Origin of the sequence: Lentzea sp. NPDC092896 (genome assembly GCF_044754905.1) — a bacterium.
Classification (GTDB): domain Bacteria; phylum Actinomycetota; class Actinomycetes; order Mycobacteriales; family Pseudonocardiaceae; genus Lentzea.
The window spans coordinates 568,692-625,256 of the sequence record NZ_JBIVPX010000005.1 but is presented as its reverse complement, the minus strand read 5'-3'; the positions used below and the strand labels follow the sequence as shown (position 1 = coordinate 625,256).

General features: G+C 68.5%; 56 protein-coding genes (2 of these 56 running past the window's edge). 29 read left to right on the top strand and 27 right to left on the bottom strand.

The genetic code is table 11. The features are described from left to right. From ACIQF0_RS27385 to ACIQF0_RS27370, 4 genes are all read left to right on the top strand, one after another. Positions 1-660, top strand: the 3' portion of a protein-coding gene (locus tag ACIQF0_RS27385; protein WP_401033743.1) for a helix-turn-helix domain-containing protein. The gene continues 774 nt to the left of window position 1, outside the view; only the last 660 of its 1,434 coding nucleotides appear in the window; its start codon lies off the left edge, out of view; the stop codon is at positions 658-660. Then, positions 660-1,136, top strand: coding sequence for a hypothetical protein (locus ACIQF0_RS27380; protein ID WP_401033742.1), 477 nt, complete (start codon positions 660-662; stop codon positions 1,134-1,136). Before ACIQF0_RS27385 ends, ACIQF0_RS27380 begins: the two co-directional genes overlap by 1 nt. Positions 1,137-1,254: 118 nt before the next feature. Continuing rightward, entirely contained in the window at positions 1,255-1,716 is a 462-nt protein-coding gene (locus tag ACIQF0_RS27375) for a hypothetical protein (RefSeq protein WP_401033740.1), read from the top strand. Beyond that, complete coding sequence (locus tag ACIQF0_RS27370; RefSeq protein ID WP_401033738.1) at positions 1,713-2,570, top strand: hypothetical protein; 858 nt, start codon at positions 1,713-1,715, stop codon at positions 2,568-2,570. The genes ACIQF0_RS27375 and ACIQF0_RS27370 overlap by 4 nt, the downstream gene beginning before the upstream one ends. A gap of 38 nt (positions 2,571-2,608) precedes the next feature. Here ACIQF0_RS27370 and ACIQF0_RS27365 read toward each other — a convergent pair whose 3' ends face one another. Next, positions 2,609-2,800 (bottom strand): S1 RNA-binding domain-containing protein, encoded by a 192-nt coding sequence (locus tag ACIQF0_RS27365; RefSeq protein WP_189155947.1) that lies wholly within the window; start codon positions 2,798-2,800, stop codon positions 2,609-2,611. A 185-nt stretch (positions 2,801-2,985) separates the two neighbouring features. Between ACIQF0_RS27365 and ACIQF0_RS27360 the strand changes: the two genes are divergently transcribed. After that, positions 2,986-3,948, top strand: coding sequence for a helix-turn-helix transcriptional regulator (locus ACIQF0_RS27360; RefSeq protein WP_401033735.1), 963 nt, complete (start codon positions 2,986-2,988; stop codon positions 3,946-3,948). Further along, positions 3,945-4,865 carry a sigma-70 family RNA polymerase sigma factor gene (locus ACIQF0_RS27355; RefSeq protein ID WP_401033732.1) on the top strand — a complete coding sequence of 307 codons (921 nt, stop codon included), beginning with the start codon at positions 3,945-3,947 and terminating at the stop codon, positions 4,863-4,865. Before ACIQF0_RS27360 ends, ACIQF0_RS27355 begins: the two co-directional genes overlap by 4 nt. Here ACIQF0_RS27355 and ACIQF0_RS27350 read toward each other — a convergent pair. Beyond that, positions 4,825-6,591, bottom strand: a complete 1,767-nt coding sequence (locus tag ACIQF0_RS27350) for a LamG-like jellyroll fold domain-containing protein (RefSeq protein WP_401033730.1) — start codon at positions 6,589-6,591, stop codon at positions 4,825-4,827. The two genes, ACIQF0_RS27355 and ACIQF0_RS27350, sit on opposite strands and share 41 nt — an antisense overlap. A 63-nt stretch (positions 6,592-6,654) precedes the next feature. Between ACIQF0_RS27350 and ACIQF0_RS27345 the strand changes: the two genes are divergently transcribed. Beyond that, entirely contained in the window at positions 6,655-7,374 is a 720-nt protein-coding gene (locus ACIQF0_RS27345; protein WP_401033727.1) for a TSUP family transporter, read from the top strand. After that, a complete protein-coding gene (locus tag ACIQF0_RS27340; protein ID WP_401033725.1) occupies positions 7,371-7,778 on the top strand; it encodes a hypothetical protein in 408 nt (135 codons plus the stop codon). Before ACIQF0_RS27345 ends, ACIQF0_RS27340 begins: the two co-directional genes overlap by 4 nt. Here the strand turns inward: ACIQF0_RS27340 and ACIQF0_RS27335 are convergent. From ACIQF0_RS27335 to ACIQF0_RS27300, 8 genes are all read right to left on the bottom strand, one after another. Next, positions 7,763-9,346, bottom strand: coding sequence for an alpha/beta hydrolase (locus tag ACIQF0_RS27335; RefSeq protein WP_401033723.1), 1,584 nt, complete (start codon positions 9,344-9,346; stop codon positions 7,763-7,765). The two genes, ACIQF0_RS27340 and ACIQF0_RS27335, sit on opposite strands and share 16 nt — an antisense overlap. Positions 9,347-9,463: 117 nt before the next feature. Next, positions 9,464-11,062 carry an alpha/beta hydrolase gene (locus ACIQF0_RS27330; protein WP_401033720.1) on the bottom strand — a complete coding sequence of 533 codons (1,599 nt, stop codon included), beginning with the start codon at positions 11,060-11,062 and terminating at the stop codon, positions 9,464-9,466. A gap of 63 nt (positions 11,063-11,125) precedes the next feature. Continuing rightward, complete coding sequence (gene egtD / locus ACIQF0_RS27325) at positions 11,126-12,097, bottom strand: L-histidine N(alpha)-methyltransferase (protein ID WP_401033717.1); 972 nt, start codon at positions 12,095-12,097, stop codon at positions 11,126-11,128. Continuing rightward, entirely contained in the window at positions 12,094-12,819 is a 726-nt protein-coding gene (gene egtC, locus ACIQF0_RS27320; RefSeq protein WP_401033714.1) for an ergothioneine biosynthesis protein EgtC, read from the bottom strand. Before egtC ends, egtD begins: the two co-directional genes overlap by 4 nt. 4 nt (positions 12,820-12,823) lie before the next feature. Then, positions 12,824-14,113, bottom strand: a complete 1,290-nt coding sequence (gene egtB / locus ACIQF0_RS27315) for an ergothioneine biosynthesis protein EgtB (RefSeq protein ID WP_401033711.1) — start codon at positions 14,111-14,113, stop codon at positions 12,824-12,826. Then, a complete protein-coding gene (locus ACIQF0_RS27310; RefSeq protein WP_401033710.1) occupies positions 14,110-15,300 on the bottom strand; it encodes a glutamate-cysteine ligase family protein in 1,191 nt (396 codons plus the stop codon). The genes egtB and ACIQF0_RS27310 overlap by 4 nt, the downstream gene beginning before the upstream one ends. A 148-nt stretch (positions 15,301-15,448) precedes the next feature. Beyond that, positions 15,449-18,325 carry a PQQ-dependent sugar dehydrogenase gene (locus tag ACIQF0_RS27305; protein WP_401033707.1) on the bottom strand — a complete coding sequence of 959 codons (2,877 nt, stop codon included), beginning with the start codon at positions 18,323-18,325 and terminating at the stop codon, positions 15,449-15,451. Positions 18,326-18,560: 235 nt separating this feature from the next. Then, positions 18,561-18,713: a hypothetical protein gene (locus ACIQF0_RS27300; RefSeq protein ID WP_360031462.1), complete on the bottom strand. Its 153-nt coding sequence runs from the start codon at positions 18,711-18,713 to the stop codon at positions 18,561-18,563. 154 nt (positions 18,714-18,867) lie between these two features. Between ACIQF0_RS27300 and ACIQF0_RS27295 the strand changes: the two genes are divergently transcribed. Further along, complete coding sequence (locus ACIQF0_RS27295) at positions 18,868-19,461, top strand: helix-turn-helix domain-containing protein (protein WP_319979150.1); 594 nt, start codon at positions 18,868-18,870, stop codon at positions 19,459-19,461. Positions 19,462-19,492: 31 nt separating this feature from the next. After that, entirely contained in the window at positions 19,493-20,776 is a 1,284-nt protein-coding gene (locus ACIQF0_RS27290; RefSeq protein WP_360031464.1) for a cytochrome P450, read from the top strand. 162 nt (positions 20,777-20,938) lie between these two features. On the opposite strand, the gene ACIQF0_RS27285 is transcribed toward ACIQF0_RS27290, so the two are convergent. Continuing rightward, positions 20,939-22,408 (bottom strand): peptide MFS transporter, encoded by a 1,470-nt coding sequence (locus ACIQF0_RS27285; RefSeq protein ID WP_360031466.1) that lies wholly within the window; start codon positions 22,406-22,408, stop codon positions 20,939-20,941. Between the two features lie 148 nt (positions 22,409-22,556). On the opposite strand from ACIQF0_RS27285, the gene ACIQF0_RS27280 reads away from it, so the two are divergent. Continuing rightward, a complete protein-coding gene (locus ACIQF0_RS27280) occupies positions 22,557-23,120 on the top strand; it encodes a TIGR03086 family metal-binding protein (protein ID WP_401033702.1) in 564 nt (187 codons plus the stop codon). Positions 23,121-23,205: 85 nt separating this feature from the next. Further along, positions 23,206-23,868, top strand: a complete 663-nt coding sequence (locus ACIQF0_RS27275; RefSeq protein WP_360031470.1) for a glycoside hydrolase family 75 protein — start codon at positions 23,206-23,208, stop codon at positions 23,866-23,868. Positions 23,869-24,025: 157 nt separating this feature from the next. Here ACIQF0_RS27275 and ACIQF0_RS27270 read toward each other — a convergent pair whose 3' ends face one another. Both ACIQF0_RS27270 and ACIQF0_RS27265 read right to left on the bottom strand, forming a co-directional pair. Then, positions 24,026-24,517 carry a GNAT family N-acetyltransferase gene (locus ACIQF0_RS27270; RefSeq protein WP_401033699.1) on the bottom strand — a complete coding sequence of 164 codons (492 nt, stop codon included), beginning with the start codon at positions 24,515-24,517 and terminating at the stop codon, positions 24,026-24,028. Continuing rightward, the gene (locus tag ACIQF0_RS27265) at positions 24,514-25,014 is read right to left on the bottom strand and encodes a DUF4262 domain-containing protein (RefSeq protein ID WP_360031474.1); all 501 of its coding nucleotides are present in this window, start codon (positions 25,012-25,014) and stop codon (positions 24,514-24,516) included. The genes ACIQF0_RS27270 and ACIQF0_RS27265 overlap by 4 nt, the downstream gene beginning before the upstream one ends. Positions 25,015-25,141: 127 nt before the next feature. On the opposite strand from ACIQF0_RS27265, the gene ACIQF0_RS27260 reads away from it, so the two are divergent. Both ACIQF0_RS27260 and ACIQF0_RS27255 read left to right on the top strand, forming a co-directional pair. Continuing rightward, entirely contained in the window at positions 25,142-25,978 is an 837-nt protein-coding gene (locus ACIQF0_RS27260; RefSeq protein WP_401033696.1) for a helix-turn-helix domain-containing protein, read from the top strand. Continuing rightward, entirely contained in the window at positions 25,975-26,133 is a 159-nt protein-coding gene (locus tag ACIQF0_RS27255; protein WP_401033694.1) for a DUF397 domain-containing protein, read from the top strand. The genes ACIQF0_RS27260 and ACIQF0_RS27255 overlap by 4 nt, the downstream gene beginning before the upstream one ends. Here ACIQF0_RS27255 and ACIQF0_RS27250 read toward each other — a convergent pair. Further along, on the bottom strand, positions 26,121-27,620 hold the full coding sequence (locus ACIQF0_RS27250) for a carboxylesterase/lipase family protein (RefSeq protein WP_401033692.1): 1,500 nt from the start codon (positions 27,618-27,620) through the stop codon (positions 26,121-26,123). The genes ACIQF0_RS27255 and ACIQF0_RS27250 overlap by 13 nt on opposite strands. 421 nt (positions 27,621-28,041) lie before the next feature. Between ACIQF0_RS27250 and ACIQF0_RS27245 the strand changes: the two genes are divergently transcribed. From ACIQF0_RS27245 to ACIQF0_RS27230, 4 genes are read left to right on the top strand one after another with little or no spacing between them, the layout of a single operon-like run. Further along, positions 28,042-28,233, top strand: coding sequence for a hypothetical protein (locus ACIQF0_RS27245; protein WP_401033689.1), 192 nt, complete (start codon positions 28,042-28,044; stop codon positions 28,231-28,233). Positions 28,234-28,266: 33 nt separating this feature from the next. Next, the gene (locus ACIQF0_RS27240; RefSeq protein ID WP_401033686.1) at positions 28,267-28,875 is read left to right on the top strand and encodes a DUF6879 family protein; all 609 of its coding nucleotides are present in this window, start codon (positions 28,267-28,269) and stop codon (positions 28,873-28,875) included. Further along, positions 28,842-29,669, top strand: coding sequence for a phytanoyl-CoA dioxygenase family protein (locus ACIQF0_RS27235; RefSeq protein WP_401033683.1), 828 nt, complete (start codon positions 28,842-28,844; stop codon positions 29,667-29,669). Before ACIQF0_RS27240 ends, ACIQF0_RS27235 begins: the two co-directional genes overlap by 34 nt. Before the next feature lie 48 nt (positions 29,670-29,717). Then, positions 29,718-32,075, top strand: a complete 2,358-nt coding sequence (locus tag ACIQF0_RS27230) for an ATP-binding protein (protein WP_401033681.1) — start codon at positions 29,718-29,720, stop codon at positions 32,073-32,075. Positions 32,076-32,133: 58 nt separating this feature from the next. On the opposite strand, the gene ACIQF0_RS27225 is transcribed toward ACIQF0_RS27230, so the two are convergent. The 4 genes from ACIQF0_RS27225 to ACIQF0_RS27210 all read right to left on the bottom strand — a co-directional run bounded on the left by ACIQF0_RS27225 (position 32,134) and on the right by ACIQF0_RS27210 (position 36,257). Beyond that, positions 32,134-32,883 (bottom strand): YebC/PmpR family DNA-binding transcriptional regulator, encoded by a 750-nt coding sequence (locus ACIQF0_RS27225; RefSeq protein WP_401033678.1) that lies wholly within the window; start codon positions 32,881-32,883, stop codon positions 32,134-32,136. Continuing rightward, entirely contained in the window at positions 32,880-33,512 is a 633-nt protein-coding gene (pdxT, locus tag ACIQF0_RS27220; RefSeq protein WP_401033675.1) for a pyridoxal 5'-phosphate synthase glutaminase subunit PdxT, read from the bottom strand. The genes ACIQF0_RS27225 and pdxT overlap by 4 nt, the downstream gene beginning before the upstream one ends. An 81-nt stretch (positions 33,513-33,593) precedes the next feature. Next, complete coding sequence (locus tag ACIQF0_RS27215; protein WP_360032509.1) at positions 33,594-34,931, bottom strand: amino acid permease; 1,338 nt, start codon at positions 34,929-34,931, stop codon at positions 33,594-33,596. Positions 34,932-35,069: 138 nt separating this feature from the next. After that, complete coding sequence (locus ACIQF0_RS27210) at positions 35,070-36,257, bottom strand: trans-sulfuration enzyme family protein (RefSeq protein ID WP_401033672.1); 1,188 nt, start codon at positions 36,255-36,257, stop codon at positions 35,070-35,072. A gap of 74 nt (positions 36,258-36,331) precedes the next feature. Here ACIQF0_RS27210 and ACIQF0_RS27205 point away from each other — a divergent pair, with 74 nt between their 5' ends. Beyond that, the gene (locus ACIQF0_RS27205; RefSeq protein WP_360031494.1) at positions 36,332-36,772 is read left to right on the top strand and encodes an Lrp/AsnC family transcriptional regulator; all 441 of its coding nucleotides are present in this window, start codon (positions 36,332-36,334) and stop codon (positions 36,770-36,772) included. Here ACIQF0_RS27205 and ACIQF0_RS27200 read toward each other — a convergent pair. From ACIQF0_RS27200 to ACIQF0_RS27190, 3 genes are read right to left on the bottom strand one after another with little or no spacing between them, the layout of a single operon-like run. After that, on the bottom strand, positions 36,769-39,165 hold the full coding sequence (locus ACIQF0_RS27200) for a BREX system ATP-binding domain-containing protein (protein WP_401033668.1): 2,397 nt from the start codon (positions 39,163-39,165) through the stop codon (positions 36,769-36,771). The genes ACIQF0_RS27205 and ACIQF0_RS27200 overlap by 4 nt on opposite strands. A 53-nt stretch (positions 39,166-39,218) precedes the next feature. After that, positions 39,219-39,527 (bottom strand): AzlD domain-containing protein, encoded by a 309-nt coding sequence (locus ACIQF0_RS27195; RefSeq protein ID WP_360031498.1) that lies wholly within the window; start codon positions 39,525-39,527, stop codon positions 39,219-39,221. Beyond that, a complete protein-coding gene (locus ACIQF0_RS27190; RefSeq protein WP_401033665.1) occupies positions 39,506-40,204 on the bottom strand; it encodes an AzlC family ABC transporter permease in 699 nt (232 codons plus the stop codon). The genes ACIQF0_RS27195 and ACIQF0_RS27190 overlap by 22 nt, the downstream gene beginning before the upstream one ends. Positions 40,205-40,262: 58 nt before the next feature. On the opposite strand from ACIQF0_RS27190, the gene ACIQF0_RS27185 reads away from it, so the two are divergent. Next, positions 40,263-40,817, top strand: a complete 555-nt coding sequence (locus ACIQF0_RS27185; protein WP_360031502.1) for an XRE family transcriptional regulator — start codon at positions 40,263-40,265, stop codon at positions 40,815-40,817. On the opposite strand, the gene ACIQF0_RS27180 is transcribed toward ACIQF0_RS27185, so the two are convergent. Then, positions 40,814-41,635: a hypothetical protein gene (locus ACIQF0_RS27180; protein WP_401033661.1), complete on the bottom strand. Its 822-nt coding sequence runs from the start codon at positions 41,633-41,635 to the stop codon at positions 40,814-40,816. The two genes, ACIQF0_RS27185 and ACIQF0_RS27180, sit on opposite strands and share 4 nt — an antisense overlap. A 149-nt stretch (positions 41,636-41,784) precedes the next feature. Between ACIQF0_RS27180 and ACIQF0_RS27175 the strand changes: the two genes are divergently transcribed. From ACIQF0_RS27175 to ACIQF0_RS27160, 4 genes are all read left to right on the top strand, one after another. Further along, entirely contained in the window at positions 41,785-42,204 is a 420-nt protein-coding gene (locus tag ACIQF0_RS27175; protein WP_401033658.1) for a hypothetical protein, read from the top strand. Between the two features lie 151 nt (positions 42,205-42,355). Beyond that, positions 42,356-44,533 (top strand): RNA polymerase recycling motor ATPase HelR, encoded by a 2,178-nt coding sequence (helR, locus tag ACIQF0_RS27170; protein WP_401033656.1) that lies wholly within the window; start codon positions 42,356-42,358, stop codon positions 44,531-44,533. Between the two features lie 42 nt (positions 44,534-44,575). After that, the gene (locus ACIQF0_RS27165; protein ID WP_401033653.1) at positions 44,576-45,454 is read left to right on the top strand and encodes a hypothetical protein; all 879 of its coding nucleotides are present in this window, start codon (positions 44,576-44,578) and stop codon (positions 45,452-45,454) included. Positions 45,455-45,697: 243 nt separating this feature from the next. Next, complete coding sequence (locus ACIQF0_RS27160) at positions 45,698-46,180, top strand: hypothetical protein (protein ID WP_401033651.1); 483 nt, start codon at positions 45,698-45,700, stop codon at positions 46,178-46,180. A gap of 53 nt (positions 46,181-46,233) precedes the next feature. Here ACIQF0_RS27160 and pdxS read toward each other — a convergent pair whose 3' ends face one another. Then, on the bottom strand, positions 46,234-47,127 hold the full coding sequence (gene pdxS, locus ACIQF0_RS27155) for a pyridoxal 5'-phosphate synthase lyase subunit PdxS (protein WP_090066984.1): 894 nt from the start codon (positions 47,125-47,127) through the stop codon (positions 46,234-46,236). A gap of 246 nt (positions 47,128-47,373) precedes the next feature. Here pdxS and ACIQF0_RS27150 point away from each other — a divergent pair, with 246 nt between their 5' ends. Beyond that, on the top strand, positions 47,374-49,431 hold the full coding sequence (locus tag ACIQF0_RS27150) for an elongation factor G-like protein EF-G2 (RefSeq protein WP_401033647.1): 2,058 nt from the start codon (positions 47,374-47,376) through the stop codon (positions 49,429-49,431). Here ACIQF0_RS27150 and ACIQF0_RS27145 read toward each other — a convergent pair. From ACIQF0_RS27145 to ACIQF0_RS27135, 3 genes are read right to left on the bottom strand one after another with little or no spacing between them, the layout of a single operon-like run. Further along, on the bottom strand, positions 49,386-50,024 hold the full coding sequence (locus tag ACIQF0_RS27145) for a class I SAM-dependent methyltransferase (protein ID WP_401033644.1): 639 nt from the start codon (positions 50,022-50,024) through the stop codon (positions 49,386-49,388). The genes ACIQF0_RS27150 and ACIQF0_RS27145 overlap by 46 nt on opposite strands. 9 nt (positions 50,025-50,033) lie before the next feature. After that, positions 50,034-51,515, bottom strand: coding sequence for a CoA-acylating methylmalonate-semialdehyde dehydrogenase (locus tag ACIQF0_RS27140; RefSeq protein ID WP_401033641.1), 1,482 nt, complete (start codon positions 51,513-51,515; stop codon positions 50,034-50,036). Beyond that, positions 51,512-52,795: an aspartate aminotransferase family protein gene (locus tag ACIQF0_RS27135; RefSeq protein WP_401033638.1), complete on the bottom strand. Its 1,284-nt coding sequence runs from the start codon at positions 52,793-52,795 to the stop codon at positions 51,512-51,514. The genes ACIQF0_RS27140 and ACIQF0_RS27135 overlap by 4 nt, the downstream gene beginning before the upstream one ends. A gap of 107 nt (positions 52,796-52,902) precedes the next feature. On the opposite strand from ACIQF0_RS27135, the gene ACIQF0_RS27130 reads away from it, so the two are divergent. Continuing rightward, positions 52,903-54,495, top strand: a complete 1,593-nt coding sequence (locus tag ACIQF0_RS27130) for a PucR family transcriptional regulator (protein ID WP_401033636.1) — start codon at positions 52,903-52,905, stop codon at positions 54,493-54,495. Between the two features lie 31 nt (positions 54,496-54,526). Here ACIQF0_RS27130 and ACIQF0_RS27125 read toward each other — a convergent pair whose 3' ends face one another. Then, positions 54,527-54,976 (bottom strand): hypothetical protein, encoded by a 450-nt coding sequence (locus ACIQF0_RS27125; protein ID WP_401033633.1) that lies wholly within the window; start codon positions 54,974-54,976, stop codon positions 54,527-54,529. Positions 54,977-55,104: 128 nt separating this feature from the next. Here ACIQF0_RS27125 and ACIQF0_RS27120 point away from each other — a divergent pair, with 128 nt between their 5' ends. The 3 genes in view from ACIQF0_RS27120 to ACIQF0_RS27110 are tightly spaced (at most 36 nt apart) and all read left to right on the top strand, a layout consistent with a single transcriptional unit that may run on beyond the window. After that, positions 55,105-55,812 carry a MerR family transcriptional regulator gene (locus ACIQF0_RS27120; RefSeq protein WP_401033630.1) on the top strand — a complete coding sequence of 236 codons (708 nt, stop codon included), beginning with the start codon at positions 55,105-55,107 and terminating at the stop codon, positions 55,810-55,812. A gap of 18 nt (positions 55,813-55,830) precedes the next feature. Continuing rightward, positions 55,831-56,448, top strand: coding sequence for a class I SAM-dependent methyltransferase (locus ACIQF0_RS27115; RefSeq protein ID WP_401033627.1), 618 nt, complete (start codon positions 55,831-55,833; stop codon positions 56,446-56,448). Between the two features lie 36 nt (positions 56,449-56,484). After that, positions 56,485-56,565, top strand: partial view of a hypothetical protein gene (locus tag ACIQF0_RS27110; protein ID WP_401033624.1) — the 5' end (the start) only. 429 nt of this gene lie beyond the right edge of the window; the window shows 81 of its 510 coding nt (coding positions 1-81); its start codon is at positions 56,485-56,487; its stop codon lies beyond the right edge, outside the window.

Below are 56,565 nucleotides of genomic sequence, written 5' to 3'. Positions count from 1 at the left end.
CTGGCCATCCGCATGGCCAAGGCCGGTCACAACGACGGCTTCGCGGCCCTGTGCCTGGCCGCGATGGCGAGGCAGATGTTCGACCTGGGCCGCCCGGAGGACGGCTTGGAGCTGGTCCAACTGGGCCAGTACGGCACCCGTCGAACAGGAACGCCGACCCTCAAGGCCCTCCTGCTCACCCGCGAGGCCTGGGCCTACGCCCAGATGGGCAAGACGCGGGAGTTCCACCAGGCGGTGGGCATGGCGCAGGACAGCTTCGCGCAGCGCGACGCGGACGGTGAGCCGCGCTACCTGCACAGTTTCGACGAGGCCGAGCTGGAGGGCGTCATCGGCGCCCGCTGCCGCGACCTCGCCATGCACGATCCAGCCCAGGCCGTGTTCGCCGAACAACACATCCGGCGCGCCCTGGAGCTGCGAGACCCGTCCAAGGTGCGCAACCGCGCCTTCGACGTGATCGGACTGGCGCGCACCAAAATGGTCGCGGGAGACCCGGAGGCAGCGTGCGGGTTGATCAACGAGGTCCTGCCGACAGCGGCGAAGCTCTCCTCGGGCAGAGTCCTGCGCAAGCTGGAGGACTTCGCCAAGGAAGCGGCACGGCACCGCCACATCCCCGCCGTGCAGGACACACGGGACGCCATCAGAGCGATCCGGACCGCTTGATGCGCGTAGGCATCACCGGCCACAGCAACCTGGTCCCGGAGTGCGTCCCCGCCGTCCAGGCCGCCATCACGGAGGCGCTGACCCGGCTGGGCACGGACCTGGTGGGCGTGACCTGTCTGGCTCCTGGCGCCGACCAGGTGTTCGCCAGGGCCGTCCTGGCGCTCGGTGGCCAGGTGGAGGTCGTGCTCCCGGCCCTGGACTACCGCGACCGCCTCAAGCCGCACCAGGTGGCCGACTACGACGAACTGCGCGCCGCCGCCACGGTGGTCAGCGTCCTCCCGCACATGTCGAGCGGACGCCTGGCCTACGTGGCGGCCAACGAGCGCATGCTCGCCTCGGTCGAGGTGCTCGTGGCGGTGTGGGACGGCGTGCCGGCCCAGGGCAAGGGCGGGACGGCGGACGTGGTGGAGCAGGCGCGGGCGTCCGGGGTGCCGATCGAGGTCGTCTGGCCCGCCGAGGCCCGCCGGAAGTCCTGACGAGCCGAGACGTTCTGAGGCGCGGCGCTAGGCCGAGTGAGGGAAGTTCGTCGGCAACCGGACCAACTCCCCCCACAGGCCTAGCCGCGCCCACCCGGCTTGATCACGATTTCGGGGCATGGCAGCCGATCCGTTCGCCCGCCTGGCCGACCGCCAGCAGTCCCTGCGAACAGCCTTACGAGCCCTGAAAGCCGCAGGCCCCGGCAGCCCCGACTTCCACACCCTCCTCACCACCACGAACGCCGAGGTCGACGCCGTGATGGCGGCCCGCAAGGACGTGGAGGCGGCCAGGCTGACCGTGCCGAACCGGGCGATCGCCGCCGGGACGACGGCGGCGGCGCTGATCGTCGCCGTGGGCTGGTTCGACGCCTGGTCGCTGTTGTCGCTCCTGCTGGCGGTGGCGACGGCCGCGGCGGTCCTGGTGGATCCCGTCGGCCGCGGCATCTGGGAGCCGAGGGCGCGGACCGCGGCGATCAGCGCGGCGCTGGCGGCTACTCTCCTGACCCCGGTGGTCAGCGGCTGGGCGGCACTCGTCACGGCCGCGGGCATCGCGTGGTGGGCCTGGAGGACGCTCAGATGAACATCGACCCGGTCAAGGCGCTGGACGACAAGATCGAGCGCCTCAAGAAAGAGCTGAAGTCCCTCGAGACCCGCATCGACCACGCCCAGACCGAGGCGGCGCACACCCAGCTGAGCCAGACGAACCAGCTCAAGGACAACACCCGCAAGCTCACGAAGACCAACGACCGCGTCACCGAACTGGCGGAGAGCGTCCACCGGCTCGAACGCCTCCTGGTGGCGCTCAACAGGAAGGTCCGCGCGGGCGAGACCCAGAAGGCCGACTTCGACGACTGGCCTGAGGTGGCCGAGCCGCTCCTCACCCAGATCCTGGCCGGCCAGGAAGCCTACGCGCGCAGGACTTTCACGCCGCAGGAGGCGAAGGACACCCGCAAGGCCATCGCCGAGTACGACCGCAGGGCGCTGGAGGCGTTCGACGCGGCCGAGGCCCTGACGCACCTGCCGCCGACAGCGGAAGCGTTGTGGCGCAAGAACTACAAGCAGTGGCAGGCCGTCACGGCCCAGGAGCGGCCCGAGGCACCGGACGACGACACGTACGCCAAGGACACCGTTGCCAAGTCGGCCGGCAACGAGGCCATCGCGCGGACGAGACGGCTCATCCGCGCCCGCGTCGAGGACGCGGTCGCGCGTGATCTGCTGTTCCCGGCGTGGTTCGAGAACATGCTCGGACCCGCCGCACCGCCCGGCCGAGCGGACGATTGGCTTTACACCGCAACGGATGTCGTGTTGTACCGGCTGCTGCACGGCGTCACGAGTCCGGCAGACGCGCTGGGTCCGGTGCCCTCCGAGGAAGGGCACCGCAAAACCCTGCACGACCGCCTGACCGGCGAGTGCGCGGACTACCGGAAAGCGTGAGAAAGCCCGGGCAGGGCGCCTCTGCCCGGGAACTCAACTCACGCCAGCTCCAGGCTGAACCGCTGCTGCTCGGCGTCCACCGCGAGCACCTTCACCTGCACGGAGGCACCGACCTCGGCCTGCTGGCCGTGCAGGAGCCCGTGTGCACCGGCGGGGTGCTCGATGAACGAACCGAAGGGAACGGTCGAGACGACCTTCCCCGAAAAGACATCACCAACGTTGGGAAGCATTGCGCATCACCTCCTCTCCCAAGCGCGCGTATCCCGAACTACGGATAGGCGCGGGGGTGGAGGGGCCCTGATCAAGTCAGGGCCGGGCAACCGTTCCGCTCACGGCACAAGGCCGACCCGGCAGTCATACCAACGACCTTAGCCAGCACGGGCCGTTGTCCGCAATGGAATCTAGACTCCGTCACATGCTGGAGACGTCCGCGCGACTGCTGAAGCTCCTGTCCCTGTTGCAGGTGCGGCGTGACTGGACGGGCCCGGAACTCGCGGGGCGGCTCAGCGTCGACGTGCGCACGATTCGCCGGGACGTGGACAAGTTGCGCAGCCTCGGTTATCCCGTCACCTCACTGCCCGGCGCGGCCGGCGGGTACCAGCTCGGGGCGGGCGCGGAACTCCCTCCGCTGCTGCTCGACGACGACGAGGCGGTCGCCGTCGCGGTCGGCCTCAGAACGGCGGCGAACGGCTCGATCGCGGGCATCGAGGAGACGTCGATCCGCGCTCTCACGAAGCTGGAACAGGTGCTGCCGACCCGGCTGCGCAGGCGGGTGCAGGCACTCCAGGAGCACACCACTCCCCTGACGGCGGCGGGCCCGACCGTCGACGCGGAGACGCTCACGATCATCGCCGCCGCCTGCCGCGACCGCCAGCAGCTGCGCTTCACCTACGCCTCAACGCAGGGCGAGCCGTCGAAGCGGCTGATCGAACCGCAGGGGCTCGTGCACACCGGCCGCCGGTGGTACCTGGTCGCGTGGGACGTGTCCAAAGAGGACTGGCGAACGTTCCGGGTGGACCGGATCACCGAGGAACCGACGCTCGCCGCACGCTTCGCGCCCCGCACGCCACCGGCGGAGTCCCTGGGCGACTTCGTGTCCCGGCAGGTGGCCTCCAGCGTCTACACCTACCAGGCGGTGCTCACGATCCACGCGCCGTTGCAGACCGTCGCGGAACGCACCACGCCGATGTCCGCGGCGCTGGAACCGATCGACGAGAACTCCTGCCTGATGCGCACGGGCGCCGACGCGCTCGAGCGGATCGTGTTCCACCTGCTGTTCCTGGGCTTCGAGTTCGACGTGCACGAACCGGTGGAACTCAGGGACTACATCGAGATCCTCATCGGCAGGATGCAGAACGCGGTTAGGGTGCAGGGGTGACAGTGGACTTCGCGACCGCCGCGGACCCGTTCAGACGCGAGCTCCTCGTGCACTGCTACCGGATGCTCGGCTCGCTGCACGACGCCGAGGACCTGGTGCAGGAGACGTACCTGCGCGCGTGGAAGGCGTACGGCCAGTTCGAGGGCCGCTCGTCGGTGCGCACCTGGCTGTACCGCATCGCCACGAACGCCTGCCTCACCGCGCTCGACGGCCGGACGCGCCGCCCTCTGCCGTTCGGGCTCGGCACCCCGGGCGCCACGGAGACGGACCCGCTCACCCAGGACCACGAGATCCCGTGGCTGGAGCCGTTCCCGACCGACCCGGCCGCGATCGTCACCGAACGCGCGTCCACCAGGCTGGCGTTCGTCGCGGCCCTGCAACACCTGCCGCCCAGGCAACGCGCGGTGCTGATCCTGCGCGACGTGCTGAGGCTCAGCGCCGCCGAGACCGCCGACGAGCTGGACATGACCGTGGCGGCCGTCAACAGCGCTTTGCAACGGGCGCACGCGCAGCTCAAGGACCTCACCGAAGACGAGGTCGTCGAGCCCGCGGACGCGAAGCCGCTGCTGGACCGGTGGGTGAAAGCCTTCGAGGCCAAGGACATCCCGGCGATCATCGGCATGTTCGCCGAGGACGTGATCTGGGAGATGCCGCCGTACCCGCAGTTCTACCTGGGACCGGACATGGTCGCGTGGCACCTCGCGAACCAGTGCCCGGCGGTCCCGCACGGCGCCAGGATGATCGCCACCGAGGCCAACGGCCAACCGGCTTTCGGGCTCTACCTCAGAGAACCGGACGGCGTGCTCCGGCCGTTCAACCTCCAGACGCTGGAGGTGCGCAACGACCGGATCACGCGCGTCTCGTCGTTCTTCGACCTCAGTCTGTTCCCGAAGTTCGGGCTGCCTTCGACCGCATGAACTCGGACCGGTCGAGCGGCCGGTTCACGATCCGCACGTCGCCGATCCAGCCGTGCAACGACTTCTCGACGACCCGGTTGTACGCGTAGGCGCCGACGAGCCACGGGTCGCCGGCGGTCGAGATGCCGCGGGCGGGCGTGGACGGGTTGCGCAGCAAGGGAGATCCGTCGACGTACATCGTCGTGTGCACGCCGTCGTTGACCACGGCGACGTGCCACCACGTCTCGTAGTCCATCTCGTGGCCCCAGTTCGTGGAGATGCCCGGCAGGGTGCGCGGGAACACCGCCCACTGCAGCTGGCCGCCACCGGCGACGTTCAGCGTGGCGATCGGCTCGCTCGGGTCGTCCCCCGTCTTGCCGGCGGCGGAACCGGGCGCGAGTTTGGTGAACAGCCCGCACCACGGATGGTCGAAACCCGCTGGCAGCTTGAGGAACAGCTCGATCGTGTAGCCGCGTTCGAACGTCTCGCGGTTCACCGGCGCGGACTCCGCAGTGGACAGGTAGCCGGTCTTCTCGAAGTACAGCGAACGGTGTGACGGCGCGAACCGGTGGTGGTCGTCCGAGGCCGTCAGCGGGCCCGTCTGCCTGAGGTCGTTCCCGTTGCCCGACAGGTCCTCGAGCCCCTCGCCGAGCCGCCAGTACGCGACGGTCCCGCGCACCAGCACGTCGCGAACCGGTTGCGCGGGCGGCAGCACCGGCGGGTCGAAGCGGGCGAACCGCTGCTCGAAGTCGATCGGCACGCTGAACCGGTCGGCCGGGCCGGTCAGCTCGGTCTCCTTGCGCTCCAACGGGTTGAGCGAGCGCTTGCCGAGCAGCCACGGCGACAGCGTGCGGACGTCGACCACCCGGCGGTCCAGGTCGAAGTGGTAGAGCCGGATCATCGCGCCGCCGCCGTAGTAGCGGTCCTGGTAGTTCGTGATGTGCACGTGCACGTCGTTGCCGGCGGTGTTGCGCAGCGTTGCCCGCGCCGGCGGCCAGAAGTGCCCGTTCAGCGTCAGGAAGATCTGGTCGTTGTCCTTGATCAGCTCGCCCCAAAGCCGGCGCCCGTAGTCGGACATCACCGCGGCACCGTCACCGCCGTCGTGGACGAGTTCGTGCGTGGTGAGGATGACGGGAAGCTTGGCGTGCTTCGAAAGCACCGAGCGCGCCCACTCGAAACCCTGGGCGGACATGCGCCAGTCCAGTGCGAGCACCAGCCATTCCTTGCCACCCGCGCGGAACACGTGGAACGAGTTGTAGCCGTCGGCGCTCGCCCCGCGGAACGTCGGCGAGGTGCGGAACCGCTGCGGCCCGAACCGGTCGAGGTACGGCGTGCGGCCGCGCTGGTCGTCCAGCCGCGAGTCCGGCACGTCGTGGTTGCCCGCGAGCACGCTGTACCCGATCCGGCGCCGGTCGAGCACCTCGAACCGCGCGCTGATGTCGTCGATCTCGTTCGCGCGGGCGTTCTCGACGAGGTCGCCGAGGTGGCTGATGAAGACGATGTTCTCGGACTTCTGGTGGTCGATCAGGTACTGCAGCGTGGCCTTCAGCGGCGCCGAGTCGCCTCGATCAAGATCGAACATGTACTGCGTGTCCGGGATCACGGCGAGCGTGAACCGCCGCGCCTCGGGGTCGGGACGGCCGTACCCGACAACGTTGTCAGCACTGGCGGAACCAGGCGTGACCAGGGCGGCAGCGGCGGCGGTCGCACCGGTGCCGAGCAGGAAGGAACGGCGGGACGCGGTCATGGCGCGGAGCGTAGGTGCGCTGGGCCAACAGCAGGCGAACAACGGTCGATAGCATCGCGAACTATGTCCTGGGGGTTGCTGCTGACAGCAGGTGTGGTCGTCGCGGCCGGGGGCCTGCTGCAGGGCCTGATCGGCTTCGGCCTGGCGCTGGTCGCCGTTCCACTGCTCGCGTTGCTCGATCCGGCGCTGCTGCCGGTGCCGGTGCTGATGATCGCCGCCACCCACGCGTCGATGGCGCTGGTGAGGGAGTTCAGCCACGTCGACTGGCGCGGCGTCGGCTGGGCGATGCTCGGCCGCCTGCCCGGCACCGTCGTCGGCATCTGGATCGTCGACTCACTCGACCCGAAGGGCTTCGGACTGGTCGTCGGCGGCTCGGTGCTGGCGTGCGTGCTGCTGTCGATCACGACCTGGCGACCACAGCCCCGGCCGAAGTCGCTGGTGACGGCCGGGTTCGCGAGCGGGTCGTTCGGCACGGCCACGGCGGTGGGCGGCCCGATGGTCGGCCTGCTCTACCAGAACCAGGCGGGGCCGCAGGTCAGGGCGACGCTCGCGGCGTTCTTCGTGCTGGGCTCCGGCGCGTCGATCCTCGGCCTGCTCGTCGCGGGTCAGGTCAGCGCGCACCAGCTGTGGACCGGCCTCGCGCTGGTCCCGTTCCTGGTGGCCGGGTTCCTGCTTTCCGGGCCGTTGCGCAAGAAGTTCGACGCCAAGGGCATTCGCACACCGATGCTGATCGTGGCGGGAACGAGCGCTGTGGTGCTGATCGTGAGGAGCCTCCTGTCGTGAAGATCCCCACGTGGGTCGTGCTCGCGGTCGGCGCTCTCGCGGCACTGATCATGATCGCGACCGCGCCGATGGTCGACGTGTGCGCACAACCCGGCGCACGCTGCGGCACCCAGCCGGACTGGTACACGGGCGAGGAAAGCGTCACCACGCTTCGCGGCGTCGAGATGAGCGCGAACTTCGACTTCCTCTACGACTACAGCCTGCTCTGGGCGGTCGCCGCGGCGGTGCTCGGGTGGGCGGTCGTTCGGCGATCCTGGGCGGTGTTCGCCACGGCCGCGTCGCTCGGCCTCACCGTGTGGCTGCGGCCCTCGTACTCCGCGTACCTGCTGACCGTCGCCGCCGCGGTGGCGGTGCTGTACGAGCACCGCCACCGCCTGCTGCGAAAGGGTCAGGCGAACGGCTGAACGTTCGGCTGGAACGTCGCGCCCTCAGCCGGCGGAACCAGGTCCACCAGGTACTTCGCAACGGCCGCGTCCGTGCCCGCCGAGCGGCCCAGGATGCAGTGGCCGAACGCGTCGACGCTGATCAGCCGCGCGTTGCCGAGCTGCTTGGCCATGCGCTGCGCGAACAGGTACTGCGTGGCCGGGTCGTAGTAGTTGCCCACCACGACGATCGGGTTCTTCGTCTTGCGGTTCCACGGGCCGATCCAGCGGTCCGGGTTGCGCGTCGGCCACGTCGCGCAGGTCAGCAGGTCCGACGCGGCCTGGTAGCGGCCGAACGTGGGCGACTCCTTCTCCCACTTGGCCGCGGTGGCGGCCCAGTTGCGGGTGGTGTGGGAGAACGGCTTGTCGGTGCAGTTGACGCCGTAGTACGAGTCGTCCGCGGTGTACGGGGTGTCCGGCAGCGGGTCGACGTCCATGCGGCCACCGGCGTTGTTCAGCGGCGCGGCCAGTTCCACAGTGGACTGGACGCTGAGCGCGATCGACGGGTTCAAAGCGTTGTGGATGCTCTGCAACCAGGCGGCCAGCGGCGCGATCCTGGCGATCGAGTACAGGTCACCGGCGACCCGGCCGACGACGTCGGACAGCGTGACCTTCGAGCCGTCCGGCAACGTCGCCGGAGCCTTGCCCAGCGCGACCTTGAGAGCCTCGAACTTGCCGCGGGCGTCACCGGCGAACGCGCACTTCGCGACACCGGCGGAGTCGCAACGCTTCAGCATCGCGTCCAAAGCGATCTCGAAGCCGTCGGCGCGCTGGCGGTCGTACTCGGCGCCGTTCGTCAGACGCAGCCGCGGGTCGACGTTGCCGTCGATCACCATCGCCCGCGTGCGCTGCGGGAAGATGTTGGCGTACGTCGAGCCGATCAGCGTGCCGTACGAGAAGCCGACGAAGTTGAGCTGCTGGTCGCCCACGGACTCGCGCATGATGTCGAGGTCGCGCGCGACGGCCTCGGTCGACATGTGGTTGAGCAGCGGACCGGCGTTGATCTTGCAGTAGTCCGTGTAGGTCTTGGACTGCTTGATGGAGCTCGCGATCTCGGCCTTCGTGATGGGCAGCGAGAACCAGCCCTCGTTGACCGAGTCGGCCTCCTCCTGGGTGCGGAAGCAGCGCATCGGCGCGCTGCGGGCCACACCGCGCGGGTCGAAGCCGATGACGTCGAACCGGTCGAGCACCGAAGCCCCGAAGTAGTTCTTCGACACGGCACCGCGGATCAGGCCGGAACCGCCGGGACCACCGGGGTTGAGGAAGATCGAACCGATCTTGCGCGACGGGTCGTTGGCCGGTCGCTTCATCATGGCGATGCCGGTCTTCTCACCGCGCGGGCGCGAGTGGTCGACGGGCACCTCCTGGACGGCGCACGTGAGCTTCGCGCGCTCCTCGGGCGTCACCGTGGCGGGAAGGGTGGCGAGCACGTCGGCCGCGCACTGCCCCCAGGCAGCGGGCTGGACGGCGGGACCGGCCTGGGCGCTCGCCGCGCCCAGGCCGGAAACTACGGTGCCGAGCACGAGGGCGCTCGCAAGCGCCGCGCGCACGACACGCAAAGAACTGGAAGATGACGTCACGGATGCACCCCATCACCCAGCGTGCACCGTTTGTACCCGCCTATCGTCGGGTTGTGTCCCGACGACAGGCGGCGCACCTGCGAGAAATCAGAACGGTTGCGCGTTCGGCTGGAAGACCTGGCCGTTGGCGGGCGCGGTGAGGTCGACGAGGTACCTCGTCACCGCCGCGTCGGCACCGGCCGAGTCACCGAGGATGCAGTGCCCGAACGAGTCGACGCTGATCAGCCGCGCGTTGCCGAGTTCCTTGGCCATGCGCTGCGCGAACAGGTACTGCGTCGCCGGGTCGTAGTAGTTGCCCACCACGACGACCGGGTTCTTGGTGCGCTTGTTCCACGGGCCGATCCAGCGGTCCGGGTTGCGCGTCGGCCAGGTCGGGCACGTGAGCAGGTCGGACGCGGCCTGGTAGCGGCCGAACGTCTTCGACTCCTTCTCCCACTTGTCCGCGGTCTGGGCCCAGTTGCGGTTCGTGCGGGCGAACGGCTTGTCGATGCAGTTGACGGCGTAGTACGAGTCGTCGCTCGTGTACGGCGTCTCCGGCAGCACCCGCACGTCGGCCTTGCCACCCAGGTTGTTCAGCAGCGCGGGAGCGTCCACAACGGACTGAACACCCAACGCGGCGGAGGGGTTCTGGGCCACGTGGATCGACTGCAGCCACGCGGTCAGCGCCTTGAACGTCGTCGGGCTGTACAGGTTGCTCGACGTGCGGCCGACGACGTCGGTCAGCGTCACCTGCGTGCCGTTCGGCAACGTCGTGGGCCCCTTGCGCAGCGACTCGCGGATGTTGTCGAACTTCGTGCGAGCACCACCGGCGAACGCGCACTTCTCGACACCGACGGAGTCACAACGCTTCAGCATCGCGTCCAGTGCGATCTCGAAGCCGCGAGCACGCTCACGGTCGTACTGCGCGCCGTTGGTGAGGCGCAGCTGCGGGTCGACGTTGCCGTCCAGGACCAGAGCACGCGACTTCTGCGGGAAGATGTTCGCGTAGGTCGCGCCGAGCAGCGTGCCGTACGAGAAGCCGACGTACGTGAGCTGCTTGTCCCCCACGGCTTCGCGCATCACGTCGAGGTCGCGCGCGACGGCCTCGGTCGACATGTGGTTGAGCAACGGGCCGGCGTTGATCTTGCAGTAGTCCGTGTAGGCCTTGGACTGCCGGATCGAGCTGGCGATCTCGTCCTTGGTGATCGGCAACGCGTACCAGCCGACGTTCACCGCGTCGGCCTCCTCCTGGGTGCGGAAGCACCGCAGCGGCGCGCTGCGGCCCACACCGCGCGGGTCGAAGCCGATGAGGTCGAACTTCTCCAGGATCTCCGGGGTGAAGAAGCTGGAGCCGTACGCGCTGTAGATCAGGCCGGCGCCACCGGGACCGCCGGGGTTGATGAACAGCGAGCCGATCTTCTTCGCCGGGTCGCCGGCGGGGCGCTTCATCATGATGACGCCGGTCGAGTCCCCGCGCGGCCGCGAGTGGTCGACGGGCACCGCCTGGATCGCACAGCTGACCTTGGTGCGTTCGGCGGCGGGGATCTCGGCGAGCACGTCTGCCGCGCACGGCCCCCACGCGGCGGGTCTCACAGTCGATGCGGCTTCGGTCTGGGCTGACGCGCTGCCCAGGCCGGTGATGACGGTACCGAGCGCGAGCGCACTGGCGAGCGCCACGCGCACGGCACGCGTTGATGCAGGAGTCATCGCCCCAGCCCACCACTGGGCGTGGGTCGCCAGTACCCGCCTATCGTCGGGTTGTGGCCTGGGTTACACCGCTTGGGCCAACGAGACCGCGAACCTGCCCTCCGAATCGGTCCACCACCGGTGCAGCGCGAAGCCGCCGTCCTCCAGCTCCTGCTTCACGCCCTCCTCGCGGAACTTGGCCGACACCTCGGTCCGCAACTCCTCGCCCTCGCGGAACTCGACGGTCAGGCCGAGCTCGGCGAGCGTCACACGCATCGCCCGCTTGGCCCGCAGGCGCATCTCGATCCACTCCTGCTCGGCGTTCCACAACGCCACGTGCTCGAACGCCTCGACGTCGAAGTCTCCGCCGACCTCGCGGTTGAGCACGTTCAGCACGTTGCGGTTGAACTCCGCCGTGACGCCCTGCGCGTCGTCGTACGCGCGCACCAGGGTGTCCGGATCCTTCACCAGGTCCGTGCCGAGCAGCAGCCACTCCCCCGGCTCCAGCACGTCGCGGACCGTGCGCAGGAACTTCTCCCGTTCCTCCGGGATCAGGTTGCCGATCGTGCCGCCCAGGAACGCCACCACGCGCGGCGACTCCCCCGGCAGCAGGCTCAGGTGCTGCGTGAAGTCGCCGACCACGCCGTGCACCCGCAGGCCCGGATAGTCCGCGATGATCGCGTGCGCGGCCTCGGTCAAAGCCGACACCGACACGTCCTGCGGCACGAACTCCTTGAGCGTTCCGTGCTCCCTCAACGCGCTGAGCAGCAGCCGCGTCTTCTCCGACGAGCCGGACCCCAGCTCCACCAACGAGTGCGCGCCCGTCGTGGCCGCGATCTCGCCCGCGCGCTCGGCGAGCACCTCGCGTTCGGCACGGGTCGGGTAGTACTCGGGCAGTCGGGTGATGTCCTCGAACAACGCGCTGCCGACGGCGTCGTAGAACCACTTCGGCGAGACCCACTTCGGGTCCGCGGTCAGTCCGGCCCGCACGTCGGCACGTAGCGCGTGTGCGGCGTCCTCCGGCTTGAGATGAACGTCCAGCACCGGCTCGGTCATATCGGTCGAACCTCCACAGTGGATGGAACGGCGGTGACCACGTGCCGGTCGGGGATCTCCCGCCAGCCCGGGTCGTCGTCGAGCGGCTCGGACGCGAGTGTCACGCCGTCGCCTTTCTGCAGCACCCACAGGGCGTGTGTCCACGTTGTCCCCACGAGCACTTTTCCGTTGGTCAGCAAGAAGTTCAGGCGCGACTTCGGTGCCGCGTCCGCAACTTCTCGCACGAGTTCAACGAGCGTTCGGGCCGGGTTCTTCCCGGTCTCCAGACGACGCCTGAGGACCGTCCACAGCAGCGCGGAGTCGGTCGGCGCGTCCATCGTGAGCACGTCGGTCACGTCGAGCGTCTTCGCCAGCCCCGCCACGGTGTGCGGCCAGCCGTCGACGCGTCCGTTGTGGCTGAACAACCACGTGCCGTCGGTGAACGGCGCGCAGGCCGCGTCGGTGACCGGCATGCCAGTGGTCGCTGACCGGACCGCGGCCAGGAAGGCCGTTGATTCAGCACCCGCCAGTTGACGCAGGTTCGCGTCGCTCCACAGCGTTCCGGCGCGCCGGTACCGCACCGGGCCGGGGAACCAGCCGACGCCGTAGCCGTCGACGTTGACGGTTCCGCCGGCCCGCATGTCGGCCGGTGCGTACGACTGGTGCTCCAACGAGTGCGGTGCGTCGAAGAGCAGGCTGCCGATGGGCATGGCGGTGCCCAGGTAAGCCAGATGGCGGCACATCGGGTCAGGCGTCCCTGGCGCAGCGGAAGCCGGAGAAGATCTGCCTTCTGATCGGGTAGTCCCAGTTGCGGAACGTGGCACGGACCGCCGACTTGTCCGTGCCGAACGAGCCGCCGCGCAGCACCTTGTAGTCCGGTCCGAAGAAGACCTCGGAGTACTCCTTGTACGGGAACACCTCGAAGCCCGGATACGGACCGAAGTCGCTGGAGGTCCACTCCCACACGTCACCGATCAGCTGGTGCACGCCGCTGGGCGACGCCCCCGCCGGGTAGGCGCCGACCGGGGCCGGGCGCAGGTGCCGCTGGTTGAGGTTCGCGTGGGCTTCCGTCGGTTCCTCGTCGCCCCACGGGTAACGCCGGGTCCTGCCGGTCGCCGTGTCGAAACGGGCCGCCTTCTCCCACTCCGCCTCGGTCGGCAGACGCTTGTGCGCCCACGTCGCGTAGGCCTGGGCCTCGTGGAAGCACACGTGCACAACGGGTTCGTCCGGCACGATCGGCTCGGTCACGCCGAACGCGGTCCGCACGAACGAGTTCTCCTCGCGCTGCCAGAACCTCGGCGCGACCAGCTTCGCCTTCGTCCGGTGTTCCCAGCCCTCGTCCGTCCACAGGCGACGGTCGTCGTACCCGCCGGCCAGGATGAACTCGGCGTACTCGCCGTTCGTGACCGGGGTGGTGTCGATGAAGAACGAGTCGACGTGGACGGCGTGCGCGGGACGTTCGTTGTCGAGCGCCCACGGTTCGTCCGACGTGCCCATTTCGAACGGTCCGCCCGGAATGAACGATTCCGTTGCGGGAACGAGGTTTCCACCGGGCGGCAACGGTGCGTGCAGCACCGGTTCGCCGGTGCGCAACTGGTGCGTGGCCAGCATCGTCTCGTCGTGCTGCTGCTCGTGCTGCACGATCATGCCGAACGCGAAGCCGTTCTCGACGAGCCGGCGCCCCTGCAGCGGCACCTTCTCCAGCACGTCGAACACCTTGCCGCGCACGTCCCCGACGTACTGGCGGGCCTCGCGCGGGTTGAGCAGCGGCAACTCGGGCCGCACGCTGCGGGAGAACTTGAACGCGTCGTAGTACTCGTCGATGTCGCTGCGCACCGGTTCGCGTCCGCCGACGTCGCGAACGAGCCACAGCTCTTCCTGGTTGCCGATGTGCGCCAGGTCCCAGACCAGCGGCGACATCAGTTTGGAGTGCTGCCGGACGAGATCGTGCTCGTCGACGGCGTCGGTCAGGGCGGTGGAACGCGCGCGCGAGCGCAACAGTTCCTCCGCCACCTGCTCGCGGAGTTGTTCAGTCACAGCTTCCCCTCAAGCTCCCGGCTGATGAAGCCGATCTGGTCCTGAGAAAGTCCGGTGCGGGGCAACGCCTCGATGCCCAGCGCGACAACGTCTTTCGCGGCGCGCGCAGTGCGTTCGTCCGCCATCCCGTACCGCGCGGCGGCGAGCCACCGCCCGGCCGCCCGTTCCGTCGCCGCCAGCACACCGTCCACCACGGACGGGTCGCTGAACAGCGCGACGAGCAGCGCACTCGGCGCGATCCACCCGCCGGGCGCGGGCGTGTCGAGGTATCTGATCTCGATGTACCCGCGCGGCCGGACCGGCGGGAACATCAACGACATGTGGTAGTCGAGGTCGTCGCTGGTGGGGACCCGATCGTGTGCCCCGTTCATCCAGTCGGCAAACGTCATCGGCCGCGGCGGGATCCAACTAGGACCCGGTCCGCGCACGACGATCACGGGCGTGTCCACGACTCTTCGCGCATAGGCCTGGGCCGGATCGGCGCACACAGCGCTGGGTCTGGTGCGCACGGGATCGCAGCCGTAGAGCGTCCGCATGCGTGCCGACGCCCAGCCTTCGTGCATCCCGCCGATGCTCGGCGAGTTCGCGAACAACGCGATCATCACCGGCCCGAGCTGGTGCACGGCGGCCCACCGGTCCTGCAGGTACTTCTGCTCGCCGAAGTCGAGGCACACCTGCAGGCCCGCGGTGTTGCACATCATCGAGATGCCGTCCTGGCCGAGCGCCCCGAACGCGTGCTCCATCGCGGCGTACCGAGGCACCTGAAGCATGCGCGTGGGACTGCGATGCTGGTCAGCGCCTCGTTCGCCGAGCACGAGACCGTGGTCGGCCAGCATGGCGGTGAGGTGGGAGATGTCCTGGGTGACCGTCCGGAAGAGGTCCGGGAGGCTGGTGCAGGGAGGTGTGGAGATCTCGACCTGCCCGCCCGGTTCGACGGTCAAGGGGGTGCCGCTGGGAAGCGGCCGCTGAGGGCTGTCCGGAACGAGTGTCGGCGGTGCGTGCTCTCCTAGAGCCGCCGCCAGCCTGTGCCTGTCGAGCTTCTGAGCCGGATCTTCGGCGTGGTGGACGGTCCATTCGAGCTCCACGCCGAACAGCCTCGGTGGCCCGTGCTTGAAGCAGACCGAGGCCACGTAAGCCTCGGCCTCGGCGCGGTCGGCGAACCTCGCCGGCGCCCTTTTGTTACGCAACGCAGTCACGCTGCCACACTCCCCGTGATCGTCTGGCCCGTTCGACGCTACACGCGGGGTCTGACAGTTGCAGCTCACAAATCCTTACGAAACAAGTGAAGTGCCCGTACGCACGCGTGCGTACGGGCACTCGTCTCACTTGGTGGAGCTATGAGCGCCGAGCGTTGGAACGGCCGCGCAGCACCGTGTTGGCGGTTGACGCGTTCTTGATGGCCGTCTCGATCTGCGCCATCGACGAACCGGAAGTGATCCCGGGAACAGTCGCGGTGTTCAACGCGTACAACGTGAACGTGTACGGGTTGGTGGAGCCACCGGGACACGGCCCGAAGTACTTCAGCGAGTTGGCCCCGGACTCCATGGCCTTCTGCTTCGCCGACCCCTGCCCAGGCACGGTGAACCCGGAACCGAGGTTCTCCGGCAACGAACGCACGCTGCCCGGAATGTCCCAGATCGCCCAGTGCAGCTTGTTGCCGTTGTTCACGCGGTCCGCGAACACGATCGCGTAGGCCTGAGCACCGGACGACTCGCCCCACGCGAACGGCGGCGAGGGGTCCTGACCGGGCACGCCGTCACCGGCGCAGGTGTGCTTGGCCGGGATCATCGCGTCGTCCGCGAACGCCGAGGACGTCAGCTTGAAACCGCCGCCACCGCCTTCGTAGACGATGTCGATGTGCAGGACGCGGTCGTTGCCGGCCGAGCCGTCCTTGTCGGTCGTGGTCGTCAGCCAGATGTCGCCGTCGCGGTCCACCTCGACCGTGCGCAGGCGGTTGTAGGTGCCCTGGAAGTAGATCTGCTGGTCGACCAGGTTGCCGTTGGCGTCGATGCGCATCCGGTAGATGCGCTGGCCGACGGTGGTGGCGACGAAGACGTAGTCGTTGATGATCGTCAGGCCCGAAGGTGAGGCCTGCGAGGTCGACCAGGTCTTCTTCGGCGGGATGGTGCCGGCGCAGTTGCCGATCGTGCCCTCGCAGGGCTCCCAGCCGTAGTTGCCGCCCTTGGTGATCAGGTTGACCTCGTCCTGCTGCGAGTTGCCGAACTCCGAGGCCCACAGACGCCCCTGCGAGTCGAAGTCCAGGCCCTGCACGTTGCGGTGGCCGTAGCTCCAGATCGCCTTGCCGGGGAACGGGTTGTCGGACGGGATGGAGCCGTCCGGGTTGAGCCGCAGGATCTTGCCGGCGTTGGTGTTGAGGTTCTGCGCGTTGTTGCCGTTCTGCGCGTCACCGGTCGAGACGAACAGGTAGCGGCCGTCCGGGCTGAACCGCAGGCGCCCGCCGTTGTGGTAGCGGTTCTTCGGCACACCACTCAGAAGCGTCGTCCAGCCGGACAGCGCCGCACCGTCGAACTGCGCCCTGACCAGGCGGTTTCCGTCGGCGTAGGTGTGATAGATGTAAATGAACCGGTCGGAGGCGAAGTTCGGCGAGACCTCGATGCCGAGCGCGCCGCCCTCACCGTTCGTGCCGACCGCGCCGGGCACCTTGCCGACGACGGTCTTGCTGCCGCCCTCGGTGATCCGCAGGACGTTGAACGTCTCGCGCTCGGTCACCAGCGCCGAGCCGTCGGGCAGGAACCCGAGGCCCCACGCCACGTCGACGCCGGCCGCGATCTGCGTGACGGCGCCGGGGTTCGGCGCGCCGGTGCCGCCGCCCGCACCGGGCTTGACGGAGATCTCGTTCGAGAACGCCGAGAAGTTGCCCGCCGCGTCCTTCGCCCGCACCTTCACCAGGTACGTCTGGCCGTTGACCAGGCCCGCGACGGTCGCGGACGTGGCCGAGCCGTCGGCGGTCTGCTTCAGGGCGCCGTCGAAGTGGATCTCGTAGCCGGTGACGCCCACGTTGTCCGTGGAGGCTCCCCAGGCGATGGAGACGCTGGTCGAGGTGGTGCCGGTGGAGCGCAGCGTGCCGGGAGTGGTGGGCGCCTGGCCGTCCGGCGGGGCGGGCTGGGTGCGGCCCGGCACGTTGTTCGAGGCCTGCGAGACGTTGCCCGCCCGGTCCTTCGCGAACACCGTCCAGTCGTAGAGGGTGTCGGCGCGCAGGCCGGTCGCGGTGCCCTCCAGCACGTTGCCGACGCTCGTGACGAGCTGTCCGTGCTGGTAGATGTCGTAGCCGGTGACGCCCACGTTGTCGGTGGCCGCCTCCCACTTCAGCGACACCGAGTTGTGGGTCGACGACACGAACTGCAGGTTGCGCGGTGGCGTCGGTGCCTCGTTGTCCGCGGGGCCGGTCAGCACGGCGGTCAGCTTGTCCGCGTTCGGGCCGCCGTTCGCGGTCGTGGCGGTGGCCTTGATCTTGTTCGAACCGGCGTGCAGCGTGACCTTCAGGGTCCGCGTCTGCCACGTCGTCCAGGCGCCGGTACCGGGGAACGAGACGGTCTGGGCGTTGGCGCCGTCCACGGTCACCGAGGTCGGACGGTCGACCGTCGTCCCGTTGGCGTACCGGAACGTGAGGTCGTGCTCGCCGCCGGAGTCCGCGTTGATCGTGTACTCGACGGACGAGCCGATCACGTTGTCGTAGTTGACGAAACCCGTGCCGGAGAAGCCGGCGTGGTTGGACTCCACGACGCCCTGCGAGATCGTCGCGTTCTCCGCCTCCTGCTCCAGGGCGGGAACGTTCGCGATCTCGTCGACCTCGAGGTAGTCGAGGTTCGGGCCGCCGGTGGCACCGGTGGACGTGAGCTTGATCTTGTTCTCGCCCGCGTTCAGGTTCACGGTGTTCTCGGCCGACACCCACGTCGTCCACGCACCCGTGCCCGCGAAGGCGCGCTCGTCGACGGCGAGACCGCCGTTGACGCTCACGTCGACCGGCCGGTTGTCCGCGGTTCCGTTGGCGTAGCGGAAGACCAGCTTCGCCTGGCCCGCCTTCGTGGCGGTCACGGTGAACTCGACCGAGCTCCCCGCCACGTTGTCGACGTTGACGAACCCGGTTCCGGAGAACCCGGCGTGGTTCGACTCCACCACGCCCTGCGAGATCGTCGCGCTCTCCGCTTCGTACCGGACCGGCGCCGCGAGGGCCGACTCCGGTACCGACATCACTGCGACGGCTGTTGTGCAGGCAACACCCATCGCGCCGAACGCGCGGAGCGTCCGGCCTCTACTCGGTGCCACTGTTGTGCCTCCCACAAGACGGGTAGGGGGATCACGACGGAGCGGCGGCGGATTCAGTTTTAGACAGGAAACTTTCCTGACTGTCGCGCAGATCACACCACCCGCGACATCCGGAGTCAACCCCCTCCGGGAACTGCGGGAAAGCGCTTACCAGATCCCGTTACCTATCCCGGTTCTCGGCGAGCGCGGCGATGAGATCCGAAACCGTGCCGTTGAGCAGCAGGTCGATCACGTGGACGCCTGTGGACTCACGCCGCTGCCACCCGAGGCGCTCAGCGAGCGCCGACAGCTTGATGATCTCCTGCGTGTCCATGGCGCGGAAGGATATGGCCGCAAGCCTGCCCGTTCGCGCAGGCCCGCCCGATGATCCACACGAAAGGGATCAGCCGGGAAGATCACACTGATGGACGTGTCCAATCCGTACGTACGGATTGGATTTCCCGCCCTCCCCCTGCGACCATCTACCGGTGCCCAGGGTCAGTCAGGACCACCTCGACGCCCGCCGCCGTCAGATCCTCGACGGCGCGCGTTCCTGTTTCGCGCGACACGGCTACGAAGGTGCCACCGTACGCCGTCTGGAAGAGGCAACGGGACTCTCTCGCGGTGCGATCTTCCACCACTTCCGCGACAAGGAGTCGCTCTTCCTCGCACTCGCCGAGGACGACGCGCTCCGCATGGCCGACGTGGTGGCCGAACAGGGCCTCGTCCAGGTCATGCGCGACCTGCTCGACGAACCGGAGAAGCGGACCGAGGAGCACGCCGCCGACTGGCTCGGCACGCGCCTCGAGGTCTCCCGCAGGCTTCGCACGGACCCGGATTTCCGGGCGCGCTGGGCCGAGCGCAGCGAACAGCTCACCGCCGCCACCCGACAGCGCCTGATCCGGCAACGCGAAGCCGGCAACCTGCGCGACGACGTCGACGTGACGGTGCTGACCAGCTTCCTGGAACTCGTCCTCGAAGGCCTCGTCTCGCACCTCGCGATGGGCCTGCCCGCGGATGACATGGAACCCGTACTCGATCTGGTGGAAGAAACCGTGCGGCGACACCGCCGCAACTCTTGAGAGTTCTTCGCGTACCACTCAATGTGGACGTATGCCGTCCACGCTGAAGACAGCCACTCAGTTCTTCGCGCTGCGCACGCTCGTCCGCGGCTACGCGCTGCTCGGTGACCCGTACGCGGGCGTCATGGCCTCACCGCCGGACCGCGACCCGTACCCGATGTACGAGAAGGTGCGCGCCAAGGGCGACATGGTGCGCAGCCGCATGGGCGCGTACGTCACGCCGAGCCGCGAGATCTGCGACTCGGTGCTGCGGGACAACAGGTTCATCACCGCGACCTTCGACGAGGCGTCGATGGTGCCGATCACGCTCGTCAAGGACGGCGAGAAGATCGTGAACCCGGTGCAGGACTCGTTCCTGATGATGAACCCGCCGACGCACACCCGGCTGCGCAAGCTCGTCCAGCCGTTCTTCACGCCCCGAGCGCTCAAGGACCGCACCGAGTCCATCCAGAAGATCGTCACCCAGTACCTCGACCGCCTCGACGACCGGTTCGACGTGGTCTCCGAGTTCGCCTCCCAGGTGCCGATCCAGGTCATCGCGGACCTGCTGGGCGTGCCCGACGACCACAAGGACGTCTTCGCGCGCTGGGGAAGCTCGCTGGCGGAGACGCTCGACGGCGTGTGGTCGCACAAGCAGCTCAAGAGCCTGCACGCCACGATCATCGAGTACAACGACTTCATCGACGGCCTGATGGACGAGCGCCGCCGCAACCCGAAGGACGACATCGTCAGCCACCTCGTCACCCAGCACGAGGACCTGAGCCGCGAGGATCTCGTTGCCACCACGGGGTTGCTGCTCTTCGCCGGGTTCGAGACGACGGTGAACCTGATCAGCAACGGCGTGCTGAAGGCGTTCGAGAACCCGCACACGATCGCGCCGCTGGCCCAGAGCCCCGAGTACGCCGAGGGGTTCGTCGAGGAGGTCCTGCGCCTGGACCCGCCCGTGCAGTACACGATCCGCTGGCCGAAGGAACGCCTGGAGCTGGCCGGGGTGTCACTGCCGAAGGGCATGCCGGTGATGCTGATGCTGGCCGCGGCGAACCGCGACCCGCGCGTCTTCGAGGACCCGCTGAAGTTCGACCCGACGCGGTCCAACGCGCGCGAGCACCTCGCGTTCAGCGCGGGCATCCACTACTGCATCGGCGCGGGACTGAGCCGCATCGAGGGCTCACTGGCGTTGCACGAGCTCTTCAAGCGCTTCCCGAACCTCGGCGCGGACGGCCCGGTGACGCGCCGGCGGTCCAAGCTCATCCGCGGCGCGTTGCGACTTCCGGTACGTGCCAACGAATCCAGTCGGTCACTGACGGTGAACTAGCGCTGACCTGGGGCGAGATTTGTTGCGGGGAGTGCTCGACTTCACCCGGCTGGAGCAATGTTCGTGCCCCAATGACACATGTGCGTAGTGCATCCTTATAGACGAGAGGGAGACCCGCCGCACCGCCGCCGCGACGGGCCTCCCTTTCGCCTTTTTCCGGACTTACTCGACGCCCGCCATGAGCTTGCGGATCGCCGGAGCCGCCACCGCGAGCGCGACACCGAGGACCACGGCCGCGCCGCCGAGCGTGAAGAAGTACGCCGAGGGGCTCGTCGTGTAGAACTTCACGAGCTGCGCGGCCACACCGGTTCCGGCGGACACCGCGAGGAACCACAGGCTCATCGTCTGCGACGCGAACGCCTTGGGCGCCAGCTTCGTCGTGACCGACAGGCCGACCGGCGACAGCATGAGCTCGCCGCAGGTCATGATCAGGAACATCAGCACGAGCCAGAGCGGCGTCACCTTGCCGTCGGCCGCCGAGTTGCTGGCGAAGTACATGAGCACGAACGACAGGCCCACGAGCACCAGCGCGCCGGCGAACTTGCGCGGGGTCGAGGGCGCGCGGTCCTTGAGCTTCAGCCACAGCCACGCGAACACCGGCGCCAGCGCGATGATCATGATCGGGTTGATCGACTGGAACCAGGCGACCGGGAACTCCCAGCCGAACACGTGGTTGTCGACGTGCGAGTCGGCGAACTCGGCGATCACCGAGGCGCTCTGCTCGAAGATCAGCCAGAACATCGCCGCCGCGACGAACAGCGGGATGTACGCGAGGACGCGCGGCTTCTCCTCCGGCAGCGTCTTCTTGCTGCGGTACATCACCGTGAAGTAGGTGATCGGCAGGACGATCGACATGATGCTGATCATCAGGATGACGCCCTCGACGTCGCCCAGCACGTACGACAGCACGCCCAGCGCGCCGATCACGACCGCGATGAGGCCGATGAGGCCGTAGACGCGGCCCTTCTCCTTCGGGTGCAACGGGTTCGGCGCCACGGCGGCCGAGCCGCGCAGGTTCTTGCGGCCGAGCCGGTACTGGATCAGACCGGCCGCCATGCCGACCGCGGCGACGGCGAACCCGGCGTGGAAGCCGACGCCGTCCGCGAGCGCGCCGGTGATCAGCGGCGAGACGAAGCCACCGATGTTGATCGCCATGTAGAAGACCGTGAAGCCGGCGTCGCGACGCGTGTCGTCCTTGGCGTAGAGGCCGCCGACGACGGTCGAGATGTTCGGCTTGAGCAGGCCGGTGCCGAAGACGATGAAGATCAGGCCGAGGTACACGCCCGTGATCCCGATCGGCAGTGCCAGTGCGATGTGACCGCACATGATCAGCACGCCGCCGTAGAACGTCGAGCGCTGCCCGCCCCAGACCCGGTCGGCGAGCCAGCCGCCCGCGACACCGGACATGTAGACCGCGGTGCCGTAGATGGCCACGACCGACAGGGCGAGTGCCTTGTCGACGCCGAGGCCTCCGTCGGACACGGCTGTCCACAGGTAGAGGCCGAGGATGGCCTTCATCCCGTAGAACGAGAACCGTTCCCAGAGTTCGGTGAAGAACAGCGTGGACAGGCCTCGGGGGTGCCCGAAGAATCCCTTGTCCTGCGCGGAGATGCTGGCGCTTGGAGCGCTCACGTCATCGTCCTCTCGTGTCAACGATGTCACGGCGGATCTGGTCGAGATTACGCCGAACGCTCGTACTGTTAGAAATCGGGGTTGCGTCCGAGTGGCCCAACTCTCACGCCAGGATGCGCGGCTGGGCAGGATTTGATGCACTGCTGGGATGGATTTGATCCAGGCGCACGGCGTGGCGATGACGGAGTTCGACCGACGGGTCCGGGAGATCGCTCCTGACCAGTGGTCGCTCGGCACCCCCTGCCGGGAGTGGTCGGTCAGAGACCTCGTCGGCCACCTCGTCTACGAGCAGCTCTGGGCCCCGGAACTGCTCGCCGGCTGCACGGCGGAACAGGTCGGCGACCGGTTCGACCACGACAACCTGGGCGACGACCCGCTCGTGTCCTGGGTCGTGGCGGCCGCGGCGGCGCGCGAGGCGTGGCTGGGCAAGTACGCGCTGGCGAAACCCGTGCACGTGTCGTCGGGGACGCTGGACGCAGAGGAGTACTGCTGGCAGATGACCACGGATCTCGCGGTCCACGCCTGGGATCTGGCGCGCTCGATCGGCGCGGACGAGCGAATTGATCCCGATCTCGCGTCGGCTGTTCTGAAGTACGTCGAACGCAACATCGAGGAGTGGGGTGGTTCGTCGATGTTCGATTCGCCCGTTCCGGTTGCGTCGGACGCCGACGACCAAACACGACTGATTGGACTTCTGGGACGTAAGCCTTAGGCCCTTGACGGGTATCACGTGAATTGCGCACAGTAAGCCTGCCGCCGCTTTCAGTCAGGAAAGTTCCCTGTCGAAAGAGGCAACAATGCGCAAGCTCGCCCCAGGGCTTTTCGCCGTGTCCGCTCTCGCCGCATCCCTGCTCGCATCCCCCGCCGCCCAGGCCGCCGGCCCGAGCGCGTCGCAACTGCTGGCCAAGCTCACGTCGTGCTCGCAGATCTCCAGCGGCAAGTACCGGTCGGATTCCGAGACGTCCGCGAACATCCCGGTCTGCGGCAAGAACGGCGCCGTTTGGTACAAGGCCGACCTGGACGTCGACTGCGACGGCCAGCGCACCGCGAAGTGCAGCGAGAGCACCGACCCGTGGTTCCAGCCCGACACCGCGTTCCACGACTCGAAGGGAAAGCCGCTGGTCGCGGACAAGCTCCCGTACGTGGTCGTGCCCTCGCCGAGCGGGACCTGGGACTACCGCAAGTTCGGCATCCAGGGCGGTGGCGTCGTCGCCGTCATCTACAACGGCAAGGTCGACTACGCGGTGGTCGGCGACACGGGCCCGACCGCGATCATCGGGGAGGCCTCGTACGCGTCCGCGGTGAACCTGGGCATCAACCCGAACCCGGAGAACGGCGGCACCGACGGCCCGGTGCACTACATCTACTTCAAGAACTCGAAGGTCTCCCCGATCGAGGACCACGCAAAGGCCACCTCACTCGGTGAGTCACTCGCCCAGCAGTTCCTGAGCCAGAACTAGAATTCCCGGTTCTTTTTCCGAAACGCCCCGCTCCGCATCCCCCTGTGCCTCCTGCGGGGCGGGGCGTTCCTCCCCCGGCCGCGATCCCCGGATCCCCCCGGACCGTTGAACGCACCGCATTTCTACAGGTAGATCGTTGTCCGGTGTCGGAGCGCTTTCAGCGGACAACGACGTCCGGACAACGTTTTGGTCTCTGCTCCAAAGTGACGCACCGGATGCCCACGGCGTCGAGGTGCTCGCTGACCCTCACGAACCCGGCGCTCTCGTAGAACCTGATGTTCCCGTCGCTCTCGGCCCCGGTGAACAACCAGACGACCTCGACCCCGTCCGGCGCGTGCTCGCCGATCGCCTGGAGCAACTTCCGCCCGGCCCCGGTCCCCTGGACGTCGGGCGCGACGGACAGCCGGGCGACCTCCATCCGGTCACCGTCGACGCGGCTGCGCACCGACCCGACGAGCCTGGAGCCGCTGAACGCGCCGAGCGCGGGCGTGCCGTCCTCGAGGTGCGCGCGGATCTGGTCGAGGGTCTCGACGAGCGGCGGCAGGTCCCACGCGCCGTACCGCCTGGCTTCCTGGAGGTACGCGGCCCGCTGGATCGTCATGACCTCACCGGCGTGCTCTGCCGTCAACGGTCCGATGTGGACGTTCACGGACCGGTGACCCCCGGCGTCCAGCTCTCCGGCAGACCGCTCTCGGTGAGGATGATCTGGTGGTCGTGGAACCCTTGAGGCGCATCGGGCTGCCACGGCCACTGCCCCTGCGGCGTCGGCACGATGATCTGCACGGCCGCGAACTCCGACCCGTCGTAGAGCAGGTACGCGCTCCCGAAGAACTCCGGGTAGAAACCCTTGTACACCCGCTCGAACGTGATCGGGACACCCTCGAAGAAGTCGTCGTAGAGCTTGCCCGGCTGGAACCGCTCGCCGTCGCTGGCCCGCTTCACGTACATGTTGACCAGGTTCTCGCCCATGCCCTGCGGCAGCCCGATCACCACGGCCTCGGCCACCCCGAACCGGCGCCAGGCCCCCACCGAGAACACGTAACCCGGGCCCTCGGAGTCCGGGTTCACGACGATGTTGGTGTGGCCGAACCGGTCGGCCGCGGAGAGCAGGCGAGCCCGCAGCTCGATGTCTTCGTCGGAAAGCACGGCACCCAGCCTACGGCACCCTCTCGGCGCCTTATGCCTGCTTGGAGCTGTTCCAACGCTCCCACCTTCAGGCAGATTTGACGCGAAACGATAGAGCTTTCGCGGCCCCTGCCCCTACCGTCCGTCCATGCCCAAGAGATCGTCCAGCGTGGTGGGCCGCGAGTTCGGCAACGGCGTCCGAGCAGCCATCGAAAGCACCGGACTCACCCAGCGCCAGCTCGCCGAGGTGCTCGGCTGGCAAGAGGCCAAACTGTCCGACATGCTCGCCGGCAAGGGCGGCGTGAACGAGGTCGAGGTCCGCGAGCTTCTCGCCTACTGCCGCACACCGCTGGTGGAACGCGAACGCCTGATCGAGCTCTATCGCGAACAGCGAAGCTTCTACGTGCAGTTCACGGCGGACGGCGTCCCGGACCAGGTCCGCACGCTGATCAACCAGGAGAAGGAGGCCACCGAGATCATCGACTGGTCGATGATCCTCGTGCCGGGCCTGCTCCAGATCCACGAGTACATCGCCGCTGTCACGGCCAAAGCCCAGACGGTCTCAGAGGAGAACCTCCCCAAGACCATCGCGGCGAGGGCAGCGCGAGCGGAGATCCTCGAATACTCGCGGACGTTCACCTTCTACGTGCACGAGCAAGCGTTGCTGCTTCAGGTCGGCGGCGAGGAGGTGTGGCGCGAGCAGCTCGCCCACATGCTGCGGATGTCGGTGCGGAAGTACATCAGCATCCGGATCGTCCCGCGATCAGTCGGCGTGCACGCGGGCATCACGGGTGACTTCCGGTTGATGAAGTTCCCGAAGTACCCGCCGGTCGTCTACATCGACAGCGTCAGGTGCTGCTTGTTCTTTGACGACACGGAGACCGTCGACACCTACGAGAACATCCTGAAGGACCTCGCAGCCGTCGCGTTGGATGAGGAAGAATCGAGGGCGGTGATCAACAGCATCTTGGAGGGTCTCCAATGACCAACTGGCGCAAGAGCAGCTACAGCGGTGACAGCAACAACTGCGTCGAGGTGGGCCACGGCGTCGGCATCCGTGACAGCAAGGCGCCGTCGACCCACCTCTCCGTCTCTTCTGAAGCCTGGTCGGCGTTCCTGAAGGTCGTTCAGTCGCAGTGATGCGTGGCGGCCAGGTCGACCTGGCCGATCGCGTCCGGTGCGAACGACACGACCTCACGACCGCTGAACCTCGGCCAACCCGGATCGCCGTGGGCGGCGAAGGCGGCCCAGTCGTCGATCATGCGCTCGGACAACCTCTGCTGCTCGGGCGTGAACTTCGGGGCGCGTCCGCCGAGGTCGAAGAAGTCCCACAGGTCTGACGCATGCTGGGCACCCAGCGGCATGGTCGGCGGCAGCGGTGACAGCTTCGGCGGGGTGGGGTCGGCGAACTCGTAGGCGTGCACACGGGTCTTGGCCGCCAGCCCTCGATCCGTCGTGAGCTGGGTGCAGGACCACATCTTGTCCGTCACGAGCGCGGCCCACGCGAGTGCCGCCGACCCGTACTTCTCGGGCGAGTACACGGCCCTGACCGCTGCCGCCTGGTCGCCGAACGTCTCCGCGAGCACCGTCTCGAAGGTGTCGGGACGCATCGCGGCGGTTCCGTTGTCCTCGTAGGCGGCGATCCACGGCCGTGCCTCGTCCCGCGTCGTGCCGCTCAGCACCGGCACGCGGTGGAAACGCCCGTCCTGCACGGCATCGCCCGGATAGCTGGGCAGCGCGGCCGTCCCGTACGCGGGTTGGATGAAGTCGCGCAGATGCGGCATCAGCTTCTCGATCTCCTTGCCGCGCAAGCACTCCACGTCCGCGCACTTCAACTCGCGCGCCACGTCGGCCCCGTGCGCCGCGACGACGTCCAACGGCTGGAAGATCGTCGCCTCCTGCTCGCCGCGGTACTCGAAGTTGTCGAGCCACCCGGTCGCGCAGGACCCGCTCTGCATGACCGCCTTGTCGAACAGCCCGGCCGCTCCCGGCGAGGTGAGCTGCGCGCACACGCTCATCGACCCGGCCGACTGCCCGGCGAGCGTCACGTTGCGCGGGTCCCCGCCGAACGCGCCGATGTTGGCCCGCACCCACTTGAGCGCGGCCTGCTGGTCGCGCAGGCCGAACGTCCCGGACCCCGCCAGCCCCGGCATGCCCAGGAACCCGAAGATCCCGAGCCGGTAGTTGATCGTCACGACCACGACGTCGCCGCGTTCCGCGAACCGCCGCGCGTCGTAGTTGGACCCGGCCCCCATGAAGTACCCGCCGCCGTGCAGCCACACGACCACGGGCTTGTGCTTGCCCGCGGGCGCCGTGACGTTGAGGTAGAGGCAGTCCTCGCTGTCGCTGCCCTTGGGCAACTCACCCGGCAGCTGAGCACACGCCGGTCCGGGCTCGACCGCGTCCCGCACCCCGTTCCACCTCGCGGGCGGCCGAGGGTCGCGCCACCTCAGGTCCTTCTCCGGCGGCGCGGCGTACGGGATCCCCTCGAACACCCGCGTGCTGCCACTGGCTTCCCCGCGCACGGCCCCATATCCGGTCCGCACGACCAGGTCGTCCGCCGACGCCACCGCTGAACTCATCACGAGTCCGGCGGCGACGAGCGGCACCATCCAACGCAATCGCATGACATCTCCCCAGTTCGGTGTCAGGGACAGTCCACCGCCGCGGGAGCACCGCTCACGACCCGCAAAGGTCTAACGCCATGTCCACCGTTCGTCGGACGTGCACCCACCGGACGTCTCGTCCGACGCATGGCCGGAACTCATGAAAATGGTCATCGACCACCCCTGATCCGATCACGCAATTCACTCGCCGCAACACGGCAAGACGTCGACCAACGAATCTTCACCCGCTCGGACTGCCTTTCCGCGCGAATGGATGACTTCCTTGAGGAACTTGTCCACGAATTGTCAATGAACGCCTCCCAGTTTTTGGCCAGTTCGGCGCAAACGTGCGACAAGTGAGTGGCCCGGGTTGTCCGGGGTCGTCACCGCCAGATAAACTTTTGGACCCTTACCTTGCACTGCGACGTCGGAGGGGAGCACCGTGAAGCTCAGGCAGATCGGCGGGTCCGGATGCGGGAACGGCCCATGTCCCGCTGTGTACGAGACCGAGAACGGGACGATCGTCGTACAGGGGTTCAACGTGGATGGCGACAAGGCCGGCCTGAACCTGCCTCCAGGAGAGGGCGCGGTCGAAATACCGCGCTACATCCTCGAGCGCGCGTTCAACCAGTAGCCGGACCGAGGAGCCGTCGCCATCATTCTGAACATGGACCAGTTCGGCAGACTCTTCGTCGAGTTCAAGAAGTCCGCGACCCGAATAGAGACCCTTCCGGCCTACTCGGTCGAGGAAGAGCGAGCGCAGTTCGAACACTATCTCGCGGGAAAGCCGCTGCCCGAGAATCGAAACGAGGAATGGGCGGACAACATCAGGGCGTGCGTGGCCGATGGCAGGTACATGGGCAGGGTGCACATCATCGACCACGTGCTGACCCCGTACCTCCAGTTCGAGATCGACTGGTACTACGCGATCAACGGCGCCGCGGGTGAGGACATCCGGTTCATCTACCGGAATGACGTACCGGACGTCACCTACACGGACACCTGGCTGTTCGACGACACCGTGGTCGTCGATCTCAGCTACAACAAAGAGGGAGAGCTGCTCTACATAAACCAGAACGACGCGCCAGAGCGCCTCGCACAGGCGAGAACGGCGTGGCGGGAGTTCCACGCCAGGTCATTCCCGCTTTCCGAGCTTCTCGCCGAGATCCGGAGCAGCAGACTCGTCATACCCCGCGCCACCGGCCGCGCTCGGACAGTAGCCCGCCGAAAGCGAGTACAACCGTGGACAAGGCATCGGTTCGCACCGAATTCCTGATCAACGACCAGTCCGCGGGCTACCCGGCCCGCGTTGTCACGGCCGAGGTCGAGCCGGGCGAGATCGCGTGCCTGGTGCGGGACGGCCACCTGGTGCGCAGAGGGCTGATTCCACCGGCGACGGCGGCGACCCTTCGTGACCGCGTGCACGAGATCGCCGCGTCCGAGGAGGGAAAGCCGGGTGCGGAATGGGTCGCCCACGACAGCATCTACCTGCGCAGGCTGCTGGACAAGCACGCGGATTTCCACCGGTTGCTCCGCCTGGAACCGGTCCTCTCGATCGCGCGCACACTTCTCGGACCTCAGGTGTGGATCGACCTCGAGGCTCGGATGCACTATCCGGGAACGGCGGGCATCGCCGTTCCGTGGCACAACCACCTGCCGGTCATCCCCGATCCGCTGCCTGTCTTCTTCTGCTATCCGCACCAGCTGCACTGCCTGATCTACCTGGATCGGGTGTCGGTGGACGAAGGCGCCCTGACGTTGCTGCCGGGCTCCCACCTGCGGCCGGACCTGCGGATCCCGCAGGGCGATCGGGGTGACCGCGCCGGCCAGGTCGAGCTGTTCTTCGAGCCCGGCGACGCGGTGATCATCCACGGGGGCCTCTGGCACCGGACCGCGGCGTCGACCGCGCGCGCACGGCACCGAACCCTGGTGCTGCTCGGGTACGTCCCGTCGTGGATCAGGAACGAGGCCGGCGAGCACGGCGTGCCCGTCGACGAGCCGCTCACCGCGGCGCTCGCGCGCACGGACGACGCGGAACTCAGAGAGCTTCTCGGCGAGTTCCGCTGGTGAGCACGATGCCGAACCAGCACATCTACTCTCTGCCCCGTGGTGATCAAGATGCCTGACGATTCCGACGGCGAACTCGAAGGTGCCGGCAACCGCTCGCTGGTGACCAGCAACACCGGCGAGATCGTGCAGGTTCGCGATGTCGAGGGTGGAATTCACTTCCACTACGGAAGTGGTGGCCGCGGCCACCGCCCTCTTCAGCCTCCGCGAGGCGTCCGGGGATTCGTGAACCGGATTTCCGAGCTCACCGCTCTCGACGAACTCCTGGTCGACGACGAGAACCTCGTGGTGTACGTGATTTCCGGGACCGCGGGCGTGGGAAAGACCTCGCTCGCGCTGCACTGGGCACATCGGGCACGGGCCGAGTTCCCGGACGGACAGCTCTACATCGATCTCCGGGGTTACGACCCCGGCCTGCCCGTATCGCCCGACCAGGCCCTGGAGCGGTTCCTGATCGCGCTCGGAGTTCCAGCGGCAGCGGTGCCTGATGACGTCGAGGCGAAATCAAGTCTCTACAGGTCCGCGCTCGCCGACCGGCGCATGCTGATAATCCTCGACAACGCGGCGAACAACGCGCAGGTCCGCCCTCTCGTGCCGGGTTCGGGTCAAAGTCTCGCCATCGTCACGAGCCGCAGCCATCTGCAGGGTCTGGCGATCCGGCACGGAGCACGCCGCAGAACGCTCGACACCCTCACCGAGGCCGAAGCCGTTCAGCTGCTGACCACGACGATCCGGGAGTACCGCAGCGGGGACGATCCCGCGGAGATCGCCGAACTGGCCGGCCTGTGCGCGTATCTGCCCTTGGCCCTGCGGATCGCGGCGGAACGAGCCGCAAGTCGTCCTTCGATGCCGTTGAGCAGACTCATCGCGGATCTGCGCGACGAGTCGGAACTGTGGAACACGCTCTCCACCGGTGACATCGACGAAGCAGAGGCGGTGCACACGGTGTTCGCCTGGTCCTATCGAGCTCTGCCGGAAGAGACGGCACTGGTCTTCTGCCTGCTCGGCCTGCATCCGGGCGCCGACTTCAGCGAGAGCGCCGCCGAGGCGCTCGCCGGCGGAAACCCCCGTCAGGTGCGCACCGCGCTGGACCAGCTCACGGGCGCCTGCCTGCTGGAGCCGACGGGTTTCGCGCGATACCGCTTCCACGACCTGTTGCGGGCCTACTCGGTGGACTGCGCGCAGTCCAGGCTGTCGCAGGAGGAACAACTCGAGGCCGTCCAACGGATCTGCGACTGGTACCTGCGCACGAGCTACGACTGCGCGCTCACGCTGGCGCATGACACGACCCTGCTGTTCGAGATGGGTGAGGGAGTTTCTCCCTTCTCCGATCACAGCCAGGCGGCTAGGTGGTACGCCGAGGAGAAGTTCAACCTGGAGGCCGCCGTGCGGGCGGCGGCCGGTACCGGGCAACTCCTCACGGCCTGGCGGCTGGCCGCCGTGCTGGAACGGATCTACGCCACCTACAACCACTTCAACGACTGGCGATCGACCTCGCGGATCGGCCTGGACTGCGCGCGGGAACTGGGCCTGCGCGCGGAGGAGGCCGCGATGCACGACAGCCTCGGCAGGCTGAGCCGCATGACGATGCGCCTCGGTGAGGCCGTCACGCACCACATCGGCGCGGTGGCCACCTACCGCGAACTCGGCGATCTGGCCAACGTGGTCAAGGGGTTGAACGGGCTCGGCTGGGTGCACCTGTTCCAGCATCGGCTGCGCGACGCCCGATCCGCGTTCTCCGAGGCGTTGGACGTGGCACAGGAGCTCGACGACCAGGAGTGGCTCGCGACGGTGCTCTACAGCCTCGGGTACACCTGCGCGCAGCTCCGGGACCTGGACGAGGCCGACGCGCACCTGACGAGATCGCTGGGCATGTTCCGCGACCTCGAAAGCCGTCTGTACGAGTCGATGGCCCTCACGGCGACCAGCTACGTCTCCCGGATCCGTGGTGACGCGGGCGCGTCACTGGCCCTCGCGACCGAAGCGGTCTCCATCAGCCGCGAGATGACCAACCGGCTGTGGGAGGCGACGGCTCTGCTGTACCTCGGCAAAGCGCAGCGGGCGGCCGGGGAGCCCGGCCCGGCCCTGGTCTCCTATCAGGCGGCCGCGGTCATCTGCCGCCAGAACGGCGATCGCAGCCGGGAGGCGATGGCCGTGGAAGGGGCGGGGCTGGCGTACGGCGACCTCGGCCGGGATGACGACGCCGTCGACTTCCACCGGCAGGCCGTAGCCACTCATCGGCAGCTGGGCGACCGCTGGAAACTCGCCAAGAACCTCGTGAACCTGAGCCGTGAACTGTCCGGGGACGAAGCCCGGCACTGCGGACGAGAGGCGTTCGAGATCCTCGCCGAGTTCGACGACGCGAAATCGCTCGCCCTGCGCACCTCGCTCGCGGAGGACCTGGCCTGAACGCGAGACGCCGGCCACGCACGTCGCGTGACCGGCGTTCGCCGAAAGTGGGACGTCGTCAGCCGACCTCGGCCATGACCTCGTCCGACACGTCGAAGTTCGCGAAGACGTTCTGCACGTCGTCGCAGTCCTCCAGCGCGTCGATGAGCTTGAAGATCTTCTTCGCGCCCTCGGCCTCCAGCTGCACCGACACCGACGGCAGGAAGCTCGACTCGGCGGACTCGTAGTCGATGCCCGCCTCCTGCAGCGCCTTGCGGACCGGGATCAGGTCGCCGGCCTCGGACACGACCTCGAAGGCCTCGCCCAGGTCGTTGACCTCCTCGGCACCGGCCTCCAGCACCGCCAGCATGACGTCGTCCTCGGACGTGTCCGCCTTCGGCACGATCACGACACCCTTGCGGCTGAACATGTACGACACCGAGCCGGGGTCGGCCATCGAACCACCGTTGCGCGTCATCGCCGTGCGGACCTCGGTGGCGGCGCGGTTGCGGTTGTCCGTGAGGCACTCGATGAGCACCGCGACACCGTTGGGCCCGTAGCCCTCGTACATGATGGTCTGCCAGTCGGCGCCGCCGGCTTCTTCACCGCCACCGCGCTTGCGGGCGCGTTCGATGTTGTCCAGCGGCACCGAGTTCTTCCGGGCCTTCTGGATGGCGTCGAACAGCGTCGGGTTGCCGTCCGGGTCCCCACCACCGGTGCGGGCCGCCACCTCGATGTTCTTGATCAGCCGCGCGAAGAGCTTGCCGCGCTTGGCGTCGATGGCGGCCTTCTTGTGCTTGGTGGTCGCCCACTTGGAGTGGCCGCTCATTTCTCCTCCGAACCAGTCAAACCACGAACCATGTCCACGAACAGGCGATGGACGCGCTCATCCCCCGTGAGCTCCGGATGAAACGCCGTGGCCAGCACGTTGCCCTGCCTGACCGCGACGATCCTACCGGCGGCATCACCCGCTTCAGCCGTAACGGGCACCGTAGCGAGAACCTCGACCCCGTCGCCAACCGCCTCTACCCACGGCGCACGGATGAACACGGCGTGCACGCTCTCACCGGCGAGATCAAGATCGGTCTCGAACGAGTCGATCTGCCGCCCGAACGCGTTCCGGCGCACCGTGACCGCCAGGCCACCGAGCTGTTCCTGGTCCTCACGGCCGTCCAGCACCGTCTCGGCCAGCAGGATCATGCCCGCGCACGACCCGTAGGCGGGGAAGCCGGCCTTGATCTTGGCCTTGAGCGGTTCGAGCAGCTCGAAGTTGACCAGGAGCTTGCTGATGGTCGTCGACTCGCCGCCGGGGATGACGATCCCGTCCAGCTCGTCCAGTTCCTCGGGCCTGCGAATGGGCCGTGCGGTGACATCGCACTTCGCGAGCGACACGAGGTGTTCCTGGACATCGCCCTGAAGAGCGAGCACGCCGATGACGGGAGGGGCAGCGACAACCATGTTCACCAGCATATTCGAGGTCAGAACGACCGCGAGCCGCCCCCTTCGTGAGGGGACGGCTCGCGGCCTGAACGGGCTACGTCAGTCGATGGTGACGAGATCCCGCTGCTCCACCGGCTGACGCGACTTCACGAAGCGCCAGCCGAGGAACAAGATCAGAGCGACCACGGGGATCGACCAGAACGCGATCTTCTCCGCGGTCCCGGCGAAGGCCATCTGCCCGATCACCAGCGCGAGGAACGCGAGCGTCCCGTACGAGGTGTAGGGCGCGCCGGGCATTCGATAGGACGGCCGCTGGATCTCGCCTGCCAACGCCTTCTTGCGCAGCCGGAGCTGGCAGATGATCAGAGTGGCCCAGGTGGACACGACACCCAGCGAGGCCACCGCGATCGCGATGTCGAACGCCTCCTTGGGCACGATGTAGTTGAGAACGACACCGAACAGGTAGGCGACACCGGTGAACAGGATGCCGCCGTACGGCACGTGCCGGGAGTTCATCTTGCCGGTGATGGCCGGAGCCTCACCCTTCTGCGCCAGCGACCTGAGAATCCGCCCGGTCGAGTAGAGACCGGAGTTGCAGGAGGACAGTGCGGCCGTCAGCACCACGGCGTTCATGATGTCGCCGACCGCCGGGATGCCCAGCGCCGAGAAGACGGTCACGAACGGCGACTCGGTGCCGGTGAAGTGGTCCCACGGCAACAACATCGTCAGCAGCAGCACGGAACCGACGTAGAAGATCGCGATGCGGTAGACGACGCCGTTGATGGCGCGCGGCATGATCTTCTCGGGGTCCTTGGTCTCACCCGCGGCGATGCCGACGAGTTCGATGGCCGAGTAGGCGAACACGACCGCCTGCAACGTCATCAGGGCGATGCCGAAGCCTGCCGGGAACAGGCCGCCGTGGCCCAGGGTGTTCGAGACCGACGCCGTGGTGCCGCCGATGTCCGCGTTGCCGATGACCAGGCCCACGCCGACCACCAGGAACACGACGATCGCGGTCACCTTGATGACGGAGAACCAGAACTCCAGCTCGCCGAACAGCTTGACCGACAACATGTTGATGGCGATCAGCACGACCAGGGCCACCAGCGCGGTGATCCACTGCGGCATGTCGGGGAACCACTTGTGCATGTAGATCGCGACGGCGGTGATCTCGGCGATGCCGGTCATCGCCCAGTTCAGCCAGTACAGCCAGCCCGAGGTGAAGCCGGCCCACGGGCCGATGAACTCACGGGCGTACTCGACGAAGCTGCCGGACACGGGGCGATGGAGGACGAGTTCGCCCAGCGCGCGCATGACGAAGAACGCCGCGAGGCCGCACACCGCGTACGCGAGGATCAGCGACGGCCCCGCTGTGGCGAGGCGTCCGCCCGCACCCAGGAAAAGGCCGACGCCGATAGCTCCACCGATTGCGATCATCTGCACCTGACGCTTGCTCAGCGCCTTGGTGTAGCCGTCCGCATCAGTTTCCACAGAACTCACGAGGAGGTTCCTTCCGAAACGGAAAAATGCTCGCGTCGGAACCTCCCGCGCCCCGACGCGCTGATTCGGGGAACCCTAGCGAGTGGCGGTCATCACCAAGTAATCACCTGGGGAAGACTTAACGTAAGCGACATCACACAGCGCTGCGTTTAGGTCATCCCAAATGTCGTCGACGTGCTCGAGTCCGACGGAAATGCGCAGCAAATTGTCCGGAACGCCAGAAGCCCGCAGTTCTTCTCCGGGTACCAGACGATGGGTCAAAGCCGAGGGGTGCTCGACAAGGGTGTCCACCGAACCCAGCGACACGGCCGGCGTGATGAGCTTCAACCGGCGCACGACCTCGACGGGGTCGCCGTGCACGCCGAACGCGATCATGGCGCCGGTTCCGCGCATCTGCCGTGACGCGGACGGATAGCGCACGAACTCCACGGCGTCGTGCGAGGCCAGTCGCGAAGCCAGCACCGCGGCCGAACGGGACGCCGCCTCGACGCGCAACGGCAGCGTGGCCAGCCCGCGGTGCAGCAGGTAGCCGCCCAGCGGGTGCAGCACCGCGCCCGTGATGATCCTGACCTGCCGCAACGCCGCCGCCAGCGACTCCGAGCAGGCCACGACGCCGCCGAGCACGTCGCCGTGCCCGCCCAGGTACTTGGTGCCGGAGTGCAGCACGTACGAGGCCCCGTGCAGGTACGGGTTCTGCAGGATCGGGGTGGCGAAGGTGTTGTCGACCATCACCGGCACGCCGCCGGACTGGCGCACGACGTGCTCGATGTCGACCAGGTCCAGGTTGGGGTTGGCCGGCGTCTCGACCACGATCAGCCCGGTGTCCGGCCGGATCGCGGAGGACACCAGGCCCGCTTCGACGTACGTGGTCGTGACGCCCAGGAGACCGGACGACAGCAGGTGGTCGGTGCCGCCGTACAACGGCCGCACGGCTACGACGTGCGGTTTTCCCGCCATCACGCAGGCGGCCTGGACGACGGCGGTCACCGCTGCCATGCCGCTGCCGAACGCCACGGACGTCTCGGTGTGCTCGAGAGCCGCGAGCGCCTGTTCGAAACGGGCCACCGTCGGGTTGTGCAGCCGCGCGTAGACGGGCGAGGTGGCCCGCGCGGCGCCGGTGGCCCACTCCCCCAGCGCTTCCCCGCCGAGCGCCTGGTCAGGCACGGGGTAGGTGGTGGACAGGTCGATGGGTGGTGCGTGCACGCCGAGCTCCGCGAGGTCGTCGCGGCCGCCGTGCACTGCGATGGTCTCGATGCGCGTCATGGCCCGAATGGTGGAGACTTCATCGGCAGGGTGGATGCAAGACCGCAGGCGATTCGACAGAACGGAGAACAGCCGTGCTGGATTCGATCGACGAGGCCATCGTGCGGGAGCTGCGGAAGGACGCGCGGCTGCAGAACAAGGACCTGGCCGAACGCGTCAACGTCGCGCAGTCCACGGCGGTGGTCCGGCACCGGGCGCTGCGGGAGCGCGGAGTGATCACCGGATATCACGCCGAGGTGGATCCGGGCGCCGTCGGGCAGCACGTCCAGGCGATGCTCGCGGTGAAGATCCGCCCGCACACCAAGGAGATCGTCGACCCGTTCATGGCTTATGTGCTGAGTCTGCCGGAAACTCTCGCGCTCTCACACGTGACCGGTCCGGAAGATTTCCTGGTGCACGTCGCGGTATCGGACGTCGGCCATCTGCAACGACTCGTGCTCGACAAGTTCACCAGCCGGCGAGAGGTGACAGAGGTTCACACAAACCTGCTCTTCTCGCACGTCAGAAAGCATTAACCGGCGAGTCGCAATGCGGGTGCGAGCTGGTCTCGGCCGTCAATGCCGAGCTTGCGATAAACCTTCGTCAGGTGGATCTCGACGGTCCTCAACTGCACGAACAGCACAGCCGCGATCTCGCGGTTCATCTTGCCCTCCGCGGCCAACGCGGCCACCCGCCGTTCGGACTCGGTGAGGCCAGCGGGACCGGCGGCGAGTTCCTGCCGGATCTCCTCGGCCAGTTCCTCGACACCGCAGTCGTCGGCGAGGTCCACGGCCACGCGCAGCTCGGCGCGGGCCGGCTTGACCCGTCCGGCCAGGTGCAGCGCGCGGCCCAGCGCGAAGTGGCTCCGCGCCCGTTCCAGCAAAGCGCCGGACGAGGCCAGCAGGTCGACCGATTCCTGAAGCAGCGCAATGCCTTCCCCGCCGAGAAGGACGCCCTGTGCTCGCAACGACGCCGCCAACGGCAGCACCGCGCCGATCGAGCGTGCGAGCCGTTCCTCGGCGAGAAGGTGGTCTCCTCCGAGGGGCAACCGCCACGACGTGCTGTCACAACGGCGCACGTGCAACCGTTCGCCACAGTCCAGCAGGTCGCGCACACCGTCCTTGCGCCGCTCGGCCGCGATCCGCACTCGTCCTCGTGCGGCCAGCAGCGCAGGCGCACCGAACAGGTCCGGCACCTCGCCCGGCACGACCTCGAACACGGCCGTCGCCATCTCGAGGTCACCCATCTCCAGCAGTGCCAGGGAAAGCTCGGTCAGCGCCGCGAACACCGGCGTCGACACCCGAGCCGCGCCGCAGCTCTCCAGCACCGCCAACGCCTCGCGGGCGTCGGACTCGGCACCCGCCAGCCGTCCCAGATCCCGCAGGCACGCCGAACGCGCCGTGAGGGCCGACGCGACACACGGCCGGTGCTGCCAGCGGCGTGCCATGGTCAACGCACGGTCCGCACGCGCGTAGGCGGCCGTCAGTTCGCCACGCATCCGCACGAACCCGATGGCCCGCAGGTAGGGCTCGAACTCCGAGGGTGTCGACGGCAGGACGTCGGGATCTCCGATGACGTCCGGTTCGACCTGCGGCTCCTCCCCCAGCAACGCGAGCAGGCCCGGCAGCGCGGGATGTGCGGGATCGGCCTCTCCCAGGTGGTCCACCGCCGCCGGGACGTCCACATAGGACTCGACCTCGCCGAGTTCCGCGAGGAGGTTGTGAGATCCCGGCTCGTCCATCGCCCGCCTGAGGTACCGGACGGCGTCCACGACCCGGTTGCGCGTCCGAGCCCGTTGCGCGGCCGACACGAGCACCTCGGTCGCCCACTCCTCGCCCTGCGGCCGGGTCTCGACCAGGTGCTCGGCCACCGCCTCGGAGGACGCGCCCGTCTCGGTCAGCAACCGGGCGGCGGCGGCGTGCAGGTCCTGGCGTTCGGTGATGGTCAGCTCTTCGCGCAAAGTGTTGCGCACCAACGGGTGCACCAACGAGCCGTCGGCCGACAGCAACCCCATCCGGTGCAGCGCGGCGATCGTCCCGGCCAGTTCGCACGGCTCGATGCCGATCAGCTCGGCGACGCGCGGCAGCGTGACCTCGCCGCCCAGGACGGCCAGCGCGTGCACCGCGTCGGGTGCGTGCGGGGCGAGGCGACGCAGGCGAACGTTGACGGTCGGCAGCAACGCCGGTGCGGTGAGTCCGACGACGTGGTCGGTGTACGCGCGCACGAGGTTGAGCAGCAGCAACGGGTTGCCGCCCGCCTCGGCGCGGCACAACGCGATGAAGTCGTCGTCCTGCGGCCCCAGCTCGTTCTCGACCAACGCGCGCGAATCGGCGAACGACAGCTCGTCCAGCCGGATCTCGCTGGTCGACGCGGCGAGCAGCTCCTCCAGGGTCTGCGGCCCCGCGCACACCTCGCCCGCCCCGATCCCGGCCAGCGCGAAGATCGGCAGGTGCTCGATGCGGTGCGGCAGGGTGCTCAGCCACTGCAGCGACGGCTGGTCGGCCCACTGCGCGTCGTCCACGACGAGGGCGACGGGGCGTTCGGCGGCCATCCTGGCCAGTGCGCGGTGCAGGACGTGCAGTTCGGGCAACGTCACCGGGCCGGGTTCGGCCAGCGAGTCGGACTGCCCGAGCGCGGCCGCGATGCGTGGCTGGTGCTGGACGTCGTCCCCCGGCTGCACGCACACGAACAGGCGGCTGACCAGCCCGAACGGCAGGTCGCGCTCCAGGTAGCTGCCGCGCGCCGCCAGCACCGTGAACCCGTGCCGCGCGGCCAGCTCCCGCGCGGTCGTGAGCAGTGCCGTCTTGCCGGCCCCGAGTCCCCCGGTGGCCACCACGAGGTGCCCGTCACCGCCCGAAGCCGCGGTGAGTGCCTCCGCGAGCTGCGTCGTCTCCCGGTCCCGCCCGACCAGTCCAGGTTTCGCGCCCATGGGCCCATCTGAGGCCTGTCCGCCATTGGCCCTCTATCGCGGAAGCATTGGCGTTATGCCACCCCGACGAGCCGTAGGCCCGCCGTGGTCACCGCGGCGAGCACGATGACCGCCACGAACGGCAGCTTGCGCCACGCCGCGAGCCCGCCGACGGCGACCCCGGCCGCGAGGGCCCAGCCGCCGAACTGCTTGCCGTTCGTCAGCGCCGAGACCGCTACCAGCGCCAACAGCAGCACCGTCGCACTCGCGGACAGCAGTTCACGGACCTTCTCGGGCAACGTGACGCGGTCGCGCAGCAGCGGTCCGGCGAGGCGGATCGCGAAGGTGCCGGCGGCCAGGATCAGGACTGCGGTGACGGGCACGGCTCCTCCTTCTTCGTCGTGCGGAACGCGAACAACCCGGCCAGTGCGAGCAGCACGGGCACACCGGCGGGCAGGAACGGCGTCGTCGCGAGCGCTATCGCCGCGCCGACCAGCGACGCGTTGCGCGTCGCCGCGTCTTTGAGCGCGGGCAGCGTGAGCGCCAGCAGTGCCGCCGGGAACGCCGCGTCCAGCCCGAACGTCATCGGGTCGCCGATCGCCTGCCCCACGAGCGCACCGATGAGCACGCCCGTGTTCCAGCTGAAGAACAGCGACACGCCACACGCCCAGTAGGCCGCACGCGCTCTCGCGGGATCCTTCTGCGCCATCGCGAACGCCGTCGACTCGTCGATCAGCAGGTGGCTGCCGACGATCCGCGCCAGCCAGCTCTTGCCCAGCACGTCCCCGACCGCGAGGCCGAACGGCAGGTGCCGCGCGTTGAGCACGAGCCCGGCCAGCACCGCGGCGGCAGGGCTGCCACCAGCGGCGACAACGCCCACAGCCATGAACTGCGAGCCACCCGCGAAGATCACCAGCGACATCAGGACCGGCATCCACCACGGCAGGCCGGAGCCGACCGAGATCGCGCCGAAGCTCGCACCGGTCACGGCAGCACCTAGTGCGACCGCGGCCACGTCACGCAGAAGCACAGCATCAAGAGTTCGCCAGATCGAACGCACCACCCATTAAGATGAACACCTGGGATCGGTGTTCGTCAAGACGAACGGATGGACTTCTGTGTCGAACGCACCACTCGACCTCATCGCGGCCAACCTCCGCCGCGAGCGCGATCGCACCGGCATGTCGCTCAGCGAGGTCGCGAAGAAGGCCGGCGTAGCGAAGTCGACGCTCTCCCAACTGGAGTCCGGAGCCGGAAACCCCAGCGTGGAGACCCTGTGGGCACTCGGCGTGGCGCTCGGCGTCCCGTTCAGCCAGCTCGTCGAACCCGCCGTGCCACGCGTGCAGGTGATCCGCGCGGGCGAGGGCCCGGTCATCCACTCCGAGCGCGCGCACTACTCCGCGACACTGCTGGCCGCGTGCCGTCCGGGCACCAAGCACGACATCTACTGGCTGGCGCTCGAACCCGGCGGCGCCCGCGAGTCGCTGCCGCACGTGCCGGGCAGCATCGAGCACATGATCGTGGCGACCGGCCGCTGCCTGGCGGGCCTCGCCGACGACCCGATCGAACTCGGCCCCGGCGACTACATCGTCTACCCCGGCGACGTGCCGCACATCTGCAAGGCGCTGGAACCGGGCACGACCGCGATGATGGTCATGGAGCACACGGTCTAGCTCAACCGGCTTCGCAGCGTGCGCAGCCAGGGCTCGGAGAGCGCGGGCTCGCCGTCCATGGCGCGCGCGATCATGCGCCGGACGTCCTTGGTGCGTCCGAGCTCGACCAGCTGCACGGCCTCGGCCAGCGCCACCCGCGTGTGTTCATCTCTCTTGGCCTCGCGCAAGTACTCCCGCCATCGATGCAACTGAAACGGCCAGGTGAGCTTGACTTGCCCGTTTCCCAGGTAGTACCAGACCTCCTCGTCGAGCGACACGTTCACCACGGACGCGGCTGGCAGGCGACAGGTCCACTCAGCCCGCTGCTGCCAGCGACGGGCGTTCGGACTGGTCTCCGTGCGGATCGTCACGCCGACGAACCGCAGCTTGCGCCGGATCGCGGGCCAAGTCTCGCGTTCCTCGGCGATCCAGTCGTCCAGCAGGCCGAACAACTTGGTGAACGTGCCGCCCGAGTGCACGACGTCCACGAAGGTGACCGGCCGATCCCGCCGAGCGAGTGCCGCGGGCGTGATGCCGATCTCCGCGGCCATCTCCCTGGCCCGCAGGACGTCCGAGCGCGCGATCGCGGCATGGCCGAACGACAAGGGCAGCCTGCGCAGGACCTGGCCCGCGCCCTGCAACGCACCGCCGAGCAGGTCGAACATCGAGTCGAGCGAGCGTCCGACGAACACCAGGTCGCCGTTGCCGCCGCGGGCCAGGACCTTGCCCGCGCACTCGGCGAGGTCCTCGAGGTACCACGGTTCGGGCGCGACGACGTCGTCGAGCAACGACCCGAGCTGGTCGGGTGCCACGAGATCCCAGCGGAACGGCACGTTCATACCGCCATGATGACAACCGGGGCATCTACTACGCCATCGGGTTTCGAACGGTTCATCGAGACATTGATCCCGGTACTCAATTCGGCAGAACAGTCCAACTTTCAATCAATTGCTTGCCCCACCGACTATTTCCTGGCTACAAATGTTTCATGCGGAAATCCCTGTGCGCCGCGGTGGCCATCGCCGCCACCACCAGCGCTTTTGCCTTCGTCACCCCTGCCTTCGCGGCCCCGTCCGCCGGCGCCTGCGCCACCCAGCTGAGCCGGGCGAGCATTCCTCTCGGCCAGGCCACGTACGCGGTCGAATTCGGCACGATCCAAGGTCCGTTTCAGAACCATGAATTCATTTACACCGATCTCGCCACCGCGCGCACGAACCTGCAGGGCGGGCAGTGCGCGGGCCTCGCGAACGTCGTGAAGGCCGAGGTCGACTCCGCGCTGAGCGGCATCGCGGCGGGCGAGACGTCCCTGCGCGCCGGCGACTGGAAGAGCAGCTTCGCCGCCCTGGACCAGGCCGACAAGGCGGTCACCTCGGCCTACTACAAGGCCTGGAAGATCGCCCACCCGTAAGGGGCGTCACATGCGAAACGGGCCAGGTCGCACCCGCGACCCGGCCCGTTTCTCCACTTAAACATATAGCAGGTGGGGGGCCTTGCCACAAGACCCCGTGCATCGTTCACACTCATCGCCTCAGGCAGAACAAGGGCGCTGTGGGGAGCACGTGGGTTACGAAGAAGAACTGCAGTCCGAGCGTGAATACGTGGCCGGTCTCTACGCACGCCTCGATGGCGAACGCGCGCGCGTGAAGGCCGCCTACCTGTCGGCGCTGGGTGGCACCGGCGAGACCGCGATGGACCGTGACAACGAGGTGCGCGCCCGGCACCGCGAGATGAAGCGCCTGAACGTGGCCGACTACGGCCTGTGCTTCGGCCGGCTGGACAGCGTCGACGGCGACAGTTCCTACATCGGCAGGATCGGCCTGTTCGACGAGGAGAACGAGTTCGAACCGGCGCTGCTCGACTGGCGGGCGCCGGCGGCGCGGCCGTTCTACACCGCCACCGGGGCCAGCCCCGAGGGCATGCTCCGGCGCCGCCAGTTCCTCACCCGCCGCCGTGCCGTGGCCGGGTTCACCGACGAGGTGTTCGGCAGGCTCGGCGAGGAGCAGGGCGACGTGGCCCTGCTGGAGGCGTTGAACGCGCCGCGCGGCGAGGGCATGCGCGACATCGTGGCGACCATCCAGTCCGAACAGGACGCGATCATCCGGCTCGACCACCCCGGCGTGCTGGTGATCGAGGGCGGCCCCGGCACCGGTAAGACGGTCGTGGCGCTGCACCGCGTCGCGTACCTGATGTACACGCAACGAGAGCGCATGGAACGGCACGGCGTCCTCGTCGTCGGTCCCAACCCGGCGTTCCTCAACCACATCAGTCGCGTGCTGCCGTCGCTGGGCGAGTCGGACGTCGTGTTCTCGACCACCGGCAGCCTGCTGCCCGGTCTGCTCGCGACCGCCGAGGACACTCCGGAGGTCGCGCGGCTCAAGGGTTCGCGCAAGATGGTGGACGTGCTGAAGGGCGCCGTCGCGTCTCTGCAGCGCGTTCCGGCGGAGCCGATCCCGATGGGCATGAAGGACGTGATCGTCCACATCGGCGCGGACGTCGCCGAGTGGGCCCGGCAGGAGGCGCGCGACAGCGGCCTGCCGCACAACGAGGCCCGCGCGGTGTTCCGCGAGATCGTCACGTACGTCCTGACCGAGCGGGCGATCGGCCGCATCGGGAAGGGCTGGATGTCCCGGTCCGACAAGCAGGCCTGGGAGGAGATGCGGGCGGGGCTGGTCAAGGACCTCGCCGACGACGACGCGTTCCTCGCGATCCTCGACTCCCTGTGGCCGATCATGACGCCGTTCGAGCTGCTGGGCGCGCTGTACGCGTCGCCGGAACTGCTCGCGGAGGCGGGCGCCGACCCGTCGCTGCACCGCGTGGACGGGTCCGCGTGGACGGTCTCGGACGTGCCGTTGCTCGACGAGCTGCACGACCTGCTGGGCAAGGACGGCACCGAGCAGGCCGACGACCAGGCCGCCTCGGCCGACCGCGCGGCCGAGGCCCGGTACGCGGCCGAGGTGCTCGACAGCATGGTCGGCCGCTTCGACCACATGGACGACGAGGACCACCTCTTCGCCTCGGACATGTTGTTCGCAGAGGACCTGGCCGAGCGCTTCGAGGACCACGACCAGCGCACGCTCGCCGAACGCGCGCTGGCGGACCGCGTCTGGACCTACCGGCACGTGGTGGTGGACGAGGCCCAGGAACTGTCCGAAATGGACTGGCGGGTGCTGATGCGCCGCTGCCCCGGCCGTTCCTTCACGGTCGTGGGCGACCTGGCGCAGCGTCGTGCGGCGGCGGGTGCCACGTCGTGGGCCCAGATGCTCGACCCGTACGTGCCGGGACGCTGGGAGTACCGGTCGCTGACGGTCAACTACCGCACGCCGGCGGAGATCATGGCCGTCGCGGCGCGGGTGCTCGCCGAGTTCGCGCCGGACGTGCGCGCGCCGGAGTCGGTGCGCGCCAACGGCGTCCAGCCCTGGGCACGGCGGGTGAGCGAGGACGAACTGGCCGGCGCGATCGAGGAGTTCGTCAAGCAGGAGGCGGCCCTCGAAGGGACGAGCGTCGTGATCGGACCGGTCGGCGTGCCCGGCACCGTGCCCGCCGCGGAGACGAAGGGCCTGGAGTACGACTCGGTGCTCGTCGTCGAGCCGGAACGGATCATGGCGGACGGGCCGCGCGGCGCGGCGGAGCTGTACGTGGCGCTGACCCGTGCCACGCAACGACTCGGCGTGCTGCACCACGAGGCGTTGCCGACCGCTTTGTCCGATCTCGCTGAGACCGTGGGCACAAGCGGGTAATTCGGTGGGTGCGGGGTTCTGACCAGCTCTAAAGTCCCGCTGGTGAGCACTCCGCCCTACCAGCCCCACGACCCGGCCAACCCGTGGGCGACACCGCCCGCGGGGCAGGCCGCGCCGGGCCCGCAGCCCGGCCAGGCGTACCCGGCCCAGGCCTACCCCGGACAGCCGGATCCCGGCCAGGCTCAACCGGGCCAGCCCTACCCGGGCCAGGCCTACCCGGGCCAGGCCTACCCGGGCCAGCCCGATCCCTCCCAGCCGTACCCCGGCCAGCCGTACCCTGGTCAGGCCTACCCCGGTCAGCAGTTCCAGGCCTACCCGTCCTACCCGGCTCCGCAACCGCCGAAGTCGTCGGGCAAGGCGTTCCTGATCATCGCCGGGATCGTCGTGGTCGCACTCGGGCTCAGTGCCGCCGTGTTCCTGGGCGACTGGGGCAGCAAGAGGCCGGTCGCGGCTCCGTCCACGTCGGCCACCACGACGACGACCACGACCACCACGAAGCCGAAGCCGTTCGCGGAGGTCGGCGACTGCGTGCTGCTCGCGGGTGGGTCGTTCAACCCGAAGTTCGAGAAGACCCCGTGCGCCGAGAACAAGCACAACTACACGGTGTCCAAGGTGCCGGCGACGTCCACCGAGGAGTGCGGCACGCCGCCGGACGGCTACGTCAAGTACACCAAGGGTTCCAGCGTGAACGTGTGCCTGATCCCGGTGTTCGTCGACGGCGAGTGCTACGACTTCACCCTCGCGTCGCTGCAGTCGGAGTTCCCGAAGAAGGCGTGCGGCGGCTACATGGTCGTCAAGGCCAAGGTGATCACCGGAACGGCGGACAAGGCGGCGTGCGGCCAGGACGAGCGGCTCGCGCTGGCGCTGGCCTACCCGGAGATCAAGACGACCTACTGCCTGACCCACACGTTCTCGATCTGATCCTATTGGCGGTCGGAGAAGGACCCGGCCGCCAATAGGATGGGCGGAAGTCTGGGGGGACTGCTCGCGTCGGCCAGACGATTCACATCCGCGTCCGAGCCGCATTGGGGGCAATGCATGACAACTCCGCCCACTCCACCTGACGGGCCCCGCAACCTGTGGGCGCCACCAGCCGGGGCACTCCCGCCCCACGGTCACCCGGCCGCGTTCGTCCCTCCACGAAGGACCTCCCGGGTCGGCAGGGTGATCGCGGCTTGCCTCGGTGGCCTGGTGCTGGTGGCGCTGGTCCTGGGCGCGTCGCTGCTCCGCGGGGACAGTGATCCCGGCACGGCGGCCGGCGACTGCGTGAAGCTGACGGGCACGGAGACCAACATGAAGTACGAGAAGGTCTCCTGCGAAGGCAGGCTGCACAACTACACCGTGAGCAGGGTGCTGGGCTCCCGCAGCGGGGACTGCGGCGAAGCCCCGTACTCGTACACGACCTACGACAGTCGCAAGGACCTCAGCGAGCGCGTGTGCCTGATCCCGGTGTACTTCGACGGCGAGTGCTACGACTTCACCTCGCACCTCGCCGAGAACAAGAGGATGGCCTGCGGCACGACCGGGGCGACCAAGGTCCGGGTGCTCACGAACGTCGCGGACGAGGCGGCGTGCGGCCCGGAGTCGTCGAAGGCGATGGCTTACCAGGAAACGAAGACCACCTACTGCTTCACACCGGGGTCGTAGGACGACAGAAGGGCGCGTCCCGTGGGGGACGCGCCCTTCTCCGTTCCTGAGACTTACCAGCCGCGCTCGGCCAGGCGGTGCGGCTCCGGGATCTCGTCGACGTTGATGCCGACCATGGCCTCACCCAGGCCGCGCGAGACCTTGGCGATGACGTCGGGGTCGTCGTGGAAGGTGGTGGCCTTCACGATGGCCTCGGCGCGCTGGGCCGGGTTGCCGGACTTGAAGATGCCGGAACCGACGAACACGCCCTCGGCGCCGAGCTGCATCATCATCGCGGCGTCGGCCGGGGTCGCGATGCCACCCGCGGTGAACAGCACGACGGGGAGCTTGCCGTTCTGCGCGATCTCCTTGACCAGCTCGTACGGCGCCTGGAGCTCCTTGGCGGCCACGTAGAGCTCGTCCTCGGGGAGGTTCTGCAGGCGGCGGATCTCCTGGCGGATCTTGCGCATGTGCGTGGTGGCGTTCGAGACGTCACCGGTGCCGGCCTCGCCCTTGGAGCGGATCATGGCCGCGCCCTCGGTGATGCGGCGCAGGGCCTCGCCCAGGTTCGTCGCGCCACAGACGAAGGGGACGGTGAACGCCCACTTGTCGATGTGGTTGGCGTAGTCGGCCGGGGTGAGCACCTCGGACTCGTCGATGTAGTCGACGCCGAGCGACGCGAGGACCTGGGCCTCGACGAAGTGGCCGATGCGGGCCTTCGCCATGACCGGGATCGAGACGGCGTTGATGATCCCGTCGATCAGGTCGGGGTCGCTCATGCGCGCGACGCCGCCCTGGGAGCGGATGTCGGCCGGGACGCGCTCGAGTGCCATGACGGCGACGGCGCCCGCGTCCTCCGCGATCTTCGCCTGGGTGGCGTCGACCACGTCCATGATCACGCCGCCCTTGAGCATCTCGGCCATGCCGCGCTTGACGCGGGCGGTACCCGTGACCTGATCAGTGCTCACCGGGGCAACCTTTCACGAGGGGAAGTCTTGGTGAACTCAGCCTACGTCCGACGTGGCCCCCTCACCCAAGCCACTGGAGCCCCGAACCAGAAGGCCACTTTCCGATCAACCGCAGGTCGTGACACGTGTCACTGCGCCGGTTGTGAATTGTGTTCGCGTGCTGGTGGGCGTCCAGACGGGTCTGCGGGGTTGTACCGGGAGGGGAACGGGTGTGAGATCGAACACTACGACTTGACGGAGGTCGTCATGGGAAGCAAGAACTCCGACAACGGGGCACCGGCAGGCGCGGTCGCTGTAGACGACCCGGCCAAGGTCCGCAACGTCGTGCTCGTGGGGCCGTCCGGCGCCGGCAAGACGACGCTCACCGAGGCCCTGCTCGCCGCCACCGGCGTCCTGACCCGCGCGGGATCGGTCACCGAGGGCACCACGGTCTGCGACCACGACCCGGCCGCCGTGCGACAACAACGATCGGTGGGCCTCGCTGTAGCCCCGATCCAGCACGGGGACATCAAGATCAACCTGATCGACACCCCCGGCTACGTCGACTTCGTGGGTGAGCTCAGGGCAGGACTACGGGCCGCGGACGCGGCCCTTTTTGTTGTCAACGCTTTCGAGGGCGTCGACGCGGCCACCATCTCGTTGTGGGAGGAGTGCGCTCTCGTCGGCATGCCACGCGCCGTCGTCATCACACGCACCGACCACCACCGTGCGGACTTCGGCACCGAGGTCATCGCGTGCCAGGCGGCGTTCGGCGCGGGCGTCGTGCCGCTGTACATGCCGGAGGGCGACGCACTGGTCGGGCTGCTGACGTCCGGGGAGAACTACCCGGACGAACGCGCGGCGTTGATCGAGGGAATCATCGCCGAGAGCGAGGACGAGACCCTCATGGACCGCTACCTCGAAGGCGAGGAGATCGACCAGGACACGCTGATCGCCGACCTGGAGACCGCCGTCTCGCGCGGCTCGTTCCACCCCGTGATGCCCGTGTGCGCCGCAACCGGCATGGGTCTCGTGGAGCTGTTGGACGGCATCGCGCGCGCGTTCCCGTCACCGCTGGAGCACGACGTTCCGGACGTGACGTCCGTGGACGGCATCCCGCAACCTCGCATGGCCGCCGACCCGGACGGGCCACTCGTCGCCGAGGTGGTCCGCACAGCAGTGGACTCCTACGTCGGCCGCGTGTCGTTGGTCCGTGTCTTCTCCGGCACCTTGCGCCCCGAACGCCCCGTGCACGTCTCCGGCCACGGCATGGCCGACCGCGGCCACGAGGACCACGACGCCGACGAACGCGTCGCCCACATCTACTCGCCGCTGGGCTCGACGCTGCGCGAGGTCCCGTACTGCGTGGCCGGCGACCTGTGCGCGCTGACGAAGCTGACCACCGCCGAGACAGGCGACACCGTTTCCGCCCCCGAACAACCACTGCTGATGGCGCCGTGGGACATGCCAGAACCGTTGCTGCCCATCGCCGTCGTGCCCCGCACACGCAGCGACGAGGACAACCTGGCCCGCAACCTCGGCCGTCTGGTCGCGAGCGACCCGACCCTGCGCCTGGACCGCAACGCCGAGACGCACCAGATGGTCCTGTGGTGCATGGGCGAGGCCCACGCCGACGTCGTGCTGGCCCGCCTGCGCGCCGGCGGCGCCGAGATCGACACCGAACCGGTGCGCGTCCCGTTCCGCGAAACCTTCGCCCGGTCGGGCAAAGGCCACGGCAGGCACGTGAAGCAGTCGGGCGGCCACGGCCAGTACGCCGTGTGCGACATCCTCGTGGAACCACTCCCCCGCGGCGCCGGCTTCGAGTTCGTGGACAAGGTCGTCGGCGGCTCGGTCCCCCACCAGTTCATCCCGTCCGTCGAGAAGGGCGTGCGCGCACAGCTGGAACGAGGCCTGCACGACGGCACCCCTGTCGTCGACGTACGGGTGACTCTCGTCGACGGCAAAGCGCATTCGGTCGACTCGTCGGACGCCGCGTTCCAGACAGCGGGCGCACTCGCGTTGAAGGAGGCCGCGGCCGCCGCGCGCACGCAACTGCTGGAGCCGATGGACGAGGTCGCCATCCGGCTGCCCGACGAGCACCTGGGAACCGTGCTGGGCGACCTGTCCGGACGGCGCGGCCGAGTCCTCGGCACCGAGTCGGACGAGGGCGGGCGCACGCTGATCCGCGCCGAGGTGCCGTCGTCGGAGTTGCTGCGGTACGCGGTGGAGCTGCGGTCGCTTACGTCGGGGACCGGCACGTTCACGCGCCACTTCTCCCGCTACGACCCGCTGCCGGAGGCGTTGGCGGCCCGCGCCAGCAAGTAGGTCCGATCGCTCGCGTGCTCGACACGCGGGTCCGGAACGCGATCGAGGCGGGCCGTCACCGTGAGGCCCGCCTCCGCCAGCGTGCGCGTCTCCTCGTCGGGGTCGAGGAAGCGGAAGGTCAGCTCGACCTCGTTCCCCCACCACTCCGTCATCGTCCTGGCCCGCCCTGCCTCGGTTTCCGCGTCCCGCACGTGGAACGCGACCAGCGCCTGCCCGCCAGGGCGCAGCACCCGTGCGAACTCGGCGTAAGCCTGGGCGCGTTGCTCTGCATCGAGGTGGATGACCGCGTACAGACAGACGAGCGCGGAGACCGAGTGGGACCGGATTGGTAGTGCCGTCATGTCACCTGCGCAGGCAGGCACCTCGGCGTACGTGCACATCTGCGGTGACAGGTCGACGCCGACGACGGGCACTCGTCCGGCCAGGTAGGCCGCGACGTGGCCCGGCCCGCAGCCGACGTCCAGGACCAGGCCGTCCGCCGACTCCGCGACGGCGTCGAGCAGAGCACGGTCCAGTGGCTTCCCCGCGAGCTCGCCGCTCAGTTCGACGGCGTAGCGCGCGGCCACGCGGTCGTACGAGCGGCGAGTGCTCACCGCGTCATTTTAGGTGTTCTGCGGGAAGCCCAGGTTCACGCCGCCGTGCGACGGATCGAGCCAGCGCGACGTCACGACCTTCGAGCGGGTGAAGAAGTGCACGCCGTGCGGCCCGTACGCGTGCGAGTCGCCGAACAGCGATTCCTTCCACCCGCCGAACGAGTAGTAGGCCACCGGCACGGGGATCGGCACGTTCACGCCGACCATGCCGACCTCGATCTCGTTCTGGAACCGGCGGGCGGCGCCGCCGTCGTTGGTGAAGATGGCGGTGCCGTTGCCGTAGCGGTTGCTGTTCACCATCTCGACGGCTTCTTCATAGGTGTCGCAGCGGACGACCGAGAGCACCGGGCCGAAGATCTCGTCGGTGTAGATCGTCATGTCCGTGCCGACGTGGTCGAACAAGGTGGGCCCGAGCCAGAAGCCGCTCGCGTCGCCGTCGATCGGGTGGTCCCGGCCGTCGACCGCCAGCACCGCGCCCGCGGCCACCCCTGCGTCCAAATAGGACGTGACCTTGTCCCGGTGCACGCCGGTGACCAGCGGGCCCATCTCGCACGACGAACCGGCGCCGACCTTCACGTCGGCGATCCGCGACTGGATCTTGGACACCAGTGAGTCGCCGACCTCGCCGACGGCGACGACCACCGAGATCGCCATGCACCGCTCGCCCGCCGAGCCGAAGCCCGCGGACACGGCGGCGTCCGCGGCCAGGTCGAGGTCTGCGTCGGGCAGGACGACCATGTGGTTCTTGGCGCCGCCCAACGCCTGCACGCGTTTGCCGTGCGAGGTCCCGGTCTCGTAGACGTAGCGCGCGATCGGGGTGGAGCCGACGAACGAGATCGCCTTCACGGTCGGGTGTTCGAGCAGGCGGTCCACGGCCACCTTGTCGCCGTGCACGACGTTCAGCACGCCGTCCGGCAGGCCGGCCTCCGCGAACAGTTCGGCGAGGAAGTTCGACGCGGAAGGGTCCTTTTCGGACGGTTTCAGGACCACGGTGTTGCCGCAGGCGATGGCGGTCGGCACGAACCACAGCGGGACCATGGCCGGGAAGTTGAACGGCGAGATCACGCCGACCACGCCGACGGGCTGCTGGATCGAGTAGACGTCGACGCGGGTCGACGCGTTCTCGCTGAAGCCGCCCTTCAGGAGCTGCGGGATTCCGCACGCGTACTCGACCGACTCCAGTGCCCGCTGGATCTCGCCGCCCGCGTCGGACACGACCTTGCCGTGCTCGGCGGACACGATCTTCGCAAGGTCGCCCTTGCGGTCGTTGAGCAGTTCGCGGAACTTGAACATCACCGTCGAGCGTTGCGCCAGGGACGCGTTTCGCCAGGACGCAAACGCTTCCGCGGCGGCCGAGACCGCAGCGTCCACTTCGGACACCGAGGCGAAGGCGACCTGGGAGGCCACCTTGCCGGTCGTCGGGTCGTAGACGTCACCGAGCCGCTCAGGAGCGGCGTCCCAGGGCTTGCCGTTGATCCAGTGCTTGATCACGCCTGCTCCACCGCCTGCGCCAGAATGCCCAAAGCCTCTTCCAGTTCGTCCTCGGTCAGCGTCATCGGCGGGGCCAGCCGGATCACGTTGCCGTACAGACCGCCCTTGCCGACGAGCAGCCCGCGCGCCTTCGCCTCCGCCAGCACGACACCGGCGGCGGCGCCGTTCGGTTCGCCCTCGGGACCGACGAACTCGACGCCGACCATCAGGCCCTTGCCGCGCACGTCGCCGATCACCGGGTGCTTCTCGGCCAGCTCACGAAGTCCGCTCAGCAGCCGCGAGCCGAGCTTGGCCGCGTTGGCCTGCAGGTCGTGGTCGAGCAGGTAGTTCACGGTGGCCAACGCGCCGGCCGTGGAGATCGGGTTGCCGCCGAACGTCGAGATCGAGTTCGCGTTGATCGTGTCCATCAGGTCGCCGCGCGCGACCACACCGCCGATCGCGAGACCGTTGCCGAGGCCCTTGGCGAACGTCATCGCGTCCGGCACCACGTCGTGCGCCTGGATGCCCCAGAAGTGCTCGCCGGTGCGGCCCCAGCCGGTCTGCACCTCGTCGGAGATGAAGAGGATCCCGTACTCGTCCAGGACGTCCTTGAACGCGCGGAACAGGCCGTCGGGCGGGGAGGTGAAGCCGCCGACGCCCTGGATCGGCTCGGCGATCATGCACGCGACGTCGCCGGACGTCGTGGTCTCGATGATCTCGCGCAGGTCGTCGACGCAGGCCTTGATGTAGTCGTTGTCGTCCATCGCCTTGAACGGCGAGCGGTAGCGGTAGCCGCCGTGCACCCAGCTGACCTTGATCGGCGACAGCGCGGACGCGGACCAGCCGCGGTTGCCCGTGATGGCGATCGTGGCGAACGCACGGCCGTGGTAGCTGTTGCGCAGGGCCAGCACCTGTTCGCTGCGGCGCGCCTGGGTGGCGAGCATCAGCGCGGTCTCGTTGGCCTCGGTGCCGGAGTTGGTGAAGAACACCTTGGCGTCCGGGATGCCCGACAGCTCGGCGATCTTCTCCGCGAGCTCGATCTGGTTCTTGATCAGGTACAGGGTCGAGCTGTGCAGCACGCCCGTGTCGAGCTGCGAGCGGATCGCGTCGCTGATCTCGGCGACGTCGTAGCCGATGGCGTTGGTCAGGATGCCCGCGAAGAAGTCCAGGTAGGTCGTGCCCTCGCGGTCGGTCACCCGGCGCCCGGAGGCGCTCGCGATCTCGATGGGCTCGTCGTAGTAGAGGGCCACCCACTTCGGCATCACCGCGCGGTGTCGTGCCAGCAGCTCCTTGTGAGCCATCTCGTCCTCCAGGGGTCCGACGCCTGCCTCGGAGTCTGCTGGCGTGCCGGGTGCGCCGCCATGCACAACCTGTACCCGGATCGGCTGGTTGGCATTACGTTGTGTCCATGTACCCGACGGTCTCCGAAGTCGTCGCTCTGCCGGTGATCCGGCAGGGAAAGCCCCGTTTGGTGGCCGGATCGGCCGGACTCGGCAGACGCGTCCGATGGGTCCATGTGGCGGAGATCGCAGACATCGCGCCGCTGCTGCGCGGCGGCGAACTGGTGCTCACGACCGGCGTGATGCTGCCCGAGTCAGGCCTGGCCCGCTACATCGAGGAACTGGCCGCCGTCGGCTGCGCGGGCCTCATCGTCGAACTGGGCAGGCGGTGGCGCGACGACGTGCCCGGCGCCCTGGTCACGGCGGCGGAACGGCACGGGTTGCCGCTGGTCACGCTCACCGAGGAGACCAAGTACGTGGCCGTGACCGAGGCCGTCGTCGGGCTGATCGTGGACGCCCAGCTGGCCGAGCTCAGGGCCGCGGAACAGGTGCACGAGACGTTCACGGCGCTGACGGTCGCGGGCGCCGAGCCGTCCGAGGTGCTGCGCGAGGTGGCCAGGACGTCCGGGCTGCCGGTCGTGCTGGAGACGCTCGGCCACGACGTGCTCGCCTACGACGCGGCCGGGCACGATCCCGTGACGCTGCTGGACGACTGGGCGGCGCGCTCGCGGGCCGTCACGGTCACCGAACGGACCGCCTACGACACCGCGTCCGGCTGGCTGATCACCATCGTCGGGGCACGCGGCGCCGACTGGGGCCGGCTCGTGATGGTCTCGCCGGAGCCTCCACCGCACCGGCACGTCGTGGTCGCCGAACGCGCCGCGTCGGCGTTGGCCGTGCATCGGCTCGTGGCGCGCGATCGGGAGTCGCTGGAACGGCAGACGCACCGGACGTTGCTGGCCCAGCTGCTCGGCCAGTCGCCGCAGTCGCCGGATCTCGGTGCGCGCGCGGCGGCGCTGGGAGTGCCGCTGGAACGACGCCAGCTGATCGGCGTGGCGGTCCGGCCGGTGTCCGTCCTGCAGGGGCAAACGCTTGCCACGCAGGAGGTCCTGCGGGATCTCGCCGAGGCGACGGCACTGGCGGCACGCCGGGTGACGGTCGCGGCACTGGTCGGCGTCGTGGACGACACGTCGGTGCGCGCGCTGCTGTCGGTGCCGGTGACCGTTGGCGTGGAAGGGGTTCTGCGCAAGGTCGCGCGCGAGATCCACCGGACGGCGGCGTCGGCGGTGGTGATCGCGGTGGGCACGACGGTCACGTCCACAACGGACGTTCGCAGGTCGCTCGGCGAGGCCGTGCACGTGGCAGGAGCGGCGCTGCGGGCACCGGGATCCCAGCTGTACCACCGGCTTGACGACGTCCGGCTGCGCGGCCTGCTGCACCTGCTGCGGGAGGACGAACGGGTGCGGGCCTTCGCGGACCGCGAGCTCGGGCCGTTGCTGGCGCGGGACTCGGCGCAGGGCTCCCGGCTGGTCGAGCTGCTGCGGTGCCTGTGCGAGAACGGCGGCAACAAGTCGGCGGCGGCCGCGGCGGCGCACCTGTCCCGCACTGCCTACTACCAGCAGCTGGGGCGGATCGAACAGGTGCTCGGCGTCTCGCTCGAGGACCCGGAGTCCGTGCTCTCGCTCTACGTCGCCCTGTTGGTACACGAAATGGGCCCGTGAGCGCGCACGGGCCCATTTTCGACGTGGGAACTCAGCCGTTGATCGTCGGGAAGGTGCCCGAGAGAACGGTCGGGTTCGGCACGACGTTGTTGGTCGGCAGGTCCGACAGCGCCGGCGCCTTCAGGTCACCGACGTGCGCGTTGCCCGCGAGGGCCTCGGCGTTCGGCAGCGACGGCAGGGTGCCCAGCTCGGCGGCGACCGGGTTCGGCGCGGTGCGCTCCTGCGCGGCCGGGACGGCGGGCAGCGCGGGCACCGGCAGGTCGTTGGCGACGGGGGCGCCGACGTGCGGGAGCTGGACAGCGGAGGCCGACTCGAGCGGGTTCGCGTGCTGCTGGGCGTCGGAGATCAGCTTGTCCGCGCCGACCTCGGGAACGCCGGCACCCAGCTGGGGCAGCTCGGCGGCGCTGGCCGAACCCGCGAGGAGCGGGGCGGCGCTGGCGGCGAGCAGGGCGGCGGCACGGAACAGTCCGGAACGAGACACAGTTTTCCTCAATCTGGTTTGGGGACCGATCTTCGATTTCATCGGCGGATTCGGTTCGAGAATTAACCCGCTCGATCGGGTGGTGAGGGTTTGAACCTCACGCGGCGGGAGGTCCTACGGTTCTCGGTGTGACCCGTTGGAGCGTCGGTGACCTGGCCAGAGCGAGCGGACTGACAGTCCGCACGCTGCACCACTACGACGAGATCGGACTGGTCGTCGCTTCTGAGCGCACGACATCCGGTCACCGTCGGTACACACCGGACGACGTCCGTCGCCTCTATCAGGTGAGATCGCTGCGCCAGCTCGGTCTTTCCCTGGAAGAGGTCCGATCGGCACTGTCCCGTTCGGACTCGCTGCGACCTCTCTTCGAGGCCCAGCTCGCCGCGCTGAACGCCCAGGCGCGACAGGTGGAGGCACTGCGGTCGCGGCTCACCGCGCTGCTCGACGGGCACACCACCGAGTCCCTTCTGTCCACTTTGGAGATGATGTCCGTGTACGAGAGCTACTTCACCGCCGACCAGCTGGGCGACATGAGGTCGCGCGCGGCGGCGATGGGCCCGGAGGCCGTGGAGGCGCTGAAGGCGTCCTGGCTGGAGCTGGTGCAGCAGCTGCGTCAGCACATGGCCGACGGCACCCCTGCCGACGACCCGCGCGTCGTCGAGTTGGGTCGGCAGTGGGACGAGCTCGGCGCCCGGTTCACCGGCGGCGACCCGGCGGTCCAGGCCGCGGCGCAGAAGTCGTGGACCGAGAACAAGGCGACGATCAGCACGCAGATCGGGTGGCCCGCCGACGACGGTCTGGTGGATTACGTAACTCGGGCGCGCGCCGCGCGGTGAGTTCGGTAGAAGTTGGTCATGCTTCCCGATGACCGACGTCTGCAAGCCGCCAACCCGACCGGGTGGTTCGAAGATCTCTACGCGGAGGCCGAAGCCGGCACGGCCTCCGTCCCCTGGGACATCCCCCACCCGCAACCGCACCTCGTCACGTGGGCCGAGGGAGTCGACGGCACGGGCCAGCGCGCGCTGGTCGTGGGCTGCGGCTACGGCCGCGACTCGGAGTTCCTCGCCTCGCTGGGGTTCGAGGTGACGGCCTTCGACATCTCCCCCACCGCCGTGGCGGCCGTGCAGGCGCGGTACCCGGAGTCCTCCGTCTCCTACGTGGTCGCCGACCTGCTGAACCCGCCCGCCGAGTGGCACCACGCGTTCGACCTCGTCGTGGAGAACATGACGGTGCAGGCGCTGCCCGTTGACGCGCACGCCCAGGCCACCGAACGGGTCGCGTGGCTGACCGGGTCGAAACTGCTGGTCCTGGCCGTGGCCCGGGAGGAGGATTCGGTCGCGGACGGGCCGCCGTGGCCGTTGACGCCGTCGGAGATCCTCGCGTTCCAGACGGACGGTCTCACCGCGCTGAAGGTGAATCGCGACGGGGCCCGTTGGACCGCTGAATTCGTGCGACAACTGGCCATGAACTGACCACTTATGACGGACTTCTGCCGCTTAGCGTGAATCATGCTCGTTCGTCGGCTGCTCGCCCGTCTGCTCGACTGGCTCCTGGTGCTGGTCGTGGCGTGGCCGTTGGTCCACGAACCC

Coding starts and splice junctions, on each gene's coding strand:
- ACIQF0_RS27370 (WP_401033738.1), top strand. CDS start 1,713: ATGAACATCGACCCGGTCAAGGCGCTGGACGACAAGATCGAGCGCCTC.
- pdxT (WP_401033675.1), bottom strand. CDS start 33,512: ATGGTTGTCGCTGCCCCTCCCGTCATCGGCGTGCTCGCTCTTCAGGGC.
- ACIQF0_RS27215 (WP_360032509.1), bottom strand. CDS start 34,931: ATGATCGCAATCGGTGGAGCTATCGGCGTCGGCCTTTTCCTGGGTGCG.
- ACIQF0_RS27250 (WP_401033692.1), bottom strand. CDS start 27,620: ATGCGATTGCGTTGGATGGTGCCGCTCGTCGCCGCCGGACTCGTGATG.
- ACIQF0_RS27210 (WP_401033672.1), bottom strand. CDS start 36,257: ATGACGCGCATCGAGACCATCGCAGTGCACGGCGGCCGCGACGACCTC.
- ACIQF0_RS27130 (WP_401033636.1), top strand. CDS start 52,903: ATGTACCCGACGGTCTCCGAAGTCGTCGCTCTGCCGGTGATCCGGCAG.
- ACIQF0_RS27380 (WP_401033742.1), top strand. CDS start 660: ATGCGCGTAGGCATCACCGGCCACAGCAACCTGGTCCCGGAGTGCGTC.
- egtD (WP_401033717.1), bottom strand. CDS start 12,097: ATGACCGAGCCGGTGCTGGACGTTCATCTCAAGCCGGAGGACGCCGCA.
- ACIQF0_RS27180 (WP_401033661.1), bottom strand. CDS start 41,635: ATGAACGTGCCGTTCCGCTGGGATCTCGTGGCACCCGACCAGCTCGGG.
- ACIQF0_RS27115 (WP_401033627.1), top strand. CDS start 55,831: ATGCTTCCCGATGACCGACGTCTGCAAGCCGCCAACCCGACCGGGTGG.
- ACIQF0_RS27255 (WP_401033694.1), top strand. CDS start 25,975: ATGACCAACTGGCGCAAGAGCAGCTACAGCGGTGACAGCAACAACTGC.
- ACIQF0_RS27375 (WP_401033740.1), top strand. CDS start 1,255: ATGGCAGCCGATCCGTTCGCCCGCCTGGCCGACCGCCAGCAGTCCCTG.
- ACIQF0_RS27275 (WP_360031470.1), top strand. CDS start 23,206: ATGCGCAAGCTCGCCCCAGGGCTTTTCGCCGTGTCCGCTCTCGCCGCA.
- ACIQF0_RS27260 (WP_401033696.1), top strand. CDS start 25,142: ATGCCCAAGAGATCGTCCAGCGTGGTGGGCCGCGAGTTCGGCAACGGC.
- ACIQF0_RS27230 (WP_401033681.1), top strand. CDS start 29,718: ATGCCTGACGATTCCGACGGCGAACTCGAAGGTGCCGGCAACCGCTCG.
- ACIQF0_RS27135 (WP_401033638.1), bottom strand. CDS start 52,795: ATGGCTCACAAGGAGCTGCTGGCACGACACCGCGCGGTGATGCCGAAG.
- ACIQF0_RS27360 (WP_401033735.1), top strand. CDS start 2,986: ATGCTGGAGACGTCCGCGCGACTGCTGAAGCTCCTGTCCCTGTTGCAG.
- ACIQF0_RS27330 (WP_401033720.1), bottom strand. CDS start 11,062: ATGACTCCTGCATCAACGCGTGCCGTGCGCGTGGCGCTCGCCAGTGCG.
- ACIQF0_RS27345 (WP_401033727.1), top strand. CDS start 6,655: ATGTCCTGGGGGTTGCTGCTGACAGCAGGTGTGGTCGTCGCGGCCGGG.
- ACIQF0_RS27365 (WP_189155947.1), bottom strand. CDS start 2,800: ATGCTTCCCAACGTTGGTGATGTCTTTTCGGGGAAGGTCGTCTCGACC.
- ACIQF0_RS27280 (WP_401033702.1), top strand. CDS start 22,557: ATGGATTTGATCCAGGCGCACGGCGTGGCGATGACGGAGTTCGACCGA.
- ACIQF0_RS27305 (WP_401033707.1), bottom strand. CDS start 18,325: ATGTCGGTACCGGAGTCGGCCCTCGCGGCGCCGGTCCGGTACGAAGCG.
- ACIQF0_RS27350 (WP_401033730.1), bottom strand. CDS start 6,591: ATGACCGCGTCCCGCCGTTCCTTCCTGCTCGGCACCGGTGCGACCGCC.
- ACIQF0_RS27290 (WP_360031464.1), top strand. CDS start 19,493: ATGCCGTCCACGCTGAAGACAGCCACTCAGTTCTTCGCGCTGCGCACG.
- ACIQF0_RS27225 (WP_401033678.1), bottom strand. CDS start 32,883: ATGAGCGGCCACTCCAAGTGGGCGACCACCAAGCACAAGAAGGCCGCC.
- ACIQF0_RS27300 (WP_360031462.1), bottom strand. CDS start 18,713: ATGGACACGCAGGAGATCATCAAGCTGTCGGCGCTCGCTGAGCGCCTC.
- ACIQF0_RS27175 (WP_401033658.1), top strand. CDS start 41,785: ATGCGGAAATCCCTGTGCGCCGCGGTGGCCATCGCCGCCACCACCAGC.
- ACIQF0_RS27240 (WP_401033686.1), top strand. CDS start 28,267: ATGGACCAGTTCGGCAGACTCTTCGTCGAGTTCAAGAAGTCCGCGACC.
- egtC (WP_401033714.1), bottom strand. CDS start 12,819: ATGTGCCGCCATCTGGCTTACCTGGGCACCGCCATGCCCATCGGCAGC.
- ACIQF0_RS27150 (WP_401033647.1), top strand. CDS start 47,374: ATGGGAAGCAAGAACTCCGACAACGGGGCACCGGCAGGCGCGGTCGCT.
- ACIQF0_RS27200 (WP_401033668.1), bottom strand. CDS start 39,165: ATGGGCGCGAAACCTGGACTGGTCGGGCGGGACCGGGAGACGACGCAG.